This is a genomic window from Sphingomonas sp. 2R-10 (genome assembly GCF_030062225.1).
In the GTDB taxonomy this organism is placed as follows: Bacteria; Pseudomonadota; Alphaproteobacteria; order Sphingomonadales; family Sphingomonadaceae; genus Sphingomonas.
Genome location: NZ_JASCXF010000027.1, coordinates 1 through 54,761 on the forward strand (window position 1 = coordinate 1; position 54,761 = coordinate 54,761).

Below are 54,761 nucleotides of genomic sequence, written 5' to 3' on the forward strand. Positions count from 1 at the left end.
GGTGCGACGGGTCCGGGGCGGCTGCCGGGCGGGCGGTAGGTCAGGATGCCCGCGACCTGCGCGGTGTCGGCGACGGCGTCGAAGCCGGGATTGGGTTCGGCATGGCCGAGCAGCAGGACGCCGTCGGGTGCGAGGCGTCCGGCCAGCGCGCCGACGATCGCGGTCGCATCCCCCTGCGCGAAATAGATCAGCACGTTGCGGCACAGGATCAGGTCGTAGTCGCCATATCCCAGCGGGGCGGCGGCATCGGTCAGTGCCAGCAGGTTGTGGTGTTCGAACCGGGCGATGCCGCGATAGCGGTCCTTCAGCCGGTAGCGGTCGCCGCGGCGGTCGAACAGGCGCACGCGTTCCGCCTCGCCGACCGTGCGCAGCGCCCACGACGAATAGTCGGCGGCGCGCGCGGCGGCGAGGGCGTCGTCGTCGATATCGGTGCCGGTCAGCGAAATGCGCCAGTCGGCGACGGCATCGCCCAGCAGATCGGCGAGCAGGATCGCGATCGAATGCGCCTCCGCCCCCGTCGAGCAGCCGACGCTCCAGATCCGCAGTCGCCGGTCGTCGCGATGCCGTTCGATCATCGCCGGCAGGATGGTGGTGCGCAGCGCGTCGAACTGTTCGGCGAAGCGGAAGAAGAACGTCTCGTTGATCGTCACCGCGCTTTCGAGGCGCGGCCATTCGGCATCGGCCGGATCGCGCAGCCGGTCGCGATAGGCGGCGATCGTGGCATCGCCGGTTTCCTTCATGCGATGCGCGACGCGTTCGGCGAGCTGGGCGTCCTTGTCGCGGTAATAATGATGGCCGGTGCGGGCGATCACCAGCGCCTTGACCTCGGCAAAGGCGTCGTCGGCGATCATGCGGCGGTCCACTGGTCGCGGCGCGCGGTGGCGGCGGCGGTCAGCGTCGCCAGCACGGCGCGTTCGGCGTCGAGGAGCAGGCGGTCGGGGGCGACGACATGCGCCGTGCCGCCATCGGCCAGCGTCAGTTCACCGGCGATCGCCGCGTTCAGGCTGTGCGCGGGATCGAGCGGGGCGACGTCGCCCTGCGCCACATCCTCGGCGCGATCGACCAGCAGGCACAGATCGTCGCGCAGCCGCACCAGATGCGCGAACAGGCCGATCGATCCGACCGGCGCATCGGGCGCGAGCAGCAGTCCGGGGGCGAGGACCGGCACCGGGCGATCCTGCAACGTGACGAAGCCGAGCAGCGGGCGCGGCAGGCCGGGTGCCGCATCGATCGGCAGCATCGGCAGCACCTCGCGCACCACCGCCATCGGCAGCGCGAGGCGGCTGTCGCCGATACGCAGGATCAGGAACGACGCGGTCATACCGGCGGTGCTATATCGTGGCTTGTCGCCGCTGTCAGTCGCGTTGCGCGGCGATCCGCGCGAGATCGTCGGGGGTGTTGATATTGGCGATCCCCCCGCCGGCGATCCCGACCGCGCCGATCCGGTCGGCAAAGGCGCGGACCGAGCGCGATCCGCCTTCGGCGAGCAGGCGATCGAGCGCGGGCGACGTATCCGTCGGCCACCCGCCGATGACGGGCAGATCGTGCAGGAACACGGCAGGCCCCGCCGCCGACAGCCGTTCCCGCAGGTCGTCGGGCAGGAACGGCGCGTCGCACGGCACGGTCAGTATCCGGTCGAACCCATGGGTAACGGCATGGTGCAGCGCCCCGGCAATACCCCCGAGCGGCCCGAGATCGGGAGCGGGACGATCGGCCACCGCGGTCAGGCCGGGATGGTCGCGGCCGACGACGATCATGGCATCGACCTGTGGCGCCAGCGCCGCGGCCACGCGATCGATCAGCGCCTGACCACCCAGCGTCGCCAGCGCCTTGTCGCTGCCGAAGCGGCTGGAGCGGCCGCCGCCGAGGATCGCACCAAGCACGCGGGTCATGCGGCGTACAGGGTATCGCTGCGGACCGAGGTGCGCAGCGCCAGCCCGGCTCCGGCGGCGCGATCGATCGCGAGCGTGGTCGCTGCCGACAGGGTGGCGAGCAGCGGGCAGCCGGCCAGCACCGCTTTTTCGACCAGTTCGAACGAGCAGCGCGACGACAGCAGCGCGAAGCCGCCCCCCCAGTCGAGCGCGTCGCGGGCCATCGCGCCGATCAGCTTGTCGAAGGCGTTGTGGCGGCCGACATCCTCGCGCACCAGCCGGATCGTCCCGTCGCGGGCACAGAGCGCGGCGGCGTGGGTCGCGCCGGTCGCCCGCGCCAGCGGCTGATGGTCGCGTAACGCCGCCGCCGCGGCGAAGATCGCCGGGGGTGTCGCTGCGGACCGGGCGACGACGGGCGGCAGGGGCCGTAACGCCTGTTCGAGATTCTCGATGCCGCACAGCCCGCACGACGATTCCGATACGCGGTGCCGTACCCGGTCGGCGACGCGGTCATGGCGTCCGGGGACCAGCGTCACGCGCAGCAGCGTACCGGCGTCGGTGGTGTGCGACACGACATCGATCACCTCCGCCGCATGGTCGACCAGCCGTTCGGCCAGCACGAAGCCATAAGCGAGGTCGTCGAGATCGGCGGGGGTCGCCATCAGGACGGCATAGCCCAGGCCATCCACCTCGATCGCGACCGGCGCCTCGATCGCGATGGACCGGTCCTGCGGCGCCGCGTCGCCCGATACTCCCACCCGGTCGAGTTGCCGGGTGGCCGATCCCGCCATCGTCATCCGGCGACGATGCGTACCGGCACGGCCTTGGCCGCCGGGGTCTGCGATTCCCGGTCGTGCCAGTCGAGCGGGATCAACGGGTTGAGTTCGGGATAATAGCCGGCGATGCAGCCGTCGGGCAGGTCGAACGGCACGACCTTCAGGCCCGCGACCCGGCGGTCGATTCCGTCCTCCGCATCGCCGACGATGGTCACGATCTGCCCCTTGTGCAGCCCGGCCTTCGCGATCTCCTTCGGGTTCATCATCACCACGTCGCGCGTGCCCGAAATGCCGCGGAAGCGATCGTCATAGCCGTAGATCGTCGTGTTGAACTGATCGTTCGAGCGCAGCGTAACCAGCCGGAACCGGCCCGGCACATCGGCGATCGCGGTGCCCGACAGCGAGCGCGGCACGGTGAATTCGGCCTTTCCGCTTTCGGTCTTCCACACGCGTTCGCGCGCCGAGTTGCCGCGATAGAAGCCCCCCGGCGTGAACATGCGTTCCTCGAAATCGTGGAACTCCTCCGGATAGGTCGCCTCGATCAGCTTGCGGACCTTCGCATAGTCGCCGGTCCAGCCGTCCCAGTCGACCTTCGGATTGGGATTCAGCGTCGCCTTTGCGATGCCGGCGACGATCGCGACTTCGGATTTGAGATGTTCGCTGGCCGGTTCGTGGGTCGCGATCGATCCGTGGATATGGCTGAACGTATCCTCGATGGTGACGATCTGTTCGCCGCTCACCTGTCTGTCGACCTCGGTCCGGACGAGGCAGGGGAGGAGATAGGCGACCTTGCCATTGATTAGGTGGCTGCGGTTCAGCTTGGTGGCGATCTGCACCGTCAGGCGCATCTGCGGCCATGCCGCCTCGATCCGTTCGAGATCGGGGACCGCGCGCAGGAAATTGCCGCCGAGCGAGAGGAAGGCGTCGACCTGCCCCTTCAGAATGTCTTCGCACGCCGTGACCGTGTTGTGGCCATGGTCCATCGGCGGTTCGAACCCGAACAGCTCGCGCAGGCGGTCCATCGGCACCAGCTCGGGCTTTTCGGAGATGCCGACGGTGCGCTGGCCCTGCACGTTGCTATGCCCGCGGACCGGCGACATGCCGGTGCCGACGCGGCCGATATTGCCCTTCATCAGCAGCAGGTTGACGTAGGTCGCGACATTGTCGAACCCGTTGACCTGTTGCGTCAGCCCCATGCCGTAGATGCCGATCGTGCGATCCGCCTCGACATAGACCTGCCCGGCCGCCTCGATATCGGCGCGCTTCAGGCCGCTTTCGCGTTCGATGTCGGCCCAGTCGGTCGCGCGGACCATCGCCTCGAACGCGGCGAAGCCGTCGGTATGCTGTTCGATGAAGTCGACGTCGAGGACATGGACCTTGTGTTCGGCCCAGCTTTTATCCTCGGCGGCGAGGACATGCTTGGCGAGGCCGATCATCACCGCGACATCGCCGCCGGGGCGAACCTGATGATATTGGCAGCTGATCTTCGTCTCGGTGCGCGTCGCCATCTCGAACGGATTCTGCGGATCGGTGAACGCGATCAGCCCCGGTTCCCTGACCGGGTTGAAGGTGATGACCTTGCACCCGCGCTTCACCGCGTCGCGCAACGGGTGGAGGAAGCGCGGGCTGTTCGAGCCGGTATTCTGGCCAAAGAAGAACATCGCGTCGCAATGTTCGAAATCGTCGAGGATCGAGGTGCCGACCGGGGCGCCGATCACCTTCTTGAGCGCGACCGAGGTCGTCTCGTGGCACATGTTCGAGCTGTCGGGCAGGTTGTTGTGGCCATAGAGTCGGGCGAACAGCGCGTAGAGATACGAGGTTTCGAGGCTGGCACGGCCCGAGGCGTAGAAGATCGCCTTCTTCGGATCGATCGCGCGCAACTCGGCACCGATCGCAGCGAACGCCTCGTCCCAGCTGCATTCGACATAATGGTCGGTGGCGTGGTCGTAGCGCAGCGGATGGGTCAGGCGTCCGACATGTTCGAGGTCGAAATCCTTCCACGTCTTCAGCTCGGCGACCGAATGTTGCGCAAAGAATTCGGGGGTGCAGCGATTGGGGGTCAGGTCCCATAACGTGGCCTTCGCACCGTTTTCGCAGAATTCGAACGGGTGCGGCTCGGCGGGTTTGCCCCAGGCGCACGAGGTACACATGAAGCCCTTGGTCTTGTTCTGCCGGGCGAGTTGCGCCAGCGCCGCGGGGCGATTATGCTCCTTGGCGAGGATCTTGGTCATGCCCTTGACCGAGCCCCAGCCGCCTGCCGGACCGTCATATCCCACCATCGTATCGCGATCCGCCACGGCCGTTCCTTCATCTACGCCTGTTGGCGTAGCCTACGCGGGGTGCGGGGGAAGGTTCCGGTCGCGGCCGGGATCGGTACGGGGCCCCTATTTTCGTCACCCCGGGTCAAGCCCGGGGTGACGGTGGGGTAAAGTCAGTCGACGAGTTCCACCGCCATCGCCGTCGCCTCGCCGCCGCCGATGCACAGCGAGGCGAGGCCGCGGTTGCCGCCGCGGGTTTCGAGGGCCGACAGCAGCGTCGCGAGCACGCGCGCGCCGCTGGCGCCGATCGGGTGGCCGAGCGCGCAGGCACCGCCATGGACGTTGACGCGATCATGGGCGAGGTTCAGGTCGTGCATCGCCGCCATGGTGACGCAGGCAAAGGCTTCGTTGACCTCGAACAGGTCGACCTGCTCCGCGCTCCACCCGGCCTTTTCCAGCGCGCGGCGCATCGCGAAGACCGGTGCGGTGGCGAAGCGGGCGGGCGCGTGGGCGAAGCCGGCATGGGCGACGATCCGGGCGATCGGGGTCAGGCCCAGCCGTTCCGCCACCGACGCCCGCGCCAGCACGAGGGCGGCGGCGCCGTCCGAGATGGAGGACGCGTTGGCGGCGGTGATCGTGCCGTCCTTCGAGAAAGCGGGTTTCAGCGTAGGAATCTTCGCGGCATCGCCGCGGGCGGGCTGTTCGTCGAGGCGGACGGTGGTGCTGCCCTTGCGGCCGGCGATCTCTACGGGGACGATCTCGCGATCGAATGCGCCGGTGGTCTGCGCGGCCTGTGCCCGGCGCAGCGATTCGATCGCGAACGCGTCCTGCGCCTCACGGGTGAAGCCATAGGATGCGGCGGTTTCCTCGGCGAAGCTACCCATCAGCCGGCCGGGTTCATAGGCGTCCTCCAGCCCGTCGAGATACATGTGGTCGATCAGCCGGTCGTGACCGATCCGCGCGCCGCCGCGATGGCGCTGCGACAGATAGGGGGCGTTGGTCATGCTCTCCATGCCGCCCGCGACGACGATGTCGGCCGAACCCGCCGCGATGGCGTCGGCGGCCATCATCACCGCCTGCATTCCCGATCCGCACATCTTGTTGACGGTCGTCGCCTCGACATGCTGCGGCAGTCCCGCGCCCAGCGCCGCCTGTCGCGCCGGGGCCTGCCCCAGGCCGGCAGGTAGGACGCAGCCCATATAGATGCGTTCGACCGTCTCGCCCGACAGGCCGGCGCGCTCGACCGCCGCGCCGACGGCGGTCGCGCCGAGCCGGGTCGCGGTGGCGCCCGACAGGCTCCCCTGAAAGCTGCCCATCGGCGTGCGGGCATAGGACAGGATGACGACGGGATCGGACATGCGGCTCTCTCCGGGCAATTCTGGTTTCGTTTGTTATCATCTAGGGCGGTGGTGGCGGCGCCGCAATCGCGCTAGGCACCGGGCCATGTCCGCGACGTTGCCGCCCTCGTTCTGGCCGATCCTGCTGGGCGTGCTGGGCGCGGTGTTCGGCAGCTTCATCGCGACCGTCGCGATCCGCTGGCCGGAGGGGCGCTCGGCGCTGGGCGGGCGGTCGGCCTGTGACGGGTGCGGGCGCGGGCTGGCGTGGTTCGAACTGGTGCCGGTGGTGGGCTTCGTCGCGTTGCGCGGGCGGTGCCGGACCTGCGGCGCGCGGATCGCGCGGGGGCATGTCGTTACCGAGGTGCTGGGCGCCGGGATCGGGCTCGCGGCCGGGCTGGTCGCGCCGGGTTGGGAAGGCGTGGCGGGCGCTGCCTGCGGGTGGTTGCTGCTGGCGCTGGGGGCGATCGATCTGGCCGCGTTCTGGTTGCCCGATGTCCTGACGGGGGCGTTGGCGGTCGTGGCAATCGGCGGGGGGCTGGCCGGGGTTGCGCCGGCGTTGCCGGATCGGCTGATCGGCGGCGTGGCGGGGTTCGGCGCGTTGTGGATGGTGGCTGCCGCCTATCGCCGGATGCGCGGGCGGATCGGGCTGGGGGGTGGCGATCCCAAGCTGTTCGGGGCGATCGGATTGTGGCTTGGCTGGCGCGCCCTGCCGATGGTGTTGCTGGTCGCGGCGTTTGCCGGGGTGGCGGTCGTCGCGCTCATGGCGATCGCCGGAAGGCGGCCCGCCGCGACCGACCGCCTTCCGCTGGGGACGTTGCTGGCGGGCGCGGCGTATCTGTGCTGGGCGGTCTAGGCCGGCTCCACGCGGTATTCGATCGGCTTGAAGCTGCCGCCGTTCGATGCGGGGGCCGAGCAGGCGGTCAGGCCGATCACGAGATCCATCGCCGCGCGGAAGGTGATCGAATCGCCGGCCTTGCTGATCGGCGGCAGGACGCTGAGCTTGCCCGTCGCGGCATCGACCGGCACGTTCATGAAGCAGTTGAACGCCACCGGGATACGGTCGGGCTGGACGCCATGGGGTTCGAGCGCCGCGACGAGGTTGCCGAAACAGCCGCGATGCGGCGGCAGGTCGGGGTAGAAATGGTGGAAGGTATCGTACGAACACGGCGTCAGCAGGAAGTCGTGGCAACCGACGGTGTCGTCGACGATCTCCAGCATCACCCGGCTGCGGTTCGAATAGAGCGAATGGCCGGTGGTCAGGCGGATCGTTTCGGCATAGTCGAGCGTCCGGCCCGACGAGATCACCTCGTCCAGATCGTCGGCATTGAAGGCGAGCAGGTCGGCGACCTGGCGGCCGCGCGGATCGATCACGACCAGCGTCTCGCCCTTCGCCAGCCGGAACGCGGTGCCCGAGCGTTCGGGGATCATGACGTTCACTTCGGCTCGCCGGAATAGTGGAACGGACAGGCCCAGCGGTCGTCGACCACCCGGCCGCTATATTGCCGCGCCTCGCTGGCGGCGCCGTGGCGGGCGAGCATCGGGTTGCGGCTGCCCGCCAGCGCCTCGTCGCGCACCAGGATCTTCTCGCGCATCGTCTCGTACTTGCCCTCCGCGCGCAGCCGTTCGAACTGGTCGTGGAGGTTGAAGACGAGCGTCGGGCGTTCGAACCGGCGCGCGGGCCGGCTGGCGCACGGGTGCAGGCCGACGATGAAGAAGGCCTCGCCGCCGAAGCTGAGCGAGAAATGCGGGTTGTCGGGATCGGTGCTGACCCGCGTGTCGTAATCCTGCCCGCGCCACACATCCTTGTCGGACAGCGACTGGACCCGCTGCCACAGCGCGCGTTCGAAACCGGTTTCGGTCAGGTCGTCGGGGCCATCGAAGATCACGGCGAAGCTGCGATACATCGCGCGGTCCCTGCGATAGTTTTCCGCCAGCCGCATCAGCGCGTCGTGGATGCGGACATCGTCCCATGCACTGTCGATACGCGAGCAGGCGAGGACGTCGAGCGTCCCCTTCGCCATCGCCGATTTCGCGCCGACGCAAGGGAATGCCCGGTCGTCGACATGCTCGAACAGCATCGCCTGCAGGCGATCCTGCGCTTCGTGTTTCCAGTTGAACATTGCGGAGGTCCCGGCCCGGTTTGTGGAACGACAGTACGTTTCGGGACTGATACCGGTTCCGTTACGGTTGACCTGCAACGCCGTCCCGGCAACAATCCGCAGCGTGAACAAACGCCTGCTACTCGATGATTTTCTTCCGTATCGCCTGTCGATCGCGTCGAACCGCGTATCGGATGCGATCGCCTCCACCTATCGTTCGCTGTTCGGGTTGCGCATTCCCGAATGGCGGCTGGTCGCGGTGATCGCCGAAAGCGACGGGATCACGCAGCAGGCGCTGTGCGTCGCGACGCTGATGGACAAGGTGACGGTCAGCCGCGGCGCGATCGCGCTGGTCGATCGCGGGCTGGTGGAACGCAGCGCCAACGACGGCGACAAGCGGTCGCACCTGCTGCGGCTGACCCCGTCGGGCCGCGCCTTGTACGAACAGGTCGCGCCCAAGGCGCTGCTGATAGAGCAGGAGCTGTTCGAAGCGTTCAGCGCGGAGGATGTCGAGCGGTTGCGCGACATGCTGGCGCGCGTGCAGGCCGCTGCCGAGGCGATGGAGCAGCGCGCCGCCGATCAATAGCGGTCGCGGCGGGGCTTCATCTGGCGCTTGCTGGGCAGGCTGTCGGCCAGCCGCGCGCCGCGACGACCCATCGGGCGGGGATGGCCCACGGTCGAATCCACCGCGGTCTGGCGTTCGGCCTCGGCATTGATTTCCGCGCCGATCAGGATGGCGAGGCTCGACACGAACAGCCACATCAGCAGCACGACGACCGCGCCCAACGCGCCATAGGTCGCATTGTAATTGGCGAAGTTGGCCGCGTAGAGGCCGAACAGCACCGTCGCCGCCAGCCACAACACCGTGGCCGCGATCGATCCGACCGACAGCCAGCGCCATTGTGCCCGCGCGCGATCGGGGCCGTAGCGATAGGCGAAGGCGATCGCCGCGCTGGCGATCGCACCGGCGACCAGCCAGGTCGCCCCCTGGATCATGATCGCGCCGGCCGTGCCGAGAAACGCCGTCTGGCCCCTGATCCACGTCAGGACGCCCGCCGAGACGAGTCCGACGATCGCCGCGAAGATCGCCGCGACGGTTATCATCGCCGACAGCAGCGTGGTGGTGACGATGTTGCGTTCGTCCTCCTCCTCGTAGATCACGTTCAGCGCCTGGATGATCGCGCTTGCGGCGCGCATCGCGCCGTAGATCGACAGCAGCAGCGCGACCAGCAGCCCCAGTCCCGCCTGGGACGACGCGGTGGTGACGACCGAGATCAACTGGTCCGAGATCAGCCGCGCGGCATCGGCCGGCACCAGTTCGAAGATCGTTTCCATATGTCGCGCCACCGTCGACGGATCGGCGATGAGGCCATAGGTCATGACGATCGCACCCAGCAGCGGCACGAACGAGAGAAAGGCGTAGAAGGCGACCCCCGCCGCCATCAGGGTCAGGTTGTGATAGCCGACCATGGTATAGACGCGGATCAGGATCGCGCGCCATGCCGCCCAGGGGTGCTGCCATGGATGATCCGACCGGCTGCCGGGAATGGTCGCAGGATCGATCTGCGGTTGGGTATCGGTCACGTTATCGCCCCTCTGCTACGCCGCTCCAACGCAAGGGAGCGGCAATCGGACGCAGTCAATTTCCATATGAACCAAATGCTTCGTTGCACGTTCTCGGCGGTACGGGGGCTGTAAGGTACCACAGCCAGGCAAGGGGACGGGGACAGCGTTTTGGGGGATTTTCGCGCGCGGACGATCGTCGTGCTGCTGGCAGGATCGATGCTGGCACCAGCCGCTTTTGCTCAGGACAATACCGCCCGGCGCGATCCGTCGGTGACGCCACCCGTTGCCACGGCTGCGCAACCGTCCACCGGCGCGATCGTTCCCGATCCGGAATTCAACGCCGCGCTGCCCTCTCTATCAGGCGACATCAACGCCCCGCTGGAGCCCATGACGGCGTTCGATACGCCGCAAACGACGGCGCAGCCCGCCACGCCGCTGCCTCCGCCGAGCGTTCCCGCCAACGAGACGCAGCGACCGGCCGAGACGCTGCCGGACGCGGTGTTGCCCGAAGCGCCCGAACTGGCGCAGCCGCTGACGCCGCTGTCGTCGTTCGACGTGACCCCGATCGAGGTCGCGGGCGTCGACGACAAGCGGGCGGTCGAGATCCGCTACGACACGGTCGTCAAGGGGCTCGACGCGATCGATGGCGATACGCAGTTCAAGGCGCTGTCGGCGTTGCGCGAAGGCGACGGAAAGGCGGCGAACGCGGCGATGGTACAGGCCCGCGCGAAGGAGGACGAGCAGCTCGCCGTCCGGATCATGCGTGCCAAGGGATATTATGACGGCACCGCCACGTCGGCGATCGAACAACCGGCGGGCCAGCGTCTGCGCGCGGTGGTCACCGCGATACCGGGGCGGCAGTTCACGCTGGGATCGATCCGCATCGATACCCAGCCGACCGTGCCGCCCGGGCTGGTCGACCGCGAACTGCCGCTGAAGGTCGGCGACGCGATCGATGCCGAGCGCATCCAGGCCGCCGAGGCCAATGTCAGCCTGAAGCTGCCGCAGCAGGGATATCCGTTCGTCGAGGTCGGCGAACGCGACATCCTGCTCGACGATACGACCGTGACCGGCGCCTATACGCTGCCGGTGACGACGGGTCCGCGATCGTCGTTCGGGACCTATTCGACCACCGGCAAGCTCGCTTTCGATGCCGAGCATGTCGGCGTGCTGGCGCGTTTCCGGCAGGGCGAGTTGTACGACAATCGCAAGGTCGACGACCTGCGTGCCGCGCTGGTCGCGACGGGCCTGTTCTCTGGCGTGTCGGTCGAGCCGCAGCGCACCGGGCAGATCGCGGCGGACGGCACCGAAGCGGTCAACCTGCTGGTCAGGCAGGACGCGGGGCCGGCGCGGACGCTGGCGGGCGAGGCCGGGTACGGCACGGGTCAGGGCATTCGCCTCGAAGGATCATGGACCCACCGCAACCTGTTCCCGCCCGAAGGCGCGCTGATCGTGCGTGGTGTCGCGGGCACGCAGGAACAGGGGGCGGGCGTGACCTTCCGCCGCTCGAACGCCGGTCGGCGCGACCGCACGTTCCAGCTGCTCGCCAACGCCAGCCGCACCAATTACGACGCGTTCGAGGCGTTTACCGGTACGCTCGGCATCCGCTGGTCGTACGACTCCACGCCGATCTGGCAGAAGCGTTTCACCTATGCCTATGGCGCGGAACTGATCGGCACCAACGAAGACACCTACGACTTCGACGTCGCCGCGCGTCGCCGCAAGACCTATGGCATCGCCGCGCTGCCGCTGTTCGCCGGGTTCGACACATCGGACAATCTGCTGAATCCGACCAGGGGTTTCCGCGTGAAGCTGAACGTCAGTCCCGAGGCTGCGGTACAGGGGGCGGTGCGTCCGTACGGCCGGTTCATGGTCGAAGGCACCGCCTATTACCCGGTCGGCGAGAGCATCGTCATCGCCGGGCGTGCGCGTGCCGGATCGATCCAGGGGATCGCGCGCGACGACCTTGCGCCGTCGCGGCGCTATTATGCCGGCGGCGGCGGGTCGGTCCGCGGCTTCGGCTTTCAGGAACTGGGGCCGCGGACGCCCGAGGTCGACGAGGACGGCAACAACCTGAACCGGCCGATCGGCGGGCGCAGCCTGAACGAATTCGCGCTGGAAGCCCGCTATCGCTTCGGCAATTTCGGGATCGTGCCGTTCATCGACGCCGGTCAGGTCTATGAATCGAGCCTGCCCAAGGGGTCGGACCTGCGCTTCGGCGCCGGTATCGGTGGACGCTTCTACACCAATTTCGGGCCGATGCGCGTCGACGTGGCGACACCGATCGCCAGACGGCCGGGAGAATCCAAGATCGCGCTCTATATCTCGATCGGGCAGGCATTCTGATGCGTGACGTCGACATGCCCGCCGCCGATACCGTGGTCGTGCGCGACCGCCCGCTGTGGCTGCGCATCCTGAAGTGGATCGGGATCGCGCTGCTCGGGCTGGTGATCCTGCTGGCGGTGCTGGTGTTCGCGCTAAACACCGGGCCGGGGCGCGGTTTCCTTGTCGGCAAGCTCGACGGCTATACCACCGCATCGGGATTGAAGGTCAATATCGGGCGGATCGACGGTTCGCTCTATGGCGCGATGACCGTGCGCGACTTGCGGTTGAGTGATACGCAGGGCGTGTTCGCCTATTCACCCGAGATCGCGGTCGACTGGCGGCCGTTCGCGTTCGCCAACGGGCATGTCGACATCCGCAGCCTGACCAGCCCGCTGGTGCGCTATGCGCGCAACCCGGTGCTGAAGGACACGCCGCCGGGCGATCCCAATGCGCCGTTGCTGCCCGACTATGATATCGACGTGAACCGGTTGCGCGTCGACCGGATCGAGGTCGGCGCGGCGGTGACTGGGCAGCGGCACATCGCGCGGCTCGACGGTAAGGCGCATATCGCCGATCGCCGGGCGCAGGTGACCGCCAATGCCGCGACGATCGCCGCGCCGGGTATCGCCGGGGGCGACCGGATCGCGCTGAAGCTGGACGCGGTGCCCGACGACAATCGCTTTGACATCGACGCCCGGATCACCGGGCCGGCGAACGGCATGATCGCCGGCATGGCGGGGCTCAAGGCGCCGATCGCCGCGACGATCGACGGGCAGGGCGACTGGAGCAACTGGCGCGGGCGGCTGGCCGGTACGCTGGGCGGGCGTCCGCTCGCCGATCTGGCGGTCACCGGGCGCGACGGACGTTTCACGGTGCGCGGGTCGACGCAGCCGGGGCTGATCCTGACCGGACCGGTCGAGCGGTTGACCGCGCCGCGCCTCGACGTCGCGATCGATGCGACGCTGGCCGACCGTAAGGCCGATACCCGCATCCAGCTGCGCTCCAGCGCGCTGGCGGTGAACGCCGCCGGGCTGCTCGATCTGGGGAACAGCCGGTTCGGCAATTTCCGGACCGAGGCGATGCTGCTGACGCCGGGCGCGATCCTGCCTAACCTCAACGGCCGGTCGGTCCGTGCGGCGGTGGTGCTGAACGGCGGGTTCGGCACGCCGAGCGTGGACTACAAGGTGCAGGCGGCGGCGATCGGCTTTGGCGAGACCGTCGTCGAGCAACTCTATGCCGAAGGGCGCGCGACGGTCGATGCCGATCGCATCCTGATCCCGATCGCGGCCCGGGCGCGGCGGATCACCGGGCTGAACGCCGCGGTCGGCGGGCTGGTCACCAACGTCGCGATCAACGGCGACCTCGCCATTTCGGGCGATCAGGTGCTGTCCGACAATCTGCGCATCCGCTCCGACCGGATCGACGCGACCGCGATCGTCGCTGCCAACCTGACCACCGGGCGCTATACCGGGGCGATCAAGGGGCGGATCAACGATTACGAGGTCGCCAGCATCGGCATCCTCAACCTGTCGACCGATGCCAGCCTCTACGCCGCACCGGGCGGCGGGTTCGGGATCAAGGGCCGGGTGGTCGCGCAGACGACGCGGCTGTTCAACGAAGGCGTGCGCACCTTCCTCGGCGGCAACGTATCGACCACTCGGGTCGATGTGGGCGTCGGGCCGGACGGTATCGTCACCTTCTCAAACCTGCGGATGAACGCACCGCAGTTCCGCATCACCAACGGTTCGGGGCGCTATGACCCGGCGGGGCCGCTGCTGGTCAATGCCGATGCCTATTCGACGCAATATGGTCCGCTCAGCGCGCGGGTGACCGGATCGGTCGCTGCGCCGCAGGTGCTGTTGCGCGCCGCCCGGCCGGGTGTCGGCATCGGCCTCGTCAACCTCGAGGCACGGGTGCGCGGGCAGGGCGATCGCTATGCGATCGAGGCGACCGGGGGCACGAACTACGGTCCGTTCCGCGCCGACGTGCTGGTATCGACCGGCCCGCGCCTTGCCGCCGATATCCGGTCGGCGACCTTTGCCGGCATGAACATCGACGGCCGCATCGAGGCGACCGATGCCGGGCCGTTCGCCGGCCGGGTGAACTTCGCCGGATCGGGCGTGGCGGGCGTCGCGCGCCTGTCCGCGCAAGGCAGGTATCAGCGCGCCGACGTCAACGCACAGGCATCGAACGCGGTCATTCCCGGCGACATGGGGCTGCGCATCGGCCGCGCGATCGTGACCGCGACCGCCATGCTGTACGACCAGCCGGAGATCGTCGCTGACGCACAGGTCGCGAACCTGTCGATGGGTGATTTCGTGCTCGAACGCAGCCGCGCCAAGGTGAACTATCGCGGCGGCAACGGCACGGCCCAGCTGTTCGCGCAGGGGTCGTCGGGCGTGCCGTTCCGCGTCGCCGCGAACGCACAGCTGCGACCGAACGACTATCTGGTCGCGTTGCAGGGCGTTGCCAATTCGATCCCGTTCAAGACCGCCAATCCCGCGCGGATCGTGTCAGCGCCGGGCGGCTATCGCCTGTATCCGACGCGCATCGACTTTGCGCAGGGGTCGATCCGGGCGGCGGGTGTCTATGGCAACGGCATGTCGGTCCAGACCCGGCTCGACCGGCTCGACCTGAGCATCGTCAACGCCTTCGTCCCCGGCACCGGGATCGGCGGCACCGCGACCGGCAGCCTCGATTTCGCGCAGGCGGCGGACCAGAGCTTCCCGCGCGCCGATGCGCGGCTGACCATCCGCAATTTCCAGCGGACCAGCCTCGCCTCGATCTCCGAGCCGGTCGATATCGTGTTCGCCGGCGATCTGCGGCCCGAGGGCGGCAGCGGCCGGGCGCTGATCCGGCGCGGTACGACCACGGTCGGGCGGATGGTCGCGAACCTGCGGCCCTTGCCGCCGGGCAGCGGATCGTGGGTCACCCGGATGCTGGCGGCACCGCTGTCGGGTGGCATCCGCTATAACGGTCCGGCGGGCGTGCTGTTCTCGTTCGCGGGGCTGGCCGACCAGCAGCTGTCGGGACCGATCGGCCTCGCCGCCGACTTTGGCGGGCGGGTGCAGGCGCCGCAGCTGACCGGGGTCGTGCGCGCCAACAACCTGACGTACGAGAACGAGTCGCTTGGCACCCGCCTGACCAACCTCGCCATCAGCGGTCGTTTCACCAACGACCGGTTCGAACTGACCCAGTTGCGCGCACAGGCGGGCGAGGGCACGGTCGCTGCGCAGGGTACGGTCGGGCTGGCCGCGAACAGCGGTTTCCCGATCGATATCCGGGCTCAGCTGCGCAATGCACAGCTGGCGCGCAGCGACGCGCTGGGCGCATCGGCGACGGGCGACATCCGCATCCAGAACGGCAGCGATGGCGGGCTCATCTCGGGCGACATCGTCATCCCCGAGGCGCGGTACGAGATCATCCGCCAGGGTGCGGCCGAGGTGCCCGAGCTGACCGGGGTGCGGCGCAAGAGCGACGCGAACCGCGGCGCGGCGGCGCAGCGGCAGCAGGCAGCGGCGTCGGCCGGACTGTTCCGCCTCGCGCTGCGGGTGCGGGCCGACAACCGGCTGTTCGTGTCGGGCATGGGGCTGGAGTCGGAATGGCAGGCGGACCTGCGCATCGCCGGCACTTCGTCCGCGCCGACGATCAACGGCCAGATGCGGATGATCCGCGGCACCTATTCGTTCGCGGGCAAGCGGTTCGAGGTCGAACGCGGCGTGATCCGGTTCGAGGGCCTGGACTTCACCAACCCGGTGATCGACATCGCCGCGACGACCACCGCCGAGGGCGTGACCGCGACGATCAACGTCACCGGCACCGCACAGACACCGCAGATCGCGTTCAGCTCCACCCCGGCGCTGGCACAGGACGAGGTGCTGTCGCGGCTGTTGTTCGGCAGTTCGGTGACGAACCTGTCGGCGACCGAGGCGATCCAGCTGGCGGCGGCGCTCAACTCGCTACGCGGGTCGGGTGGTGGCGGGCTCAATCCGCTGGGCAAGCTGCGCTCGGCGACCGGGTTCGACCGGTTGCGCGTGCTGGGCGGCGACGAGGCGAGCGGGCGGGGCACGTCGCTGGCGGCGGGCAAGTATCTGACCGATGATATCTATATCGAGATCATCACCGACGCGCGCGGCTTCACCGCCACGCAGATCCAGATCGCGCTGACCCGCACGCTCAGCCTGTTGTCGCAGACCGGATCGTTCGGCGGATCGAACGCCTCGCTGCGCTACAGCCGGGACTATTGATCGAGGGCGGCGGCGGGTGATCCCGCCGCCGCTGCTTCATCCGGCTTTGCGGGTGCCGGCGGCCAGGGCGGACAGCATCGCGGTGCGCAGGGGTTTCGGTTTCAGCTCCAGATCATAGGGGCAGCCGCGCGCGATCGCGCCATCGGGACGCGGTTCGAACCCGCGCAGCCAGCTGTAGCGATCGCTCAATCCCCACACGACGACGTCCCCCAGCTGCGGATAGGACAGCATGACGTCGAGATAGGCGCGGGCGAAGTCGGCGACGCCGCGGTCGCGTGGGCCGATGGCGGAGGGCAGGCCGCGATCGCGCACGTCGAATTCGGTGACGATCAGGCGATACCCCATTGCTGTCACCCGATCGAGGAAGCGCCGCCATGCGGGTTCGAGCCGCTTCGCGAGTGCGCCGGCATCCGTCGTCGGCTGGAACAGACCGATATGCGATTGCACGCCCAGCGAATCGACCGGCGTGCCGCGGCGGCGGAATTCCGCGAGGAGCGACAGCACGCCGGCGCGATGCTTCTCGTTGCCGTCCTCCCAGCTCATATAGTCGTTATAGACCAGCTCGGCATGCGGCGCCGTGGCCCGCGCGGTGCGGAAGGCGAGGTCGAGTACCGGCATCGTGCCACCCATCGCCCGCGACAGCGACGTCTCGCGCAGGGTGCCGGTGTCCGGGTCGACCGCTTCGTTGACCACGTCGTAACTGTGGATCTTGCGGCCATAGCGCCTGGTCACGGTGTCGATATGGCCGGTCAGGATACGCGCCGCTTCGCTCGCCGGGCGGGTGCCGAAATCGGCATCGTTCAGCCACGCCGGAAACCATCTGGAATAGGCCCAGAGTAGCGTGTGGCCGCGCATCGCGAAGCCGTTGCGCATCGCCCAGTCGACCATCGCGTCGAACTGCGCGAAATCGAACCGGTCGGGCGCGGGGCGGATCGCCTGCCATTTCATCTGGTTCTCGGCCACCAGCACGTCGCAGTCCTGTCGCAGCAGCGCGGCATAAGCGGGGTTGGCGAACGATCCCGTGTCGCTTCCCGGCGTCCCCCAGGAGAGGGCGGAGCCGAACCGCCGTCCGCGCGATGCCGCAGCCGTCTTCAGCGTGACGGGTGCCGCGGCGGCGGGGGCAGCCTGCGCGGCCAGCAGCGCCGCGCTCCCGGCGAGAACGCTGCGGCGATCGATCATGGTCATGGGCTCTCCTGTTCCACGCTCTTCGACGTGGTAGCGTTACCATGATGGCAGTGATAGGCTGGTGTCAACGCCGTCGCAAAGACGGGACGGGAGGATGCGGCATGGCCAGAACGCTGGGTTGGATCGGGCTGCTGTGCGCCTTGTGGTGCGCGCCGGCGCGGGCGGAGGACGGCTATGACCTTTGGCTGCGCTACCAGCGGCTGCCGGCCGCACAGGCGGATCGCGTCGCGGCGGCAGCGACCGGCGTGGTGCGCGACGAGGATGCTGCGCCGGTCGTTGCTGCGCAGGGGGAACTGGTTCGCGGGTTGTCGGGTCTGACCGGACGGCCGGTTGCTGCCGGATCGATCGGCGATGGCGCGATCGTGATCGGTACGGTGCGATCGCCCCGGATCGCGGCACTGGGGTTGCCGCTGTCGGGGCTGGGGCGCGAAGGCTTCGTGCTGCGGTCGATGACGATTGGCGGGCGGCGGGTGACGGTGATCGCGGCGAACGCCCCGGTCGGCGTGCTGTACGGTGCGTTCCGGCTGCTGCGGATCGTGCAGACCGGCAGGGCGATCGACCGGTTGGCGATCGTCGACCGGCCCCGGCTCCAGTTGCGGGTGTTGAACCATTGGGACAATCCCGACCGCTATGTCGAGCGCGGCTATGCCGGGCAGTCGTTGTGGGACTGGCAGAAGCTGCCGGGGTTCGCCGACCCGCGCTACACCGACTATGCGCGGGCCAATGCGTCGATCGGGATCAACGGCGCGGTGCTGAACAACGTCAATGCCAGCCCGGACATGCTGACCCCGGCGTTCCTGACCAGGGTGGAGAAACTGGCGGCGATCTTTCGGCCATGGGGCATCCGCGTCTACCTGTCGGTGCGGTTCTCCTCGCCGATCGAGGTTGGGGGCCTCACGACCGCCGATCCGCTCGACCCGAAGGTCGCGGCGTGGTGGCGGGCGAAGGCGGACGAGATCCATGCCCGCATTCCCGATTTCGGCGGGTTCCTGGTGAAGGCCAGTTCGGAGGGACAGCCGGGGCCGGGCGATTATGGCCGGACCCATGCGCAGGGGGCGAACATGCTGGCCGCCGCACTGAAACCGCATGGCGGCGTCGTGATGTGGCGGGCGTTCGTCTATGCCCATGACAAGCCCGAGGACCGGGCGAAACAGGCCTATAGCGAGTTCCAGCCGCTCGACGGCAAGTTCGCCGGTAATGTGATCGTGCAGGTCAAGAACGGGCCGATCGATTTCCAGCCGCGCGAGCCGTTCCACCCGCTGTTCGGAGCGATGCCGCGCACGCCGCTGATGATGGAGGTGCAGGTTACCAAGGAGTATCTCGGCTTCGCCACCCACCTCGCCTATCTGGGGCCGATGTGGGAGGAGGCGCTGCGGAGCGACACCTTCCGGCCGCGGCGGGGAACGACGGTCGCGGACGTGCTGGAACGGCCGGGCGGGCTGACCGGCATGGCGGGGGTCGCCAATGTCGGGACCGATCGCAACTGGTCGGGATCGCAGTTCGATCAGGCGAACTGGTATGCGTTCGGGCGGATGGCATGGGACCCGGATGCGCGGGCGGACGCGATCGCGCGAGACTGGGCGGCGATGACATGGGGTCCGGGGCTGGCCGATCCGGTCGTCGCGATGATGATGCCATCGCGGCAGGCGGTGGTCGATTACATGATGCCGCTGGGGCTGCACCACCTGTTCGCGACCGGGCATCATTACGGGCCGGGGCCGTGGGTCGACGATCTGGCGCGGGCGGACTGGAACCCGGTCTATTACCACAAGGCCGACCGGCAGGGGATCGGGTTCGATCGGACGGCGCGTGGCAGCGATGCGGTGGGGCAGTATGCGCCGGTGCTGGCGAAGCGGTGGGGCGATCCGGACACGGCGCCCGAGGACCTGCTGCTGTGGTTCCACCATGTGTCGTGGGACCGGCGGATGCGGTCGGGGCGGACCTTGTGGGCGGAACTGGTCGGGCGATATGATCGCGGCGTGGCGACGGTCGCGGCGATGCAGCGGCAATGGGCGGCGCTGGCGGGACAGGTCGATCCGCAGCGGCATGGGGAGGTTGCGCAGTTCCTGACGATCCAGCGCGGCGAGGCGCAGTGGTGGCGCGATGCCTGTATCGCCTATTTCGCCGAAACGTCGGGGCGGGCGTTGCCGGACGGGGTGGTGCCGCCGGCGCATCCGCTGCAATGGTACAAGGCGGTGCGGACGCCCCATGCGCCGGGGAACGGGCGGTAGCGGGCCGTTCGCGGCGGGTGGTGTGCGCCGTTACCGGGGTGACGCTGCTGGCTCCGGAGCTTCGCAAAAGTGGCGGTTTTCCGCCAAAGGTCACGAAAGTCACACTCGCCACGCTTTGTCGTCCGCCACGCTTTGTCGTCGGGATCGGCAACCCCGACGACGTGGGCGGTCAGTAGCGGCGGAGCAGCCCGGCGAGCTTGCCCTGTACGCGGACCTGTTCGGGGCGATAGCGCTGCGGATCGTAGCTGCGGTTCGCCGGGTCGAGGCGGATCATCGCGCCTTCGCGGCGGAAATATTTCAGCGTCGCCTCGCTATCCTCGATCAGCGCGACCACGATTTCGCCGTCGCGCGCGGTTTCGGTACGCCGGACCAGCGCATAGTCGCCGTCGAGGATGCCGGCCTCCACCATCGAATCACCGGCCACTTCGAGCGCATAGTGATCGCCCGCGCCCAGCAGCGCGGCGGGGACGGGGAGCGTCGCCTGCCCCTCGATCGCCTCGATCGGGACGCCAGCGGCGATGCGGCCGTGCAGCGGAAGCTCGACGACGTCGTTCGCCGGCTGCGGCGCGGGACGCGGCGTCGCGGCGGGCCGGGCCGCCGGCTTCTTCGCGACCGGCCGGTCGGGCATCCGCAACACTTCGAGCGCACGGGCGCGGTTGGGCAGGCGACGGATGAACTCGCGTTCCTCCAGCGCCGAGATCAGGCGATGCACGCCCGATTTGGACTTGAGGTCGAGCGCCTCCTTCATCTCCTCGAACGATGGCGATACGCCGGTCGCCTTCAACCGGTCGTCGATGAAGCAGATCAACTCGTGCTGCTTACGCGTCAGCATACCATCCTCCGTCGGAACAGACGTGGAACTAATAGGAAACGATTTTCTTGCCGTCAAGCGAGTTGCAGGATTTCCGCCGAGTCGCCGGTGTCGGCCGCCGGGGCATGTGGCGGGCGCACGATCAGGCAGTCCGACCGGGCGAGGGTGCGCAGCATCGAGCTGTCTTGGATCGCGGCGGTCGATGCCTGTCCGTCGACCAGCGTCGCGCGCAGATAGTCCTGCCGTGCGCCGTTGGCGGGCAGCGGATGGGCGAGCGTCGCGCGGACGGTGCGCGGCAACGGGTCGGCGGCGCCGGCGAGTCGCGCGACCAGCGGGCGGACGAACAGCAGCGCCGTGATGTACGACGACACCGGATTGCCCGGCAGGCCGAGCACCGCGGCATCGCGCAGCCGGCCGGACAGCATCGGCTTGCCCGGCCGCAGCGCGATCCGCCAGAAATCGAGCGTGCCGCCCGCCGCGACTAGTGCCGGGCGGACGAGGTCGTGATCGCCGACCGACGCGCCCCCCGTGGTGACCAGCAGGTCGCAATCGACCGCCGTAAAGGCATCGACCAGCGCATCCATCCGGTCGGGCAGGATGCCGAGATCGATGCGCTCGACCGGCAGATCGGCGAGCAGGCCGGCGAGCATCAGCCCGTTGGTTTCGGGGAGCTGGTCGTCGCCGATGGCCTGTCCGGCGGGGACCAGTTCGTCACCCGTGGCGGCAATCGCGACGCGAACGCGGCGGCCGACCGGCAGCGCGCCGTGGCCGGCGATGGCGGCCAGCGCCGCGCGGGCCGGGGTGATGCGCTCCCCCGCGGCGATCAGCAATTCTCCTGCGCGGAAGTCGAGGCCGGCGCGGCGGACATTGCCGCCACGCACCGGGCCTTCTCCGGCGAGCGACAGCCGGGCACCGTCGCGGGTCGCTTCCTCCTGCACCAGCACGCAGTCGGTGCCGGTCGGCATCGCCGCGCCGGTGAAGATGCGGGTCGCCTGCCCCGGGGCGACCGTGCCGGGGAAGGAGGCACCCGCCGCGCTTTCGCCGATCACGTTCCACGGTCCGGGCAGGTCGTCGAAGCGGATCGCGTAGCCGTCCATCGCCGAGAGCGGCCGGGCGGGCTGGGTGCGGCGGGCGACGATGTCGGCCGCGGCGTAGCGGCCGATGGTATCGGCGATGGGGAGGGTTTCCGCGGGCGCGGGGCGGGCAAGCGAGAGGACGCGGGTCTGGGCTTCGGCGACGGGGAGCAGGGACATGGGTGGGTCCTCGGTGGTTCGCGATCACGGTTTGCCGCGCTTCTTCCGCGGATCTAATCGAGACCTCTGCGAAAGTCTCGAACAGAGCCAACGCCTCGCCGTACCCCGGCGAAGGCCGGGGTCCAGTTGGAAAAGCTTTTCCGTATCTTGCCAATGCCCTCCAACTGGACCCCGGCCTTCGCCGGGGTACGGATCGAGGGCTTTTGCAGAGGTCTCGATCAAGGCCGGGGGGACGATGTGGAACGGGAAGTGTTGCGGGTCTTTCCCGACGCTTCAATCATCCCGCACCCAGTCGCCAGACTTGCCGCCCTGCTTCTCGACTACGCAGATGCCGTCGATAACCATTGCCTTGTCGATCGCCTTTGCCATGTCATAGATCGTCAGGAGTGCGGTGGAAGCTGCTGTCAACGCTTCCATTTCCACCCCGGTCTTGCCGTCGGTCGCAGCGGTGGCGGTCACGCGGATCGCCCCGTCCTCGAACGCGAAGTCGATCGATGCCCTGGTCAGCGGGAGCGGGTGGCACAACGGGATCAGGTCGCTGGTGCGCTTGGCGGCCATGATGCCGGCGACGCGTGCGACGGCGAGGACGTCGCCCTTCCTGACCAGCCCGTCGCGGATCGCGGCCAGTGCCTGCGGCGACATGGTGATCCGGCCGGTGGCGATGGCGAGGCGGCGGGTTGCGATCTTCCCGCCGATATCGACCATGTGCGCGCTGCCGTCGGCGTCGAGATGGGTGAGCGTCATCCGATCATCGCCCGCGTCGCTGCCTCGACATCGTCGTGGCGCATCAGCGCTTCGCCGATCAGGAAGCAGCGGACGCCATGCCGTGCCATCGCATCGAGATCGGTGCGCGACGTCAGCCCGCTTTCGGCGACGAAGGTGCAGCCGGCAGGGGCATGGCCGACCAGTTCATAGGTCCGGTCAAAACTGACCGAGAAGTCCTTGAGATTGCGGTTGTTTACCCCGATCAGCCGCGAGCGGAGCGCCAGTGCGCGGTCGAGTTCGGCGCGGTCGTGGACCTCGACGAGCACGTCCATGCCGCGTTCGATCGCCGCCGCCTCGATCTCGGCCATCTGCACGTCGGACAGTGCGGCGACGATGATGAGGATGGCGTCGGCGCCGAGCGAACGGGCTTCGGCCACCTGCCACGGATCGACGTTGAAGTCCTTGCGCAGCACCGGCAGGTCGCAGACGGCGCGGGCGGCGACGAGATAGTCGTCGGCCCCTTGGAAATAGTCGATATCGGTCAGGACGGAGAGGCAGGCGGCACCGCCCGCGGCATAGGCGCGGGCGTGGGCGGGCGGATCGAAATCGGGGCGGATCAGCCCCTTGGACGGGCTGGCCTTCTTGATCTCGGCGATCAGCGCATGGCCGGGCATCGCGTCGAGCGCTGCGCGAAAGCCGCGCGGGGCCGTGCGTTCGGTCGCGCGCGCGTCGAGGTCGGCGACGCTGGCGCGGGTCCGGCGGGCGGCGACTTCGCTGCGCTTGGTGGCGAGGATGGTGTCGAGCATCGTCATGAATAGGCGATCCATTGGTCGAGCAGCCGATCGGCAGCGCCCGAATCGATGACCTCGGCGGCACGCTCGGCGCCGTCGGTCAGGTCGGTGGCGGTATCGGCGATCAGCAGTGCCGCGGCGGCATTGAGCAGGACGGCGTCGCGATACGGTCCGCGCTCGCCCTTCAGCAGCGCGCGGAGCGCCGCGGCGTTGTGCGCGGCATCGCCGCCGCGGATCGCGCTGATCGGATGGCGGGGCAGGCCGGCATCCTCGGGCACGATGCGGTCGGCCATGGTCATGCCGACGGGCACGACGATGGTCGGACCGGCGCCGGAAATCTCGTCCAGCCCCTCTTCGCCCGACACGATCAGCGCGGTTTCGGCGCCGAGCAGTTCCATCGCCTCGGCATAGACGGTCGCATAGTCGGGGCGGGCGATGCCGATCAGCTGGCGGGTGGTGCGCGCCGGATTGGCGAGCGGTCCCATCAGGTTGAAGATGGTACGCCGGCCGATGCGCTGGCGGATCGGGGTGATGCGGCGCATCGCCGGATGGTGGTTGGCGGCGAAGAGGAAGGCGATGCCGAGATCGGCCAGCGTCGATTGCGCCATCGCCCCGGCGACGCCCATGTCGAGCCCGAGCGCTTCGAGCGTGTCGGCGGCACCCGCCTTGCTGGAGGCGGCGCGGTTGCCGTGCTTGGCGACGGGCACCCCGGCGGCGGCGACGACGAGGCTGACGGCGGTCGAGACGTTGAGGGTGTGGTGGCCGTCGCCCCCGGTGCCGCAGACGTCGATCGCGCCCTCCGGCGCATCGATCGGGATCATGCGGTGGCGCAGCGCGCGGGCTGCCTCGGCGATCTCGATGCTGGTTTCGCCGCGCAGGGCAAGGTCGGTGAGGAAGGTGGCGATGGCGTCGTCGGACACCGTGCCGTCGAGGATCGCGGCGAACGCCTCTGCCGCGCTCTGGTGGCTGAGCGGGCTCGACGGATCGGGCAGCAGCGTGGCGACGGTCATGCCGGCACCGTCGCCGCGATCCCGGCGCTCTTGAGGAAATTGGCGAGCATCGCATGGCCGTGTTCGGTGGCGATGCTTTCGGGGTGGAACTGCACGCCGTGGATCGGCAGGTCGCGGTGGCGAAAGCCCATGACGCTGGCATCGGAGGCGGTCGCGTTGACCACGAGGCAGTCGGGCACGTCGGTGACGATCAGCGAATGATAGCGCGTGGCGGTGAAGGGCGAGGGCAGCCCGGCGAACAGGCCGGTGCCGTCATGATCGACCGGACAGGTCTTGCCGTGCATCAGCCCGCCGCGCACGACCTTTCCCCCGAAATGCTGGCCGATCGCCTGATGGCCGAGGCAGACGCCGAGCAGCGGGCGCTGCACCTGCGCACAGGCGGCGACGAGGTCGAGCGAGATGCCGGCCTCCGTCGGGGTGCAGGGGCCGGGCGAGATCAGGAACCCCTGCGCATCGCTGGCAAGCGCGTCGGCGGCGGTCATGGCATCGTTGCGCTCGACCCGCACCTCGACGCCCAGTTCCATCAGATAGTGGACGAGGTTCCAGGTGAAGCTGTCGTAATTGTCGATGACGAGGATCATGGCACCGCCATAGCGTCCTGCGGGCGCGGTGCAACGACAGGAAAGCCTTGCGCGTTCAGCCTGCGCTCATCGATCGGGTCGGTTAGTGGGCGTGTGAGGGAGATGTACCGATGGCGCGTTGGGTTTTGGCGGGACTGGCACTGGCGATCGCGGGACCGGTAGCGGCGCAGGAAACGCCGGCCGATCCGCCGCAACGGGTGCGCAACGCGACCGTCTATGGCGAGGAAGCCTGCCCCAGGCCCGCCAGCAACGACGAAATCGTGGTGTGCGCGCGGCTGGGCGAAAACGAACGCTATCGCATCCCCAAGCGGTTCCGCGATCCGCCGTCGCAGGCCTCGGCCGATTCGAGCTGGGCGCAGCGCGCGGACGTGGCGATGGAGGCGGCGCGGGCGACGCGGCCCAACAGCTGTTCGGCGATCGGGATGAACGGCCAGAGCGGCTGTACCCAGGCGATGCTGCGCCAGTGGTTCGCCGAACGGCGTCAGCAGCAGCAGATGAACAGCGACATTCCCGGCGCGCGCTAGTCGGGCTTGCCCGTCCGGCGGCAGCGATCCGAGCAATAGACGACCTTGTCCCAGTCGCGCGCCCATTTCTTGCGCCAAGCGAACGGGCGCTGGCAGACCGGGCAGGTCCTGGTCGGCAGGTCGCGCTTGGCGATCCCTTGCGGCATCAGCGCGGGCAGCGGTCGAGGAAAGCGGCGACGCTGCCCAGATCGACCGAGCGGTCGAGATAGGTCTGGCCGATGCCTCGGGCGAGCAGGAAGGGCAGCGTGCCGCCCTCGCGCTTCTTGTCGTGGAGCATGTGGCCGACCAGTGTGTCGCCCGAGGCGGTGATGCCTGCGGCGGCGAGACCGTCGGGCAGCCCTGCGGCGCGCAGGTGTGCGGCGACGCGGGCGGCATCCTCGGCACGGCACAGCCCCTGTTCGGCGCTATAGGCGAAGGCGAGCGCCATGCCGGCCGCGACCCCTTCGCCGTGCAGCAGCGATCCGTCGAACCCGGCCTCGGCCTCCAGCGCGTGGCCGAAGGTGTGGCCGAGGTTGAGGAGCGCACGGGTGCCCGTCGTCTCGCGCTCGTCGGCGCCGACGATGCGGGCCTTCGCCCCGACCGAGCGGGCGATGGCATGGGTCCGCGCCAGCGGATCGCCGAGCAGCAGCGCCGTGCCGTTCGATTCGCACCATGCGAAGAAATCGGGATCGTCGATCAGCCCGTATTTCACGACCTCGGCATAGCCCGCGCGCACTTCGCGGGGCGGCAGCGTGTCGAGCGTCGTCGGATCGATCAGCACCAAAGCGGGCTGGTGGAACGCACCGACGAGGTTCTTGCCGGCGCGGGTGTTGATCCCGGTCTTGCCGCCGACCGACGAATCGACCTGCGCCAGCAGCGTCGTCGGTATCTGGACGAAGCCGCAGCCACGCTTGAGGATCGCGGCGGCGAAGCCGACGAGATCGCCGATCACCCCGCCGCCGAGCGCCACGATATGGTCGCTGCGCTCGACGCCCAGCGCCAGCAGCGAATCGAGCAGCCGTTCGAGCGTGGCCCAGCCCTTCGATCCCTCGCCCGCCGGAATCTCGATCGCCTCGCTGGCGATGCCGGCGGCGGTGAGCGACGTGCGCAGCGTGGCGAGGTGCATCGGCACCTGCGCATCGGCTACGATCACCATCCGCCGGCCGCGTGCAATGGGGCCGAGATGGTCGGCGGCGCGCGCCAGCACGCCATCCTCGATCACGATGTCGTAGCTGCGGTCGCCAAGCGCGACGGGAATGACGGTCATTGGCCGATGGCTTTCAGGATGGCGGAAACGGTGGCGTCGTGCGGCGCGTGCTGGCTGACGACGTGGATCGGGGCAAGCGCATAGACCGGATTGCGGATGCGGGCGAGGTCGCCCAGCACCTTGCGCGGGTCCTTGCCGCGCAGCAGCGGGCGGGTGTCGCGGCGGCGGACGCGTTCGGCGAGCACGTCGGGCGAGGCGTCGAGCCAGATCGCCAGCGCCTGTCCGAGGATCAGGTCGCGGGTGTCGGACTGCATGAACGCGCCGCCGCCGGTCGCGATGATCTTTGGCGTGCCGTCGATCAGCCGGGCGATCACGCGGCGCTCGCCGTCGCGGAAATGATCCTCGCCGAAGCGTTCGAAGATTTCGGCGATGGTCATGCCGGCGGCATGTTCGATCTCGTTGTCGGCATCGACGAAGTCGAGCTTCATCCGCTGCGCCAGCCGGCGGCCGACGGTGGATTTGCCGACGCCCATCAATCCGACGAGCACGATCGGCCGGCCGGTCCAGCGGGGCGGGGAAGGGGGAAGGGAGTCCTGAATTTGCAGCATTGCGCGAGGGGCTATACAGCCGCCCCGCCGATCGGGCAAAAGGCGCGTCGCCGTCTTTTTTTGTCGATCCTTCAGTACCGGGACGTTTTGATCCATGTCGCGTTCGCTTGTCATCCTCCTCGTCGTCGTAGTCGCGCTGGTCGCGGGACTGTTCCTGCTGGCGGGGCGTTCGACCGAGCAGCAGCCGACCCAGATCGAAAAGGCGGTCTCGCTTGAAAACCTCGCCAACTGACCGGTTGCGCATCGGGATCGCCGCCGCCGCGCTGATCGCGGCCGGCGTGCCGGCGATCGGACAGGACGTGCCCGAATCGCTGCTGCCGCCGGGGTTCGGCGATGCGCCGGTGCCGGCCCCCACGCCGACGCCGCGGCCGACCGCAGCGGCGCCGTCGACCGGCGCGCCGGGTTTCGCGCCGTCGGCGCCGATCGTCCAGCCGCTGCCGGGCGTGCCGGGCGCGGTGCCGACCCCGACGCCGACCGCATCGGCGACGCCGGTCGCGATCAGCCCGGAGGCGCTGCGGCAATATGAGCTGCCCGACTACGCCCGCCGCTCGACCGCCAGCATCGGCATCGCCGGGCAGGGCGGCGCATTCGGCAACGACGCGTTCGGGACCGCCGACGGACCGTGGCTGGAACGGGTGATGCGCTCGCTCGACGCGCCGGTCGCGTCGCGTTGGGTATCGATCGGACTGCGCCGCGCGCTGGTGTCGGATGTCATGACGCCGAGCGGGGTCGACGGTGCGGATTATGCCGCGGAGCGGGCATGGCTGCTGGTGCGGATGGGCGAGGCGGCTTCGGCGCGCGCGCTGGTCCAGTCGGTCGATATCGAGAATTATACGCCGAAACTGTTCCAGATCGCGATGCAGGCGATGCTGGCGACCGGTGATCCCGCCGGGCTGTGCCCGCTGGTCACCCCGGCGATGGCACAGTCGAACGAACGCGGCTGGCGCCTGGCCAACGCCATCTGCCTCGGCCTGTCGGGCAAGGCGCGCGAGGCCGGGCGGATCGTCGATCAGGCCCGTCGTGCCGCGCCGGGTGGCGGTGCGATCGACGTGGCGCTGGCCGAGAAGCTGGTCGGCAAGGGTTCGGCCGGACGCCGCGCCGCGACGATCGAATGGGACGGCATCGACCGGCTGACCGCATGGCGATACGGCATGGCCGCCGCCAGTGCGACGCCGGTGCCCGCCGCCCTGTTCGGCGGGGTCGGGCCGCAGGTCCGCTACTGGCACGCGACCGCACCGCAATTCGCGCCGGGCGTCCGGCTGGCCGATGCCGATCTGGCGGCGGCGCAGGGCGTGGTGTCGAGCGAGGCGCTGGTCGACCTGTACGCGCAACTGGGCAGCGACGAGGACGCGACCAGCAAGCAGGGCGCGCTGGCGACCGACCTGCGTACCGCCTTTACCGGCAACGATACCGACCGGCTGGCGATGCTGCGCCAGTTCTGGGAACCGGCGATCACCACGCCGTCCGGCTATGCCCGGCGGGTGCTGACCGCGCGCGCCGCGGCGATGATCGCGCCGGTCGCGACCCATGCGGGCGATGCCGACCAGTTGATCGCGTCCATGCTGAGCGCGGGCCTCGACCTGCCGGCGCTGCGCTGGCGCGGGATCGTGCCGGTCGGCAGCGATGGCTGGGCGATGCTGGCGGTCGCCGACCCGATGGGCCGGTCGGTCGCGGCGGGCGCGGTGTCGGACTATGCCGGGCAGAATGCCCGCAAGGGCCAGCTGCTGTTCGCGGCGCTTGCCGGGCTCGGCCGGCTGCCGCGCGACCAGGTGGCGGGCATGGCGCGCGAGCTGAACGTCGCGGTCGGCGCGCGCAATCCGTGGACGGACGCGATCGACCGCGCGGGCGTGAACGGCGAGGGCGGCACGGTGCTGCTGCTGGCGGCGAGCGGCATGCAGACGCGCGACTGGCGCGGGGTGCCGGCCGAGGCGCTGTTCCACATCGTCGCGGCGCTGCGCGCGGCGGGGCGCGAGGGCGAGGCGCGGATGATCGCGGCCGAGGCGCTCGCCCGGTCGTGACGTCTCCCGTGGCGACTGGCCCCGGCACCGACCGGGACCTGATCGACCGCTTTCTGGAGATGATGGCGGCGGAGGCGGGGGCGGCGCGCAACACCATCGCCGCCTATCGCACCGACCTGTCGCTCGCGTCGCAGGCGCTGTGCGGGCGGCTGGCAACGGCGGATGCCGCGGCGATCGGGCGGCTGGCCGACGGGTGGCAGGATTTCGCCAAGTCGACCGTCGCGCGCAAGGGCGCGGCGCTGCGGCGGTTCTTCGCGTTTCTGGCGGAGGAGGGGCTGCGCGGCGACGATCCGGGCGCGGCGCTGCCCCGGCCGGGTACGTCGCGCCCGCTGCCCAGGACGCTGTCGAGCGGCGATATCGATGCGATGTTCGCCGCGATCGACGCGCGGATCGCGCGGGTGCCGCCCGACCGCAACGACCTGCGCCTGTCCGCGCTGTTCGAGCTGCTGTACGGATCGGGACTGCGTGCGACCGAGCTGGTGTCGCTGCCCCGCGCGGCGATCGCGTCCGACCGGCCGTACCTGATCCTGAAGGGCAAGGGCGGGCGCGAGCGGATGGTGCCGCTGTCCGATCGTGCCCGTGCCGCCGTCGCGCGGTGGCGGGCGCACGTCCCCGCGGACAGCGCGTGGCTGTTCCCGTCGGGACAGAAGCACCTCGGCCGGATGCGGTTGTACCAGATCGTCCGCGCGCTGGCGGGCGAGGCGGGGATCGCGCCCGACCGGATCAGCCCGCACGTCCTGCGCCACGCCTTTGCCACGCATCTGCTGGAGGGCGGGGCCGACCTGCGCGCGTTGCAGGCGATGCTGGGCCATGCCGATATCGCGACCACCGAAATCTATACCCATGTCGATGCGTCGCGACTGGTACGGCTGGTCAACGAACGCCACCCGCTGATTGACGCCGGACGGACACGGCCATAGGGCGCGGAACCATGGCTACCTTCCTTGATTTCGAAAAACCCATCGCCGAACTGCAGGCGCGGATCGACGAACTGCGCGATACCGCCGCCGATGGCGAGCTGGACATCGCGACCGAGATCGGGCGGTTGCAGACCAAGTCCGACCGGCTGCTGCGCGAAACCTATGCGAAGCTGACCCCGTGGCAGAAGACGCAGGTCGCGCGCCATCCCGAACGGCCGCATTTCAGGCATTATGTCGCCGCGCTGGTCGAGGATTTCATGCCGCTGGGCGGTGACCGCGCCTTTGCCGACGATCAGGCGATCCTCGGCGGGATCGGCCGGTTTCGCGGGCGCAAGGTCGTGGTGATCGGCCATGAAAAGGGCGACGACACCGCCACGCGGCTGCGCCACAATTTCGGCATGGGCAAGCCAGAGGGCTATCGCAAGGCGATCCGCCTGATGCAGCTGGCCGACCGCTTCGCCCTGCCGGTGGTGACGCTGGTCGATACGTCGGGTGCGTTTCCCGGTATCCAGGCCGAGGAGCGTGGACAGGCCGAAGCGATCGCGCGATCGACCGAGGCGGCGCTGAACCTCGGCGTGCCGATGGTGTCGGCGATCCTCGGCGAAGGCGGATCGGGCGGCGCGATCGCGCTGGCGGCGGGCAACCGGGTGCTGATGATGGAACACGCCGTGTATTCGGTGATCTCGCCCGAAGGCTGCGCATCGATCCTGTGGCGCACCGCCGACAAGGCACCTGAAGCGGCCGAGGCGATGCGGGTGACCGCGCAGGACCTGAAGACGCTGGGCGTGATCGACCGGATCGTCGCCGAGCCGCTGGGCGCAGCGCACCGTGATCCGGCGGCGGCGATCGCCGCGCTGGGCGATGCGATCGATGGCGAACTGACCGAACTGGCGGCGCAGGATGCGGCCGGGCTGCGGCAGGCGCGGCGCAAGAAGTTTCTCGCAATGGGGCGGCTGTAACGCGAAAAGGGCGGCGGAACCGAAGTCCCCCCGCCCTTCCTGTTCGGCGTAGTGAAGGCTTACGAAGCCTTCATGTTCGACGTGACGTTGCCGAAGGTGGTCTTCAGCTGGTTGCCCAGGCCCTGCATCGCGGCGATGGCGGCGACGGCGATCAGCGCGGCGATCAGGCCGTATTCGATCGCGGTGGCGCCCTTGCTGTTCTTCAGGAAGGTACGGATCTTCTGCATAATTCGCTCCATGGTTCTGCGTGCTTCAATTATTCCCGGCGTTACGGAACAAAATTCCGGTCGGCTCGAAGAGGGTACGATCGGCGCGGTTGATAAAGGTTTAAAGGAACACGAGGGACTTCACTTTGATGGTTAACCGCGTGGGGTATGTTGCGTTACATTCGCGGTGACCCCGTTCCACAGGTCGCTGGTGGTCTTGCCGAGGGCGGCGATACCGGTCATGACCGCCAGGACCACCAGTGCCAGGATCATGCCGTATTCGACCGCCGTCGCGCCGCGCCGATCTTGCCAGAGGCTGCGGAAGACCCGCACAAGCGAACGCATGACGGCCTGACTCCCCGCGAAACTCCGTGGGCAATTCCTAGGCCGGTTGAGGTTAAGAAAGTGTCGATTCCCCCATCCCGCATATTGCTGGTTACCGCCGCCGCGCTGGTCGATCGCGACGGTCGCGTCCTGGTGCAGCAACGCCCGCCGGGCACGGCGATGGCCGGGCTATGGGAGTTTCCCGGCGGCAAGGTGGAACCGGGCGAAACGCCGGAGGCCGCGCTGATCCGCGAGCTGGACGAGGAACTGGGGATCGTGGTCGATCACAGCTGCCTCGCACCCGCGGCGTTCGCCAGCGAAGGGCTGGGCGACCGGCACCTGTTGCTGCTGCTGTACGCGCTGCGCAAATGGAACGGCATCCCGCAGGCGCGCCATGCGACCGCGCTGCAATGGCTGCGGCCGGTGCAGCTCCACGCGCTGCCGATGCCGCCCGCAGACCGCCCGCTGATCGGACTGCTGGAGACCCTTATCTAGGGCGCAGCGTGTCGGCGAGCGAGGCGGTGGCGCTGCCGCGTCTCGCCGGTTGCGGCTGGCTGGGCGCGGGGGCCCAGCCGGTGAGGTAGATCACCTCGAACTGTTCGGTCGTCCGCCCATCGGCGTCGGCGCGCTCCGCAAAGGCCGCCGCGGTCGCCATCAGGCCGGTTCGGCCGAGCGGCGCGGGTTCGAGCAGGCCGGTCGCGCCCATGCCGCGCAGGTCGTCGACCAGCCGCCCGAGCCCGGCATAGCGCACGCTCAGCGTTTCCGAATCGGCGACCGGCAGCGCGAAGCCGGCGCGCACCAGCAGGTCGCCGGCCGAGCGCAGGTCGATCTGCGGATGGACCCGGGCCGCCGGGCGGTCGGGTTCGGCGGCGAGCAACGACTGGCGCAGCGTTGCCAGCGTCCGCCCGCCGGTAAAGGCCGCGAGGAACAGCCCGTCGGGGCGCAGCGTCCGCCGGATCAGCGTCAGCGCGCCGGGCAGGTCGTTGACGCTGTCGAGCACGCCGACCGACACGACCAAGTCGAACGCCCCGTCGGCGAAGGGCAGCCGGTCCTCGTCCCCCTGCACCCCGTGCGCGCCCCGCGCAAAGGCGAAGCCGGGGTCGAAGCGCGCGACGCGGGTGCCGGGCGGCGGGGTGAAGGCGGCGTCGGCGCAGCCGAGGTCGAGCACGTCGGAGAAGCTGCGGGTGACGGCATGCAGCCGCTCCTCGATCCCCTCCAGCATGTAGCGGTGGAGGAAGTCGGCGCGGGCGAAATCGGTGGCAGCGCGGTCGCGGTGGAGGCGGCGGCGCTGGCGGGCGAAAAGGTCGGGGGCGGTCACGCGCCGCCTTGTGCCGGGTGGCGGGCGCGGCGACAAGGGCGCGATGCGCCCGCTCGCCGTCCCCGCCGCCGCCCTGGCCCAGCTCGTCGCGCTGGCGCTGCCGCCGCGCTGTCCGGGGTGCGGGTTGGTGGTGGAGGCGGATCACCGGTTCTGCGCGACATGCTGGTCGGGGCTGCGCTTTCTGGGCGATCCGGCGTGCGCGCGGTGCGGCGTGCCGTTCGCGGTCGATGCGGGGCCGGGGACGTGCTGCGCGACGTGCCTCATGCGGCCGCCGGGGCATGACGGGGTGCGGGCGGCGGTCGCCTATGGCCCGGTCGCGCGCGATGTCGCGCTGAAGCTGAAATATGGCGGGCGGCTGGCGCTGGCGCGGACGATGGCGCGGCTGATGGTGCGCCATCTGGCGGCGGACGCGACGTGCCTGATTCCCGTGCCGCTGCACCGGCGGCGGATCTGGACGCGCGGCTACAACCAGGCGCAGTTGATCGCCGCCGAACTGGGGCGGCTGTCCGGCGTCCCGGTGGCACGCGACGCGCTGCGCCGGACGCGGCCCACCCCGCCGCTGCGCGGGCTGGACGGACGTCGCCGGGCACAGGCGGTGCGCGGTGCGTTCGCCGTGACCGATCCGGCGCGGATCATCGGGCAGTCGATCGTGCTGGTCGATGACGTCCATACCAGTGGCGCGACGGCGCAGGCATGCGCCAGGGCGTTGCGCGCGGCAGGGGCGGTGCAGGTATCCGTCCTGTGCTGGGCGCGGGTCGTCGGGACGGACGATTGACAAGGGCGCACGGCGACCACAACTGCACTGGCATGGCAAACATCACCATCTATACCAAGGCGTTCTGCCCCTATTGCACCCGCGCCAAACGGCTGCTGGACGACAAGGGCGCGGCCTATGACGAGATCGACATCACCATGGGCGGGCCAAAGCGGCAGGAGATGCTGGGCCGTGCCAATGGCCGCACCACGGTGCCGCAGATCTTCATCGGTGATGCGCATGTCGGCGGATCGGACGATCTCGCCGCGCTGGAACGCGACGGCAGGCTGGACGCGCTGCTGGGCGCATGAAGCTCGCGCTGCTCCAGATGACTGCCGGTATCGATCCGGATGCCAATGCCGCGGTGCTGGTGGACGCGATCGAACGGGCGGCGGCGGCGGGCGCGGCGATGCTGTTCACGCCCGAAATGTCCGGACTGATCGATCGCGACCGCGAACGGGCAGCGGGATCGATCGCGACCGAAGCTGGCGATCGCGTGTTGCGCGCGGTATGCGATACGACGGCGCGGACCGGCGTCTGGGTGCATCTCGGATCGCTGGCGGTGCGGCGCGACGATGGCCGGCTCGCCAATCGCGGCTATGTGATCGACGACGGTGGCTGCATCCGCGCAACCTATGACAAGCTGCACCTGTTCGACGTGACGCTGCCCGGCGGCGAGAGCTGGCGCGAATCGGCGAGCTATGCGCCGGGCGAACGCGCCTGCGTGGTGACGACCCCGGCGGGCAAGCTCGGCCTGTCGATCTGCTACGACCTGCGCTTCGCCGACCTGTTCCGCGCGATGAGCGATGCCGGGGCGACGATCCTGTCGGTGCCGGCGGCCTTCACCGTGCCGACGGGGCAGGCGCATTGGCACGTCCTGCTGCGGGCGCGCGCGATCGAGGCGGGAGCGTTCGTCGTGGCGGCGGCGCAGACCGGCACCCATCAGGACGGCCGCACGACCTATGGCCATTCGCTGGTGATCGATCCGTGGGGCAAGGTTCTGCTCGACATGGGCGAGGGGGCGGGCATCGGCTATGTCGACATCGATCCGGCGCAGGTCGATACGGTGCGCGCGCGTATTCCGGTGCTCGACCATCGCCGTGCCATCCCGCCGGTCGAGCGTATCGCGTGATCGTGTTCGATCTGCGCTGTGGCAATACGCATGTGTTCGAGGCGTGGTTCGCCTCCAGCGACGCCTATGGCGAACAGCGCGAACGCGGCCTGATCCGCTGCCCGATGTGCGACGACGCGCGGATCGACAAGGCGGTGATGGCACCGAACATCGCGGCGAAGGGCGATCGCCCGGCGGGTCCGCCGCCCGGGGCGATGAAGGCGGCGCTGGCGGCGCTCGCCAGGGCGCAGCAGCAGGCGCTGTCGGGCAGCGAATGGGTCGGCCGCGCCTTTGCCGATCGCGCACGCGCGATGCACGTGGGGGAAGCGGACGTGGCGCCGATCCATGGCCAGGCGACCCGCGAGGAAGCGAAGGCACTGGTCGAGGAAGGCGTAACGATCGCGCCGCTGCCGCTGCCGGTGGTGCCGCCGGAGCGGGCGAATTAAAGCCTGATGACATTCAGCTATCCAGTGTCGTCCCGGGCTTACGGAGCCACTATTCTCGTCACCCCGGAACAGGTCCGGGGTGACGATGGGATGTAAATGTCGATCGGCCTTCGAGCGAAAGCTGGGCCGCAAGCCGCGTTTTGCCCGCGCCCTCACCGAGAGATGTCAGCCTTCGCCGGGACGGCGATTGGTGCGGCCCCCCACCCGTTTGCTTCGAGCGCAGATTCGAGCCTGTCGAGAACCGAAGTCGTGAAGGGGTTGCCCCAAATAACCGCGTTCTCGACGAGGGGCGGGTCGGATTGTCCCCCGGACAATCCGGATACCCAAGCGGGGCATGGTTCACCCGACCCTCTTCTCGACAGGCTCTAAGCTGCTCGAATCGAACGGTGGTGGAAGGGGCTAGGTGTTTGATCCATCCCTGTTGAAACGGGCGTCATCCCAGCGAAGGCTGGGATCTCCCGGTGGTAGCGCGCAGCAGAAGCCGATGGAGACCCCAGCCTTCGCTGGGGTGACGGTTCCATTCGGATGGATCAAACTCTAACGTGCCGATCGTCGACCGACGAACTGCGGCAGGAAAGCTGGTGGCCTCGGAGGGACTCGAACCCCCGACGCCCGCTTTAGGAAAGCGGCGCTCTGTCCAGCTGAGCTACGAGGCCATGGCAGCGCTGTATAAGCGCGCGCGCGCTTAGGCAATGCCGCCGATCAGCTGCCACATTCCCAGCGACCGTCGCGATAGACGCGCTCGCCGCCGTCGTCGGTGCGCATCGTCAGCGTCGCCGGCCACGCCCGGGTCGATGTCGACGCCTGCTGCCCCGGACCCGCCGGATGGTCGATCGTGAAGGCCACCTTGTCGCCGGCCAGGATGCCGCCCGTCTGCACCGCCTCGCGTCCCGGCGTGGCGGCGGTGATGCGGCGTTTCGCCTTGTTGAAATGGACCAGCCCGTCGCCTTCGTCCCGCACCAGCAGCAGCACCGGCCCGCCCGCGGTCGCGTGAAAGGTGCAGCCCGATCCCAGCAGATTCTTGTCGGCGAAGTCGGCGCGGACCATCGGCAGCAGTTCGGGGGCGGCGTGCGGCGCGGGGGTGTCGGGCAGGCCGCGGGTCGAGGCGACGGGCCGCTGCGGGTTGGCCCCCGGATCGACGCCGCCGATCGATCCGACCGGGGTCGCCGCCTGCGCGTCGGTCGCATTGGCCGGCGGGTCGGCCGAGCAGGCGGCAAGCGACAGCGTGGCGGCGGCGATGCAGGCGAGGCGGCGTGTCATGGCCGTAAAACGCCCGGCCGCCGATCGCCGTTCCGTCAGCCGCGCCCGATCAGCGCCAGCACTTCCTTGCGGCTGCGTTCGTCGTCGCGGAACACGCCCATCATCCGGCTGGTCGTCATGGTGACGCCGGGCGTGCGCACCCCGCGCGAGGTCATGCAGCCATGCGTCGCCTCGATCACTACCGCAACTCCGCGCGGCTTGAGGCCGTTCCAGATGCAGTCGGCGACTTCCGCCGTCAGCCGTTCCTGCACCTGCAGCCGCCGTGCATAGCCGTGCAGCACCCGCGCCAGCTTGGAAATGCCGACGACATGGTCCTGCGGCAGATAGGCGATGTGCGCCTTGCCCACGATCGGCGCCATGTGATGCTCGCAATGCGACTGGAACGGAATGTCGCGCAGCAGCACAATCTCGTCATAGCCGCCGACTTCCTCGAACACCCGTTCGAGGTGATAGGCCGGATCCTCGGCATAGCCCTGCGTATATTCCTTCCACGCCCGCGCGACGCGCAGCGGCGTGTCGAGCAACCCTTCGCGGTCGGGATCGTCGCCGGTCCAGCGGATCAGCGTGCGGATCGCGGCGGCGACGTCGTCGGGCACCGGAATCTTGGGGGCGGGGCCGACCAGTTCGCCGCCATCGGCATCGTCGTTCGCGTCACACATCCTGCTGGTCCATTCCCGATCTTCGATCCGATACAGCATGCCGGCTCTGCCCGCTGTAGCGGAGCAACTGTGGCTTCCATACCCGTTCGCCGACAAAAGCGCGGTTTCATGGTTGCTTGCCCGTTGACGCGGGATAGATGCTTCGTCACCAAATGCAACCTGCATAGCCGGACGATATCGGCAGCAGAGGAAGAGGGGATGCCATGACGAAGTTCCAACTGCTGGCGGCCACCGCCCTGTCCATGGTCGTCGGCGCGCTGCCCGCCGTCGCACAGACCACGGCCACGTCGCCCGTACCGTCCACGCCGACCGCCGCGGGCGCGGTGCAGCAGGACGTGCCGCCGACCGCCACCGAAGAGGATTGGGGCAACGAGATCATCGTCACCGCCAATCGCCGCGCCGAGCCGATCCAGGACGTGCCGGTCGCGGTGACCGCGGTGAACGCGCAGCTGCTCGACGATGCCGGCGTGCGCGACATCCGCGGGCTGGAACAGCTGGCCCCCTCGCTCCAGACCACGACCGGCCAGTCGTCGGCCGTATCCACCTCGCTGTCGATTCGCGGCGTCGGCACGGCGGGCGACAATCCGGGGTTCGAGCCGGCGGTCGGCGTGTTCATCGACGGCGTCTTCCGGTCGCGCGCAGGCATCGCCATCGCCGAACTGCCCGAGGTGGAACGCGTCGAGGTGCTGCGCGGACCGCAGGGGACGCTGTTCGGCCGCAATACCTCTGCCGGCGCGCTGTCGGTGACGACCGCGCTGCCGAAGTTCGATCTGGGTGGCTATGTCGAGGGCGAATACGGCAATTACAACGCATATGAGTTGAAGGGCGCGCTGACCGGGCCGGTGACCGAACAGCTCGCGCTGCGCGTCGATGGCGGCTATCGCAAGCGCGACGGCTATATCGACGACGTCAATTCCGACCGCGCGTTCAACGACATCAACCGCTGGTACGTCCGCGGCCAGGCGCTGTACGACACCTCGGCGTTCAGCTTCCGCCTGATCGGCGACTATTACAAGACCGACGAGCAGTGCTGCGGCGTCGTCAGCGGAACCCGCGGACCGACCGCCGCCGCGATCCAGGCGATCGCGACGCAGCAGGGCCGCACCGGCATCTATACCGGGCCGCCGTCCGACCGGAAGATGGCGGCATCGCCCAACCGCGATTATGGCGAAGCGGTGCGCGACTGGGGCTTGTCGGGCGAACTGAACGCCGATATCGGCGACCTGAAACTCACGTCGATCAGCGCCTATCGCGATTTCCGCGTACTGCGGAACCAGGACATCGACTATTCGGGGATCGATCGCGCCTATCGCGAAGGGTACAAGTCCTCGCTGCGCGACATCACGCAGGAACTGCGGCTGCAGGGGCAGCTGTTCGACGGCAAGCTCGATTTCCTCGTCGGCGGCTTCTACCTGAACGAAAAGCTGAAGCTGCGCGACACGGTGCGGCTGGGCAACGATGCCAACCGCTATGTCGACACGCTGCTGGCGGGCGTGCTGGGCGCGCCGCCATCGGCCGGCGGCATCGGGCGGGCGGCGCAGTTCTTCGGCAGCTTCAACGTGCCGACCTTTACCCAGCTGGTGACGTCGCTGCGCGGCGGCGCGGCGCTGCCCGCCGGCACGGTGCCGCTGTTCGGACAGTTGCTCTATGCGCAGAGTGCGGACTTGCAGGCCAATTTCGCGCCGGGATCGTCCGTCTTCAACTACCTCAACACGCCGCTGACGCCGAACGTCGCGGGACAGGGGAACAACAACGACGATTTCCAGGTCGATACCAACGCGTTCGCGCTGTTCACCCACAACATCATCAACGTGACCGATCAGCTGTCGGTGACGCTGGGCCTGCGCTACAATTACGAACGCAAGGAGCTGGCGGCATCAATCAACAGCAACCCGGCGGCATGCGGCTTCTTCCTCGGCAACGATCCGCGCGCGGTCGTCTATCGCAATGCGATCCGCACCGCGAGTCCGGCGCTGTTCCAGAACCTGTTCCTGCTCAGCTGCAACCCGGCGGTGTCGAGCGAGTTCAACGGCAACTACACCCATGACCGGTCGGAAAGCCGGCTGACCGGCACCGCCAAGCTCGCCTACAAGTTCACGCCCGACATCCTCGGCTATGCCAGCTACGATCGCGGGTTCAAATCGGGTGGCTACAATCTCGACCAGGCGAGCTTCAATACCCGCGTGCTGGGCGGCGACGGTGCGCAGGCCACCGATCTGGAATTCGGGGCGGAAACGGTCGACAGCTACGAACTGGGCCTGAAGACCAGCTTCACGCGCAAATTCTCGTTCAACGCCGCGTTGTTCTACCAGAAGTTCAAGGGGCTCCAGTCGCTGCTCTTCGCGGGCAACAGCTTCATCGTGCAGAACGTGCCGAAGTCGACCGCCAAGGGCGTCGAACTCGAGTCGCTGGTTCAGCCGATCCGCGAGCTGAGCTTCCGCTTCGGCTACACGCTGCTCGACGCATCCTATGATGCCGACAACGACTTCACCGGCACGCCGCTCCAGAACCAGAACGGCCGCCAGTTCCTGAACCAGCCGCGCAACGTGTTCACCGTCGCCGCGACGTGGACGCCGAAACTGACCGGCGACCTGAACGCGCTGTTCCATGTCGACATGCGCTACAACAGCGACGTGTCGATCGTCCGCGACGGCACCGGCACCACGCGGGTCGGCAATGACGGCTACCCGCTGCTCAACGGCAAGATCGGCGTGGCGACCGACGATCGCAGCAAGCAGCTGGAGTTCTTCGTCGAGAACATCACCAACCAGTATTACAACATCTCCGGCTTCCCGATCCCCGAGCAGACCGGCACCTATGGCGTCTATCCCGCCATGCCGCGCTTCTACGGGGTGCGTGCCCGGTTCGGTTTCTGACCCGAATTCGGGACGAAAGGCTGGTTATAGGGGGAATTTCGTGGAATCCCCGGTACGGTTTGTCGCTTTTCCCCCGCGACAAGCGCATCGGAACATTGCATAACCGTCGGCCTGCCGTGCCCACGGGGTGCGGCCCTCAGGGGGATTAGGAGGAATATTATGGCCAAGGAAACCACGACGACCGGCGGCGCCCGGGGCGGTATCGCGAAGCCGGTGCAGCCGTCGGCCGATCTGGCGAAGATCACCGGCTCCGATCCGCTGCCCCGCAGCGAAGTCGTCAGCAAGATGTGGGAATACATCAAGAAGCACGACCTGCAGAACCCGAAGGACAAGCGCGAGATCCTGGCCGACGCCACGCTCGAAAAGCTGTTCGGCAAGAAGTCGTGCTCGATGTTCGAAATGAACAAGCTGCTGAGCGCGCACATGAAGTGACCGGTTCGCGCCGCTGGTGCGGTGCGACCTGTTCGTGAAGACGCCGCCTGGGGCAACCCGGGCGGCGTTTTCGTATCGTGACAAAGCGTTGCCGGTGCGATTTTCGGAAACGTATCGTGCTCTCGATCGGTTATGTCCGTATCGGACAAACGTCCGAACCGGTTACCGGCCAGCATGGGCCGGAACCATTCGCAGGAACAGGAGATGGACATGACGATCGGATTGGCCGGCATGATATGGGTGATGGCTTCGGTCGCGCCGCAGGCCGGCATGGCGCACAGCGTTCGCATCGACCACGCCACCGGCACGGTACAGTCGGACTATCGCGCTGACGTACAGGTCACCCACCGCCAGGTCGGCGCGGCCGGTGCGGGCGGACGCCCGTCGACGTTGCGCTGCATGTGGCGCGCGGGACTGGTGGTCGACCGGCAGGCACGGCACGCCTCGGGATCGACGCTGGCACGCTCGTTCGCGCACGACAATGTGGTCGAGGGCAGCCGGCCGGGCTGGTGCAGCGCGCAGAAGCGCGCGATCGCGGATGAAGTCGCGACGCGCACCCCCGAACTACAGGCGCAACTGGTACGACTGGCGCAGGAGGACCACGGGGTACTCCACGCCGAAATCGACCGGATGCAGGGAAACAGACAGGCAGGATGACAGCAAGAGCAGTTTTCGGAGCGATGTCGCTGTTGCTGACGACAGCGGCACAGGCGCAGTCGCTGCCGTCGGTCGGGGTTGAGGCGACCACCGACGAACGGCGGCGCGGGTTGAGCTGGAGCGAGGGCAGGGCATCGATTTCCGGCGATGCCGCGCTGACGCTGGGCGCGATCGAGATCGACGCCCGGGTTGCCGCCCTGCGCGACTCGGTGCGACACGATGGCGCCGATGCGGTTGCCGATCTGGGCGCGGCGTTCGTTGCCGATGCCGGACCGTTGCAACTGCGCGGGCGGGCGATCGGTCACATCTTCGCCGGCGCGGCGCGTGGCATGGACTATGCCGAATTCGGCGGCGATGCGCGCTATGCGCTGGGGCCGGTCGAACTGACGGCCGGCGCGCTCTATGCTCCGCCGCAGCGGGCGATCGGCGGCAGCAACCTGTATCTGTCGGCACAGGCGGTCGCGGGGATACCGGCCACGCCGTTCACGCTGGTCGGCGGCGTCGGACGCTCGTCGGGCGCGGTGGACGCTGCCGCGCGCGCCGACCGGTTGCGGCCCGGCGGGACCTATACCGACTGGCGGCTGGGCGTCGAACATACCACCGGCCCGCTGACGCTGGCGGTCGACTATGTCGGGACCGACCTGACCGACGACCGCGTGGTAAGCGCCATCGGGGATCGGCGACACGGCGGCGACCGGATTCTGGGCCGGGCGCGGTTCGCGTTCTGAGGCCCTGAAGACGCAAACGCCGCACCAATGGTTGGGACGGTGCTTCCGGCTCTGAATCCAAAAGCGCACGTCACCCCAGCCTGCGCTGGGGTGACGTTTTTGGCTGGGTTTATCCCCGCACCGTCGCATTGGCCGCGCTCAGCGCCGCCCGCACCGTCGCGGTCGCGACGTCGCCGTCGATCCCCACCCCGAACACCCGCCGCCCGTCGGGCAGGCTGCATTCGAGATACGCCGCGGCCTGCGCATCGGCGCCATGGCCGATCGCGTGCTCGCTGTAATCGATGACGTCCATGTCGATGCCGCCCTCGTCGCGCAGCGCGGCGAGCAGCCCCGACAGCAGCCCGTTGCCCTTGCCCGAGATCGAACGCTCCTCGCCATCCATCTGGACGCGGCCGACGAAGGTGCGCGGCGGACCGCCGCCGGGCGCATGGGTTTCGGCATAGTCGATCAGTGCGTAGCGATCCTTGCCGTGCGGCAGATACGCGTCGTGGAACGCGGCCCAGATGTCGGCGGCGTTCAGTTCGCGGCCCAGCCGGTCGGCCATCGCCTGCACGTGGCGGCTCAGATCGGCCTGCAACCGCTTGGGCAGCTTCAGCCCCTTGTCCTGTTCGAGCACCCACGCCACGCCGCCCTTGCCCGACTGCGAATTGACGCGGATCACCGCTTCATAGCTGCGGCCGAGATCGGCGGGGTCGATCGGGAGATAGGGGACTTCCCATAGGCCGTCGTTGCGCACCGCCTGTGCCGCCATGCCCTTCTTGATCGCGTCCTGATGGCTGCCCGAAAAGGCGGTGAACACCAGATCGCCGGCATAGGGCGTGCGCGGATGGACCGGCAGCGCGGTGCAATAGTTCACCGTGTTCACGACCTCGTCGATGTCCGACAGGTCGAGCTGCGGGTCGACGCCCTGCGTGTAGAGGTTCAGCGCGACCGTCACGAGATCGCAATTGCCGGTCCGCTCGCCATTGCCGAGCAGGCAACCCTCGACCCGGTCGGCGCCGGCCATCAGCCCCAGTTCGGCGGCGGCGACGCCGGTGCCGCGGTCGTTATGGGTGTGCAGCGAGATGACGACGCTGTCGCGGTTGGGCACGTTGCGACAGAACCATTCGATCTGGTCGGCATAGACGTTGGGCGTCGCCGCCTCGACCGTCGCCGGCAGGTTCAGGATCAGCGGCTTGTCCGGCGTCGGGCGCAGCACGTCCATCACCGCTGCGCAGACCTCGACCGAGAAGTCGAGTTCGGCGGTCGAAAAGGTTTCCGGGCTGTATTCGAACCGCCAGTCGGTGTCCGGGCGCTTCGCCGCCTCGTCGCGCAGCACCTTCGCACCCGCGATGGCGATCTCGCGGACTTCGTGGCGTTCCATGCCGAACACGATCCGCCGCCATGCCGGGCTGACCGCGTTGTAGAGGTGGACGATCGCCTGCCTCGCGCCGTCGAGGCTTTCGAAGCTGCGCTCGATCAGGTCGCGGCGCGACTGGGTCAGCACCTGCACCCACACGTCGTCGGGAATGCGATCGTCGCGCACCAGGCTGGAAATGAAGTCGAACTCGGTCGCCCCGGCGGAGGGGAAGCCGACCTCGATCTCCTTCAGCCCGACCTTCAGCAGCAGGTCGAAGAACCGGTTCTTCTTCTCCGCGCCCATCGGGTCGATCAGCGCCTGATTGCCGTCGCGCAGGTCGGTCGACAGCCAGCGGGGAGCCGTGGTGATCGTGCGCGACGGCCATTGCCGGTCGGGCAGGTCGATGGTGGGGAAGGGGCGGTATTTGGTCGAAGGATCGCGCAGCATGTCGTCTCTGGCCTGTCTGGGGCGCTACCCGAGCGCCGGTATCTGCCGAAAGGGTTCGATACTCCCTCAGGACCAGCGCACGCGCGTGCGATCCGGCCCTAAGGGCGGCTAAGTCGTAGCAGTCGGGCGTTCGCGCAGACCATGGCGCGTCTGTGGGGAAAAGCGGTCCGAAAGTCCATAGGCGAGGGGCGTCGATACCGGTTGGTAACGAAGCCCGCTGTATCGACAGTGGTTTGGCGGGTTTCCGATGAGGCGATGATGTTGCAGCTGATCTATGTAAGCACGGCCCGCACCGGTGCGACGATCGATCTTGCCCGGATACTGGCGAGTTCGCGGCGCAACAACCGCCGCGACGGCATCACCGGATTGCTGCACCACCGCGGCCGCCGGTTCCTGCAGGCGCTGGAAGGGGAGGCGGCGCACGTCGAGGCGGCCTATGCGCGCATCGCCGCCGATCCGCGGCACCATGCGATGGTCGTGCTGTCCCGGCGCGAGGTCGCGACGCGCGAGTTCGGCGACTGGGCGATGGCCGCCGACGACGGCACGGGCAGCATCGTCGCACAGGTCGCGACGCTGGTCGAAGGTGCCGCGCCCAGCGTGCGCGGCACCTTCGAAGGGTTCGCGGCGATGCGCGCGGCCTGAACCCCGCGCACCGACCGGCGTTACGCCGCGACGAACGCGGCGTTGATCGTCAGGTCGACCTTGTCCGACACGACCGGCACGGCCATGCCGAGCCCGAACTCGCTGCGATTGATCGATCCCGTCGCGGTGAAGCCGACATTCTTCTTCTTGTTCATCGGGTTCTCGCCCGCGCCCACGAAGCGCATGGTCAGTTGCACCGGCTTCGTCTGGCCCTTGATCGTCAGGTTGCCGTTCATCATCCAATGATCGCCCATCGGCTGGATGCGGGTCGACACGAACTTCGCGGTCGGGTTGTTGGCGACGTCGAAGAAATCCTTCGACTTCAGATGCTCGGCGAATTGCGGGCTGGTGACGGTCAGCGACCTGGCGATGTCGAAATCGATCGCGACCTTGCTGGCCGCCGGGTTCTTCGGATCGATCGTCGCGGTACCGCCAGTTGCACCGAACAGGCCGTCCAGCATCGAGAAGCCCATATGGTTCACGCGCCAGTGGACCTGGGTATGCGCGGTATCGACGGTGTAGGTGCCGGCGGTGACGCGGGCCTTGTCGGGGGCGCCGGGCAGCTGGGCGACGGTCGGGGCGGCGACCGCGAACAGGGCGGCGGCGAGGATCAGGGGCGTGCGCATGGGTGTGGCTCTCCGGTTGAGGCGAAGTCGGGATGCCGCCGTTGTCGGAGGTGCCACGCTTCGGGTCAAATACCGGATGCGAAACGGTTGGTTTCGGTTTCGGTGCCGTGGGGTGGGGGCATATTGCCGCCCGCCCGTCGGTCGCGGCAAAGCCGCGCCCCGAGGGGCGGGCTTTGTCGCGCCGGCCGGTCCAAAAGCTGTCGAGTGCAGCGGCCTCGCCGCTGCGCTCCGTCAGTTTTTGGACTGGTCCACCAGCTTATTCGCCCCGATCCACGGCATCATCGCCCGCAGCTCGCTGCCGGTCTTTTCGATCGGGTGCGCCGCCGCCTGCTTGCGCGCCGCCTTCAGCTCGGGCTGTCCGGCACGGTTGTCGAGGACGAAATTGCGGACGAAGCGGCCCGACTGAATGTCGGCCAGCACGCGCTTCATTTCCTTCTTGGTCTCGTCGGTGATGATCCGCGGACCCGTCACGATGTCGCCATACTCGGCGGTGTTCGAGATCGAATAGCGCATGTTGGCGATGCCGCCCTCATACAGCAGGTCGACGATCAGCTTGGTTTCGTGGAGGCATTCGAAATATGCCATTTCCGGCGCATACCCGGCCTCGACCAGCGTTTCGAACCCGGCCTGGATCAGGTGGGTGATGCCGCCGCACAGCACGGCCTGCTCGCCGAACAGGTCGGTTTCGCATTCCTCGCGGAAGTTCGTCTCGATGATGCCCGAACGTCCGCCGCCGACGCCGCTGGCATAGGCGAGCGCGATGTCGTGCGCGTTGCCCGACGCGTCCTGATGGATCGCGACGAGGCACGGCACGCCGCCGCCCTTCACATATTCGCTGCGCACGGTGTGGCCGGGGCCCTTGGGCGCGATCATGATGACGTCGACGTCGGCGCGCGGCTCGATCAGCCCGAAATGGACGTTCAGGCCGTGGGCGAAGGCGAGTGCCGCACCCGGCTTCAGGTTCGCATGGATATCGTCGGCATAGATCGCCGCCTGATGCTCGTCGGGCGCGAGGATCATCAGGATGTCGGCCCATGCCGCGGCTTCGGCGTTCGGCATCACCTTGAAGCCCGCGCCCTCCGCCTTGGCGGCGCTCGCCGATCCCGGACGCAGCGCGATCGCGACGTTCTTCACGCCCGAATCACGCAGGTTCTGCGCATGGGCATGGCCCTGCGAACCATAGCCGAGGATCGCGATCTTCTTGTCCGAGATCAGGTTCAGATCGGCATCGCGATCGTAATAGACACGCATGTGGGGTTCCCTTTCGAAAGTTGCGTCACCCCAGCGAAGGCTGGGGTCTCCGTCCGCAAGCGCGGGGTCCGTGGAAAGAGACTCCAGCCTTCGCTGGAGTGACGGAGTACGGCGAATAGATTTCAGGCGGCCTCTCGTCCGCGGGCGATGGCGGCGATGCCGGTGCGAGCGACCTCGACTAGACCGACTTCGGCCATCAATTCGGTGAACTTGTCGATCTTTTCGATCGATCCCGTCACCTCGAACACGAAGCTCGATACCGTCGCATCGACCACGCGCGCGCGATAGACTTCGGCCAGTCGCAGCGCCTCGATCCGGTGCTCGCCGGTGCCGACGACCTTGACCAGCGCCAGCTCGCGCTCGACATGCGCGCCCTGCACCGTCAGGTCGATGACCTTGTGGACCGGCACCAGCCGGTCGAGCTGGGCGATGATCTGTTCCATCACCGGCGGTGATGCGCTGGTGACGATGGTGATGCGGCTGACCGCCTTGTCGGCGGTGATCTCCGACACGGTCAGGCTCTCGATATTATAGCCCCGCCCGGAAAATAGCCCGGCGATACGCGCGAGGATGCCGGGTTCGTTGTCGACGAGCACGGCCAGCGTGTGCCGTTCGGTCTGTTCGGTCTTGATGTGCATGTTCGTCCCTGTTCCTCCCCGGAACGGGGAGGGGGACCAAGCGCAGCTTGGTGGAGGGGGACCCCCACACAGCGTGTCGCTTGGGGAAATCCCCCTCCACCGCTCTGCGAGCGGTCCCCCTCCCCGCGGAGCGGGGAGGATCTAAGTTTTACACCAGCGCCTTCGCCTCGTCGTCCATCTCGCCCGAGACTTCGTTCGCCTGCAGGATCATGTCGGTATGCGCCGCTCCGCTAGGGATCATCGGGAAGCAGTTGGCGAGCTTCGCCACCATGCAGTCGACCATCACCGGCCCGTCATGGTCGAGCATCGCCTGAATCCCCGCGTCCAGCTGGTCCGGCCCCTCGATGCGGATGCCCTTCCAGCCATAAGCCTCGGCCAGCTTCACGAAATCGGGCAGCGAGTCCGAATAGCTGTTCGAATAGCGCGACGAATAGGTCAGCTCCTGCCACTGGCGGACCATGCCCATATATTCGTTGTTCAGGATGAACACCTTCACCGGCAGGCGATATTGCGTCGCCGTCGCCAGCTCCTGGATGTTCATCTGGATCGACGCCTCGCCGGCGATGTCGATGCACAGCGCGCCCGGATTGCCCAGCTGCGCGCCGATCGCGGCGGGCAGGCCATAGCCCATCGTGCCCAGACCGCCGCTGGTCAGCCACTTGTTCGGCGCCTCGAACCCGAAATGCTGCGCGGCCCACATCTGGTGCTGGCCGACCTCGGTCGACACGATCGGCGCGCGATGCTTGGTCGCCTCGTACAGCGCGCGGACGGCACGCTGCGGCATGATCTCGTTGCCGCCTTCGGGAAAGTCGAGGCAGCGCCTCGCGCGCCAGCCATCGATCTTCGACCACCATTCGGTCAGGTCGGGTTTGGGATGCTGGCGCGATTTCCACACGCGCACCATGTCCTCCATCGCGTGACCGGCATCGGCGATGATGCCCAGGTCGGCACGGACGATCTTGTTCACGCTCGACCGGTCGATATCGATATGGACCTTGCGGCTGCGCGGGGAAAAGGCGTCGAGCCGCCCCGTCACCCGGTCGTCGAAGCGCGCGCCGATGGCGACGACCAGATCGGCCTCGTTCATCGCCATGTTCGCTTCGTAGGTGCCGTGCATCCCCAGCATGCCCAGCCATTGCGAGCTGGACGCGGGCAGCGCGCCCAGACCCATCAGCGTCGAGGTGACCGGCGCGCCGGTGACGCGCGCCAGTTCGCGCAACAGCTGCGATGCCGCCGGACCCGAATTGATGATGCCGCCGCCGGTATAGAGCACCGGACGTTCGGCGGCCGCCAGCATGTCGACGACCTGCTCGATCTGGGCACGATCGGCCTTCACCTTGGGGCGATAGGTCTTGTGCTGGATCGGGCCGGGCCTGGTATAGCGGGCGGTCGCAACCTGCACGTCCTTGGGGATGTCGACCACGACCGGGCCGGGACGGCCGGCGGTGGCGATATGGAACGCCTCGTGGATGACATGGCCCAGCTTGGCCGGGTCCTTCACCAGATAGTTGTGCTTGCAGCAGTGGCGCGTGATGCCGACGGTATCGGCCTCCTGAAACGCGTCGGTGCCGATCAGCGCGGTCGGAACCTGCCCGGTGATGACGATCATCGGAATCGAATCGAGCAGCGCGTCGGTGATGCCGGTGATCGCGTTGGTCGCACCCGGTCCCGACGTGACCAGCACGACGCCGGGCTTGCCGGTCGAACGGGCATAGCCCTCCGCCGCATGCGTTGCCGCCTGTTCGTGCCGGACGAGGATGTGCTTGATCCGGCTGTGTTCGAACAGCGCGTCGTAGATCGGCAGCACCGCGCCGCCGGGATAGCCGAATACGACTTCCACACCGAGGTCGACGAGGGCCTCGACCAAAATGGCGGCTCCACTCTTCTCGGGCATGGGTCTTCACTCCTCAATATCTCGCAGGCGCGATAGCACCGTTGGAACGGCGTCGCTAGTCGCAGCAAATATGCGTGTCAACCATCATTGGCGTAATAAAGTGTCGAATATGGTCGACAATGCGCATGTTTCGGTTTCGCTGGTGCGAAGCCAGCCGGCCGGTGGCTGGTTGCGGAACCACGTATACTGCCGTTTCGCATATTGCCGCGTTGCGAAACGCGCCGTGGCAAGCGCCTCCGCCCGGGTTGTGGCACCCTCCTGCCATGCCGCGATCTCACCCACGCCGATCGCGCGCCGCACCGGCGCATCGGGCGCGATGTCGTCGCGGGCGAGCAGCGCGGCGACTTCCTCGACCGCGCCGCCGTCGAACATTTCCGCCAGTCGCCGGTCGCAGCGTTCGGTCAGCCAGTCGCGATCGGGCAGCAGGACCATCGCCGACAGCGCGATGCGATCGCCGATGCCGCCGCTGCGGTCACGCTGCCAGTCGGCCAGCGTCCGGCCAGTCGACCGCACCACCTCCAGCGCGCGCGTGACCCGGGTCGTATCGGCCGGGTTCAGGCGCGCGGCGGCGGCCGGGTCAAGCCGGTGCAGCATCGCCGCCGCCTGTTCCAGCGGCAGCGCGCGGACCTCGGTCCGGATAGCGGGATCGATGTCGGGCACCGGCGCGATCCCGTCGATCAGCGTGCGCAGATACAGGCCGGTGCCGCCGACCAGTACCGGCAGCTTGCCCGCGGCATGGGCGGCGTCGATCGCGACCGTCGCGTCCTTTGCCCATGCGGCGGCGGAATAGCTGTCCGCGCCGTCGACATGGCCGAACAGGCGATGCGGTGCCTGCGCTTCTTCCTCCGGTGCGGGGCGGGCCGACAGCACGCGCAGGTCGCGATACACCTGTGCGCTGTCGGCGTTGACGACCACGCCGTCATGTCCTCGCGCGATCGCGACCGCCAGCGCGGACTTGCCGCTGGCGGTCGGGCCTGCGATGAGCGCGACCCTCGGACGGTCAGGAGAATTCGCCATGTTCATCGCCACGCTGATAGCAGCCGAATCGATCGCCGCGGGCGATATTTCCGCCGCCGCCGATCGCCTCGACACGGCGGGTTGCCTGATCGAGGGCTGGACGTGGCTCGACGAAGGCCGTGCCGCCGATATCCGTTTCGCGACGGACCCCGACGCGGCGCGCGCCGCGATCGAAGGGCAGTTTCCCCGCACCGATATCGCCGTTCAGCCCGCGGCGGACCGCGAGAAGAAGCTGCTGGTCGCCGACATGGATTCGACGATGATTACCGTCGAATGTATCGACGAACTGGCCGACTATGCCGGGATCAAGCCACAGATCGCCGAGGTGACCGAACGTGCGATGCGCGGCGAACTCGACTTCGCTTCGGCACTCGATGCGCGCGTCGCGCTGCTGGAGGGGCTGGAGGAAGGCGCGATCCAGCGCTGTCTCGACGAGCGGGTCAAGCTGATGCCCGGCGCGAAGACGCTCATCCGGACGATGCGCGCGCGGGGTGCGACGACGATCCTCGTCTCGGGCGGCTTCACCCGCTTCGCCGAGCCGGTCGGCCACGAACTCGGTTTCCACCGGATGATCGCCAACCGCCTGCTGATCGAGGACGGCCGGCTGACCGGCAAGGTGCGCAAGCCGATCGTCGATGCGACGACCAAGGAAGTGACGTTGCTGGCGGCGATCGACGAACTGGGCATCGATCCGGCGGCGACGCTGGCGGTCGGCGACGGGGCCAACGACCTGCCGATGATCCGCCGCGCTGGCCTGGGCATCGCCTATCACGCCAAGCCGATCGTGGCTGCCGAGGCCGGGGTGCGGATCGACCACACCGATTTGACCGCCCTGCTATATATACAGGGGATCGCGCGCGCCGACTGGGCGACGGGCTGATCGTTTCAGCGCTTCATCGGGACGCAGGTCGTCGGGCGGATCGCCGCGCAGGCGCGGCTGGCTTCCGCGCTCGACGCGAACGGCCCGACCTGTAGCCGGGTGACGCCGCCGGCCTGCTCGTAATAGGGCTGGCGACCGGCGAACTTGCCCGCGACGCTGCTCCACAGGCGACGGGCGTTGCCGCCGTCCTTGAATGCGCCCAACTGCACCCGCCACCCGCCGTCGCGCACCGGTGCCGGTTTGGCGACGGGAGCGGGGGCCGGACGGGGCGTCGGGATCGGCCTGGCGACGGGCGTCGCCACCGCGCGGGGCGTCGGCACAGGCTGGACACTCGCCAGCGCCGGACGGCCGGCGTCGCGCTCGAGGTCGCGGGCCATCGCCAGCGCCGCCTGCCGGTCGGGCAGCGGGACGTAGCGGTCCATCTCCGCCAGCGTCGCCGACGCCTGCGGCAGCCCCGCCGACGACGCGCGCGTCATCAGCGCATAGGCCCGCCGCCAGTCCTTGGGCACCGCATCGCCGTTGAACAGCATCGTGCCAAGGACAAATTGGCTCCGCGCTTCCCCCCGCTGCGACGATTTCTCCAGCCATTTCACCGCCTCGGCGCGCTTGCCGTTCTGGAACAGGATCAGGCCGTAATTGTCCTCCGCCTGCCGGTGCCCCTGCTGCGCGGCACGGGCATACCATAGTTCCGCCTGCGCCATGTCCATCGGCACGCCCCGGCCCAGCTTGTATGCCTGCCCCAGATTGAACTGCGCATCGGCATCACCGGCAACGGCTGGTTGCTGCCATTCGCGCACCGCTGTAGCCCAGTCGCCACGCGCCCACGCATCGACCCCGGCCTTCACGTCCGCCATCGCCGCCGTCGACAGCATCGCGCCGGCCAGCGCCAGCCCAACCACACCGCGCATCGAATTCCCCTTTGCGTCTCAGGACTTCTTCCTATCAGCGGTTCACGATGTTCGGAAAGCCTTTCGCGCGCGGGCAAGCATGGACGCCGCGTTAACCGCTTCTTATCCGACGCCGTGTCATGCCGTCCCGGGATTTACGGGGAGACGACGGCGCAATGCGCGTACTGGCGGTGGCATCGCAAAAGGGTGGTTCGGGCAAGACGACCTTGTCCGGGCATCTGGCCGTGCAGGCCGAACGCGCCGGTGCCGGGCCGGTCGTGATGGTCGATATCGACCCGCAGGGATCGCTGGCCGACTGGTGGAACGCACGGGTGACCGACGAACCGGCCTTCGCGCAGACGATGGTCGCGCGGCTGGCCGCCGATCTGGAGACGCTGCGCGCGCACGGGTTCAAGCTGGCCGTGATCGACACGCCGCCGGCGATCACCATGGCGATCCAGAGCGTGATCGCCGTCGCCGAACTGATCGTCGTGCCGACGCGGCCCAGCCCGCACGACCTGCGCGCGGTCGGCGCCACCGTCGACCTGTGCGACCGTGCCGGCAAGCCGCTGGTTTTCGTCGTGAACGCCGCGACGCCGGGTGCGCGCATCACGACCGAAGCGACGATGGCATTGTCGCAGCACGGTACGGTCGCGCCGGTCATCATCCACCACCGCGTCGATTTCGCGTCGTCGATGGTCGACGGCCGCACCGTCATGGAGATCGATCCGTCCTCGAAGTCGAGCGCGGAGATCGAGGGGCTGTGGAGCTATATCCAGGACCGGCTGGAAAAGAATTTCCGTCGCACGGTCTTCGCCGTACCGACCCTGCCCGGCGCGACCCGCGTCGCCGCCGGCGGTTTCGGCCGCCGGGGGCAGGGGGGCGGCGCATGACGACGCAGCGTCCCCCGGCATCGATCGATTCGGCCCTGCTGGCGCGCAAGGGCGAGGCGCGCCCGGCGATGCGGCCGCACGGCACGGGTCCGACCGGCGACGGCGACGATCTCGGCTGGAACGATCTGGGCGATGCCCGCCCGGCGGTATTGCGCGACCGTGCGAAGCTGCAGGCGCTGCCCTCGGGACCGCCCGGCGAGACGATCCAGCTGACGCTCGACGCCGACCGGATGCTGCGGCTGCGGCTGGCGGCGACGGTCCGCGACATTTCCCCGGAAGCGTTCGTGCGCGAGGCGCTCGACCACTTCCTGCCATCGACCTCCGACATCGCGGCGCTCGTTCAGCGCCTCGCCCCCGACGGGGCAGCAAAGGGCAAGCCATGAAGACGCATCTGCTGGTATCGATCGGCCTCGCCACGGCCATGCTGGGCGGTTCGCTCGCGCTGGTCGCGGGCGGCACGGTCGCGGTCGCATCATCGGAGGACGGCGCGGCAGGCAAGTTCGCGGGCAAGGCGCTGCAGGCGCTGGCGAAGCACCGCCCGGCACAGGCGGTGACGTTCGCGGAACAGGCCGTGGCGCTGTCGCCGCGCGACGCGACCTATCGTTCGCTGCTGGGACGCGCATACCTTGCCGCCGGCCGGTTCGCGTCGGCGACGCAGGCGTTCAGCGACGTGCTGGCGCTCGATCCGACCGATGCGAAGGCGGCGCTGAACCTTGCGCTGGCGCAGACCGCCACCGGCGAATGGGTCGCGGCGCGCGACACGCTGACCGCACATTCGGCACGGATTTCGCCGGCGGATCGCGGCCTCGCCCTCGCGCTGGCCGGCGATCCGGCGGGCGGCATCGCGCTGCTCAGCGAAGCGGCGCGCGATCCGGCGGCGACCGCGACGATCCGCCAGAACCTCGCGCTCGCGCTGGCGCTCGACGGGCGCTGGGTCGATGCGCGGACGGTGGCGTCGGTCGACATGGCGCCGGCACAGGTCGACCAGCGGCTGGTGGAATGGGCGGCGTTCGCGCGCCCCGAACACGCCGCGCAACAGGTCGCCGCGCTGCTCGGCGTCACGCCTGCGCCCGATCGCGGCCAGCCGGTCCAGCTTGCCCTCTCCGCGCCGGCAGCGCCCGTCGCGCTGGCGCAGGCCGACCCGGTCCCTGACGTACCCGCCGCCGTGGTCCCGGTCGAACCGGTCGTCGATACCCCGATCGTCCCCGCCGTGCCCGCCCCGGTCCGGCTGGCGGCGACCGTCCGCCCGGCGATCACCTTTGCCCCGCGCCGCGAGATCGTGCAGGCATTGCCGGCCAGCTATCTGCGACAGGCGCCCGTGCGCATGGCCGCCCGCGCCCGTGCCACGGCGGCGCCCGCGGCACAGGCTGCCACCGGCGGCAACTATTACGTCCAGCTCGGCGCGTTCGACAATGCCGCCGTCGCGCGCGACGCGTGGCGCCGGATGCGCCGCAACGTACCGCGCCTCTCCGCGCTGACGCCGCAGGGCATGCAGGCCAGCATCCGCGGGGCGAGCTTCTATCGCCTGTCGGTCGGCGGGCTCGCCCGCGCCGATGCTGCGACGCTGTGCGGCAGCGTGCGGGCAAAGGGCGATCGCTGCTTCGTGCGCACCCATGCCGGCGAACAGCTGGCAAGCTGGGCCCGTCCCGAGCGCCTCGCCGCGCGCTGACCCCTTTCCCGAGCCTCTCCCAGGAGGAGGCGGCGCGTTCCCGTTACAGGAACGCGCCGCCCTTTATCACCCGGACCGCGCGGCCCTGTACCGGCAGGCCGTCGAACGGCGTGTTCGCCGCCTTGCCCGCCAGCGCATCGGCGCGGACCTGCCACGGTGCGTCCCGGTCGATGACGATCAGGTCGGCGGGTGTGCCGGACGCAAGCGTCCCCGAATCGAGCCCGAGCAGCCGCGCCGGGTTGTACGCCAGCAGCGCGAACAGCCGGTCGAGCCCGATCAGCCCGTCGCGCACCAGCCCCAACCCCATCGGCAGCAGCGTTTCCGCCCCCGCCATGCCCGGTTCCGAATCGGCGAAGGGCAGGCGCTTCGCCTCCGGTCCGCGCGGATCGTGCCCCGAACACAGCACGTCGATCGTCCCGTCGGCGATCGCGGCACGCGCCGCCTGCCGGTCGCTCTCGCTGCGCAGGGGGGGCGAGAGGTGCGCGAACGTCCGGAAATCGCTCATCGCGATATCTGACAGGTACAGATGCGCCGGGGTGATGCCGC

At 68.7% G+C, this 54,761-nt stretch carries 56 protein-coding genes and 1 tRNA gene (1 of these 57 running past the window's edge); 24 read left to right on the plus strand and 33 right to left on the minus strand.

The genetic code is table 11. The annotated features are described in order from the left end of the window. The 6 genes from QLH51_RS13190 to QLH51_RS13215 all read right to left on the minus strand — a co-directional run. On the minus strand, positions 1-851 hold an 851-nt coding region (locus QLH51_RS13190; RefSeq protein WP_283514620.1), incomplete at its 3' end, for a CheR family methyltransferase. Further along, the gene (locus QLH51_RS13195) at positions 848-1,321 is read right to left on the minus strand and encodes a chemotaxis protein CheW (protein ID WP_125659998.1); all 474 of its coding nucleotides are present in this window, start codon (positions 1,319-1,321) and stop codon (positions 848-850) included. The genes QLH51_RS13195 and QLH51_RS13190, both read right to left, overlap by 4 nt. A gap of 34 nt (positions 1,322-1,355) precedes the next feature. Next, positions 1,356-1,892, minus strand: coding sequence for a molybdenum cofactor guanylyltransferase (gene mobA, locus QLH51_RS13200; RefSeq protein WP_125660001.1), 537 nt, complete (start codon positions 1,890-1,892; stop codon positions 1,356-1,358). Continuing rightward, positions 1,889-2,668: a formate dehydrogenase accessory sulfurtransferase FdhD gene (fdhD, locus tag QLH51_RS13205; protein WP_206429153.1), complete on the minus strand. Its 780-nt coding sequence runs from the start codon at positions 2,666-2,668 to the stop codon at positions 1,889-1,891. Before fdhD ends, mobA begins: the two co-directional genes overlap by 4 nt. After that, complete coding sequence (locus QLH51_RS13210) at positions 2,665-4,926, minus strand: FdhF/YdeP family oxidoreductase (protein WP_125660153.1); 2,262 nt, start codon at positions 4,924-4,926, stop codon at positions 2,665-2,667. The genes fdhD and QLH51_RS13210 overlap by 4 nt, the downstream gene beginning before the upstream one ends. 152 nt (positions 4,927-5,078) lie before the next feature. Further along, positions 5,079-6,263: an acetyl-CoA C-acyltransferase gene (locus tag QLH51_RS13215; RefSeq protein ID WP_125660004.1), complete on the minus strand. Its 1,185-nt coding sequence runs from the start codon at positions 6,261-6,263 to the stop codon at positions 5,079-5,081. A gap of 85 nt (positions 6,264-6,348) precedes the next feature. On the opposite strand from QLH51_RS13215, the gene QLH51_RS13220 reads away from it, so the two are divergent. Beyond that, the gene (locus tag QLH51_RS13220; RefSeq protein ID WP_125660007.1) at positions 6,349-7,095 is read left to right on the plus strand and encodes a prepilin peptidase; all 747 of its coding nucleotides are present in this window, start codon (positions 6,349-6,351) and stop codon (positions 7,093-7,095) included. On the opposite strand, the gene QLH51_RS13225 is transcribed toward QLH51_RS13220, so the two are convergent. Beyond that, positions 7,092-7,670: a DUF1989 domain-containing protein gene (locus QLH51_RS13225; RefSeq protein WP_125660010.1), complete on the minus strand. Its 579-nt coding sequence runs from the start codon at positions 7,668-7,670 to the stop codon at positions 7,092-7,094. The genes QLH51_RS13220 and QLH51_RS13225 overlap by 4 nt on opposite strands. Before the next feature lie 5 nt (positions 7,671-7,675). After that, positions 7,676-8,362 carry a guanitoxin biosynthesis heme-dependent pre-guanitoxin N-hydroxylase GntA gene (gene gntA / locus QLH51_RS13230; protein ID WP_125660012.1) on the minus strand — a complete coding sequence of 229 codons (687 nt, stop codon included), beginning with the start codon at positions 8,360-8,362 and terminating at the stop codon, positions 7,676-7,678. Positions 8,363-8,465: 103 nt separating this feature from the next. Here gntA and QLH51_RS13235 point away from each other — a divergent pair, with 103 nt between their 5' ends. Then, positions 8,466-8,927, plus strand: coding sequence for a MarR family winged helix-turn-helix transcriptional regulator (locus QLH51_RS13235; protein ID WP_206429155.1), 462 nt, complete (start codon positions 8,466-8,468; stop codon positions 8,925-8,927). Here the strand turns inward: QLH51_RS13235 and QLH51_RS13240 are convergent. Next, entirely contained in the window at positions 8,921-9,925 is a 1,005-nt protein-coding gene (locus QLH51_RS13240; protein ID WP_206429156.1) for a YihY/virulence factor BrkB family protein, read from the minus strand. The genes QLH51_RS13235 and QLH51_RS13240 overlap by 7 nt on opposite strands. A gap of 198 nt (positions 9,926-10,123) precedes the next feature. On the opposite strand from QLH51_RS13240, the gene QLH51_RS13245 reads away from it, so the two are divergent. Further along, on the plus strand, positions 10,124-12,253 hold the full coding sequence (locus QLH51_RS13245) for a BamA/TamA family outer membrane protein (protein WP_125660162.1): 2,130 nt from the start codon (positions 10,124-10,126) through the stop codon (positions 12,251-12,253). Continuing rightward, complete coding sequence (locus QLH51_RS13250) at positions 12,253-16,479, plus strand: translocation/assembly module TamB domain-containing protein (RefSeq protein WP_125660015.1); 4,227 nt, start codon at positions 12,253-12,255, stop codon at positions 16,477-16,479. Before QLH51_RS13245 ends, QLH51_RS13250 begins: the two co-directional genes overlap by 1 nt. Before the next feature lie 36 nt (positions 16,480-16,515). Here QLH51_RS13250 and QLH51_RS13255 read toward each other — a convergent pair whose 3' ends face one another. Beyond that, on the minus strand, positions 16,516-17,664 hold the full coding sequence (locus tag QLH51_RS13255; protein WP_125660017.1) for an endo-1,4-beta-xylanase: 1,149 nt from the start codon (positions 17,662-17,664) through the stop codon (positions 16,516-16,518). Between the two features lie 101 nt (positions 17,665-17,765). On the opposite strand from QLH51_RS13255, the gene QLH51_RS13260 reads away from it, so the two are divergent. Beyond that, complete coding sequence (locus QLH51_RS13260; RefSeq protein WP_125660021.1) at positions 17,766-19,895, plus strand: alpha-glucuronidase family glycosyl hydrolase; 2,130 nt, start codon at positions 17,766-17,768, stop codon at positions 19,893-19,895. 169 nt (positions 19,896-20,064) lie between these two features. Here the strand turns inward: QLH51_RS13260 and lexA are convergent, their stop codons facing one another. From lexA to QLH51_RS13290, 6 genes are all read right to left on the minus strand, one after another. Further along, positions 20,065-20,727 carry a transcriptional repressor LexA gene (lexA, locus tag QLH51_RS13265; protein ID WP_125660024.1) on the minus strand — a complete coding sequence of 221 codons (663 nt, stop codon included), beginning with the start codon at positions 20,725-20,727 and terminating at the stop codon, positions 20,065-20,067. A 53-nt stretch (positions 20,728-20,780) separates the two neighbouring features. Next, on the minus strand, positions 20,781-21,959 hold the full coding sequence (locus tag QLH51_RS13270; RefSeq protein WP_125660027.1) for a molybdopterin molybdotransferase MoeA: 1,179 nt from the start codon (positions 21,957-21,959) through the stop codon (positions 20,781-20,783). Positions 21,960-22,232: 273 nt separating this feature from the next. Beyond that, positions 22,233-22,703, minus strand: coding sequence for a cyclic pyranopterin monophosphate synthase MoaC (moaC, locus tag QLH51_RS13275; protein ID WP_125660029.1), 471 nt, complete (start codon positions 22,701-22,703; stop codon positions 22,233-22,235). Further along, positions 22,700-23,476, minus strand: a complete 777-nt coding sequence (gene trpC, locus QLH51_RS13280) for an indole-3-glycerol phosphate synthase TrpC (protein WP_125660032.1) — start codon at positions 23,474-23,476, stop codon at positions 22,700-22,702. Before trpC ends, moaC begins: the two co-directional genes overlap by 4 nt. Continuing rightward, complete coding sequence (gene trpD, locus QLH51_RS13285) at positions 23,473-24,465, minus strand: anthranilate phosphoribosyltransferase (protein WP_125660035.1); 993 nt, start codon at positions 24,463-24,465, stop codon at positions 23,473-23,475. The genes trpC and trpD overlap by 4 nt, the downstream gene beginning before the upstream one ends. Further along, the gene (locus tag QLH51_RS13290) at positions 24,462-25,046 is read right to left on the minus strand and encodes an anthranilate synthase component II (protein WP_125660038.1); all 585 of its coding nucleotides are present in this window, start codon (positions 25,044-25,046) and stop codon (positions 24,462-24,464) included. The genes trpD and QLH51_RS13290 overlap by 4 nt, the downstream gene beginning before the upstream one ends. A 110-nt stretch (positions 25,047-25,156) precedes the next feature. On the opposite strand from QLH51_RS13290, the gene QLH51_RS13295 reads away from it, so the two are divergent. Further along, positions 25,157-25,570, plus strand: coding sequence for a hypothetical protein (locus QLH51_RS13295; protein WP_125660041.1), 414 nt, complete (start codon positions 25,157-25,159; stop codon positions 25,568-25,570). On the opposite strand, the gene QLH51_RS13300 is transcribed toward QLH51_RS13295, so the two are convergent. From QLH51_RS13300 to QLH51_RS13310, 3 genes are read right to left on the minus strand one after another with little or no spacing between them, the layout of a single operon-like run. Beyond that, the gene (locus QLH51_RS13300; protein WP_125660044.1) at positions 25,567-25,716 is read right to left on the minus strand and encodes a DUF2256 domain-containing protein; all 150 of its coding nucleotides are present in this window, start codon (positions 25,714-25,716) and stop codon (positions 25,567-25,569) included. The genes QLH51_RS13295 and QLH51_RS13300 overlap by 4 nt on opposite strands. Beyond that, a complete protein-coding gene (aroB, locus tag QLH51_RS13305) occupies positions 25,716-26,816 on the minus strand; it encodes a 3-dehydroquinate synthase (protein ID WP_125660047.1) in 1,101 nt (366 codons plus the stop codon). Before aroB ends, QLH51_RS13300 begins: the two co-directional genes overlap by 1 nt. Beyond that, complete coding sequence (locus tag QLH51_RS13310) at positions 26,813-27,364, minus strand: shikimate kinase (RefSeq protein WP_125660050.1); 552 nt, start codon at positions 27,362-27,364, stop codon at positions 26,813-26,815. The genes aroB and QLH51_RS13310 overlap by 4 nt, the downstream gene beginning before the upstream one ends. Before the next feature lie 94 nt (positions 27,365-27,458). Between QLH51_RS13310 and QLH51_RS13315 the strand changes: the two genes are divergently transcribed. Genes QLH51_RS13315 through QLH51_RS13330 form a run of 4 tightly spaced genes read left to right on the plus strand, consistent with a single transcriptional unit; the run spans position 27,459 to position 31,261 of the window. Further along, positions 27,459-27,596, plus strand: a complete 138-nt coding sequence (locus tag QLH51_RS13315; protein ID WP_164516190.1) for a hypothetical protein — start codon at positions 27,459-27,461, stop codon at positions 27,594-27,596. Next, a complete protein-coding gene (locus QLH51_RS13320; protein WP_125660053.1) occupies positions 27,577-29,382 on the plus strand; it encodes a hypothetical protein in 1,806 nt (601 codons plus the stop codon). Before QLH51_RS13315 ends, QLH51_RS13320 begins: the two co-directional genes overlap by 20 nt. An 8-nt stretch (positions 29,383-29,390) precedes the next feature. Beyond that, positions 29,391-30,302 carry a tyrosine-type recombinase/integrase gene (locus tag QLH51_RS13325; RefSeq protein ID WP_206429158.1) on the plus strand — a complete coding sequence of 304 codons (912 nt, stop codon included), beginning with the start codon at positions 29,391-29,393 and terminating at the stop codon, positions 30,300-30,302. 11 nt (positions 30,303-30,313) lie between these two features. Beyond that, positions 30,314-31,261, plus strand: coding sequence for an acetyl-CoA carboxylase carboxyltransferase subunit alpha (locus QLH51_RS13330; RefSeq protein WP_125660059.1), 948 nt, complete (start codon positions 30,314-30,316; stop codon positions 31,259-31,261). 59 nt (positions 31,262-31,320) lie between these two features. On the opposite strand, the gene QLH51_RS13335 is transcribed toward QLH51_RS13330, so the two are convergent. Continuing rightward, entirely contained in the window at positions 31,321-31,488 is a 168-nt protein-coding gene (locus tag QLH51_RS13335; protein ID WP_125660062.1) for a Flp family type IVb pilin, read from the minus strand. Between the two features lie 132 nt (positions 31,489-31,620). Next, positions 31,621-31,812 carry a Flp family type IVb pilin gene (locus tag QLH51_RS13340; RefSeq protein ID WP_125660065.1) on the minus strand — a complete coding sequence of 64 codons (192 nt, stop codon included), beginning with the start codon at positions 31,810-31,812 and terminating at the stop codon, positions 31,621-31,623. 84 nt (positions 31,813-31,896) lie between these two features. Between QLH51_RS13340 and QLH51_RS13345 the strand changes: the two genes are divergently transcribed. Beyond that, on the plus strand, positions 31,897-32,286 hold the full coding sequence (locus tag QLH51_RS13345) for a (deoxy)nucleoside triphosphate pyrophosphohydrolase (RefSeq protein WP_206429159.1): 390 nt from the start codon (positions 31,897-31,899) through the stop codon (positions 32,284-32,286). On the opposite strand, the gene QLH51_RS13350 is transcribed toward QLH51_RS13345, so the two are convergent. Further along, positions 32,279-33,109 carry a class I SAM-dependent methyltransferase gene (locus tag QLH51_RS13350; RefSeq protein WP_125660068.1) on the minus strand — a complete coding sequence of 277 codons (831 nt, stop codon included), beginning with the start codon at positions 33,107-33,109 and terminating at the stop codon, positions 32,279-32,281. The genes QLH51_RS13345 and QLH51_RS13350 overlap by 8 nt on opposite strands. A 43-nt stretch (positions 33,110-33,152) precedes the next feature. Here QLH51_RS13350 and QLH51_RS13355 point away from each other — a divergent pair, with 43 nt between their 5' ends. From QLH51_RS13355 to QLH51_RS13370, 4 genes are read left to right on the plus strand one after another with little or no spacing between them, the layout of a single operon-like run. Next, a complete protein-coding gene (locus QLH51_RS13355) occupies positions 33,153-33,884 on the plus strand; it encodes a ComF family protein (RefSeq protein ID WP_125660071.1) in 732 nt (243 codons plus the stop codon). A 32-nt stretch (positions 33,885-33,916) separates the two neighbouring features. After that, positions 33,917-34,174 (plus strand): glutaredoxin 3, encoded by a 258-nt coding sequence (gene grxC / locus QLH51_RS13360; protein ID WP_125660073.1) that lies wholly within the window; start codon positions 33,917-33,919, stop codon positions 34,172-34,174. Beyond that, positions 34,171-34,995, plus strand: a complete 825-nt coding sequence (locus tag QLH51_RS13365) for a carbon-nitrogen hydrolase family protein (RefSeq protein WP_125660076.1) — start codon at positions 34,171-34,173, stop codon at positions 34,993-34,995. Before grxC ends, QLH51_RS13365 begins: the two co-directional genes overlap by 4 nt. Next, positions 34,992-35,420, plus strand: coding sequence for a DUF1178 family protein (locus tag QLH51_RS13370; RefSeq protein WP_125660079.1), 429 nt, complete (start codon positions 34,992-34,994; stop codon positions 35,418-35,420). Before QLH51_RS13365 ends, QLH51_RS13370 begins: the two co-directional genes overlap by 4 nt. Positions 35,421-35,999: 579 nt before the next feature. Here QLH51_RS13370 and QLH51_RS13375 read toward each other — a convergent pair. The 3 genes from QLH51_RS13375 to folE all read right to left on the minus strand — a co-directional run bounded on the left by QLH51_RS13375 (position 36,000) and on the right by folE (position 37,339). Beyond that, a tRNA-Arg gene (locus QLH51_RS13375) sits at positions 36,000-36,076 on the minus strand. A gap of 46 nt (positions 36,077-36,122) precedes the next feature. Beyond that, on the minus strand, positions 36,123-36,680 hold the full coding sequence (locus QLH51_RS13380) for a hypothetical protein (protein WP_125660082.1): 558 nt from the start codon (positions 36,678-36,680) through the stop codon (positions 36,123-36,125). A 35-nt stretch (positions 36,681-36,715) separates the two neighbouring features. Then, complete coding sequence (gene folE, locus QLH51_RS13385) at positions 36,716-37,339, minus strand: GTP cyclohydrolase I FolE (protein WP_125660085.1); 624 nt, start codon at positions 37,337-37,339, stop codon at positions 36,716-36,718. A gap of 203 nt (positions 37,340-37,542) precedes the next feature. Here folE and QLH51_RS13390 point away from each other — a divergent pair, with 203 nt between their 5' ends. The 4 genes from QLH51_RS13390 (at position 37,543) to QLH51_RS13405 (ending at position 42,032) form a co-directional block, all read left to right on the plus strand. Next, complete coding sequence (locus QLH51_RS13390) at positions 37,543-40,215, plus strand: TonB-dependent receptor (RefSeq protein ID WP_125660088.1); 2,673 nt, start codon at positions 37,543-37,545, stop codon at positions 40,213-40,215. 159 nt (positions 40,216-40,374) lie between these two features. Further along, positions 40,375-40,647 carry an SWIB/MDM2 domain-containing protein gene (locus QLH51_RS13395; RefSeq protein WP_125660091.1) on the plus strand — a complete coding sequence of 91 codons (273 nt, stop codon included), beginning with the start codon at positions 40,375-40,377 and terminating at the stop codon, positions 40,645-40,647. A gap of 210 nt (positions 40,648-40,857) precedes the next feature. After that, positions 40,858-41,304 carry a hypothetical protein gene (locus QLH51_RS13400; RefSeq protein WP_206429160.1) on the plus strand — a complete coding sequence of 149 codons (447 nt, stop codon included), beginning with the start codon at positions 40,858-40,860 and terminating at the stop codon, positions 41,302-41,304. A gap of 23 nt (positions 41,305-41,327) precedes the next feature. Continuing rightward, complete coding sequence (locus tag QLH51_RS13405) at positions 41,328-42,032, plus strand: TorF family putative porin (RefSeq protein WP_206429161.1); 705 nt, start codon at positions 41,328-41,330, stop codon at positions 42,030-42,032. 109 nt (positions 42,033-42,141) lie between these two features. Here the strand turns inward: QLH51_RS13405 and leuA are convergent, their stop codons facing one another. Then, positions 42,142-43,818, minus strand: coding sequence for a 2-isopropylmalate synthase (gene leuA / locus QLH51_RS13410; protein ID WP_125660096.1), 1,677 nt, complete (start codon positions 43,816-43,818; stop codon positions 42,142-42,144). A 258-nt stretch (positions 43,819-44,076) separates the two neighbouring features. Between leuA and QLH51_RS13415 the strand changes: the two genes are divergently transcribed. Continuing rightward, complete coding sequence (locus QLH51_RS13415) at positions 44,077-44,460, plus strand: BLUF domain-containing protein (protein WP_125660171.1); 384 nt, start codon at positions 44,077-44,079, stop codon at positions 44,458-44,460. A gap of 20 nt (positions 44,461-44,480) precedes the next feature. On the opposite strand, the gene QLH51_RS13420 is transcribed toward QLH51_RS13415, so the two are convergent. The 5 genes from QLH51_RS13420 to miaA all read right to left on the minus strand — a co-directional run bounded on the left by QLH51_RS13420 (position 44,481) and on the right by miaA (position 49,886). Then, a complete protein-coding gene (locus QLH51_RS13420; RefSeq protein WP_125660099.1) occupies positions 44,481-45,086 on the minus strand; it encodes a YceI family protein in 606 nt (201 codons plus the stop codon). Positions 45,087-45,317: 231 nt separating this feature from the next. After that, positions 45,318-46,337, minus strand: a complete 1,020-nt coding sequence (gene ilvC, locus QLH51_RS13425) for a ketol-acid reductoisomerase (protein ID WP_125660102.1) — start codon at positions 46,335-46,337, stop codon at positions 45,318-45,320. A gap of 122 nt (positions 46,338-46,459) precedes the next feature. Beyond that, a complete protein-coding gene (gene ilvN / locus QLH51_RS13430) occupies positions 46,460-46,975 on the minus strand; it encodes an acetolactate synthase small subunit (RefSeq protein ID WP_125660104.1) in 516 nt (171 codons plus the stop codon). Between the two features lie 148 nt (positions 46,976-47,123). After that, positions 47,124-48,869 (minus strand): acetolactate synthase 3 large subunit, encoded by a 1,746-nt coding sequence (locus tag QLH51_RS13435; protein WP_125660107.1) that lies wholly within the window; start codon positions 48,867-48,869, stop codon positions 47,124-47,126. An 84-nt stretch (positions 48,870-48,953) separates the two neighbouring features. Further along, a complete protein-coding gene (miaA, locus tag QLH51_RS13440) occupies positions 48,954-49,886 on the minus strand; it encodes a tRNA (adenosine(37)-N6)-dimethylallyltransferase MiaA (protein ID WP_125660110.1) in 933 nt (310 codons plus the stop codon). Between miaA and serB the strand changes: the two genes are divergently transcribed. Further along, positions 49,885-50,766, plus strand: a complete 882-nt coding sequence (gene serB / locus QLH51_RS13445; protein ID WP_125660113.1) for a phosphoserine phosphatase SerB — start codon at positions 49,885-49,887, stop codon at positions 50,764-50,766. The two genes, miaA and serB, sit on opposite strands and share 2 nt — an antisense overlap. A 5-nt stretch (positions 50,767-50,771) precedes the next feature. On the opposite strand, the gene QLH51_RS13450 is transcribed toward serB, so the two are convergent. Then, positions 50,772-51,674 carry an SPOR domain-containing protein gene (locus QLH51_RS13450; protein ID WP_125660116.1) on the minus strand — a complete coding sequence of 301 codons (903 nt, stop codon included), beginning with the start codon at positions 51,672-51,674 and terminating at the stop codon, positions 50,772-50,774. Positions 51,675-51,829: 155 nt separating this feature from the next. On the opposite strand from QLH51_RS13450, the gene QLH51_RS13455 reads away from it, so the two are divergent. From QLH51_RS13455 to QLH51_RS13465, 3 genes are read left to right on the plus strand one after another with little or no spacing between them, the layout of a single operon-like run. After that, complete coding sequence (locus QLH51_RS13455; RefSeq protein ID WP_125660119.1) at positions 51,830-52,546, plus strand: AAA family ATPase; 717 nt, start codon at positions 51,830-51,832, stop codon at positions 52,544-52,546. Next, a complete protein-coding gene (locus tag QLH51_RS13460) occupies positions 52,543-52,929 on the plus strand; it encodes a hypothetical protein (RefSeq protein ID WP_125660122.1) in 387 nt (128 codons plus the stop codon). Before QLH51_RS13455 ends, QLH51_RS13460 begins: the two co-directional genes overlap by 4 nt. Then, positions 52,926-54,215: an SPOR domain-containing protein gene (locus QLH51_RS13465; protein WP_125660125.1), complete on the plus strand. Its 1,290-nt coding sequence runs from the start codon at positions 52,926-52,928 to the stop codon at positions 54,213-54,215. The genes QLH51_RS13460 and QLH51_RS13465 overlap by 4 nt, the downstream gene beginning before the upstream one ends. Positions 54,216-54,258: 43 nt before the next feature. Here the strand turns inward: QLH51_RS13465 and QLH51_RS13470 are convergent, their stop codons facing one another. Then, positions 54,259-54,761 carry the 3' end of a dihydroorotase gene (locus QLH51_RS13470; RefSeq protein WP_125660128.1) on the minus strand. Its footprint extends 703 nt past the window's final position, so 503 of the gene's 1,206 nt are visible here — the last part of the coding sequence; its start codon lies off the right edge, out of view — the gene reads right to left on this strand; it ends in the stop codon at positions 54,259-54,261.

Coding starts and splice junctions, on each gene's coding strand:
- QLH51_RS13195 (WP_125659998.1), bottom strand. CDS start 1,321: ATGACCGCGTCGTTCCTGATCCTGCGTATCGGCGACAGCCGCCTCGCG.
- mobA (WP_125660001.1), bottom strand. CDS start 1,892: ATGACCCGCGTGCTTGGTGCGATCCTCGGCGGCGGCCGCTCCAGCCGC.
- fdhD (WP_206429153.1), bottom strand. CDS start 2,668: ATGACGATGGCGGGATCGGCCACCCGGCAACTCGACCGGGTGGGAGTA.
- QLH51_RS13210 (WP_125660153.1), bottom strand. CDS start 4,926: ATGGTGGGATATGACGGTCCGGCAGGCGGCTGGGGCTCGGTCAAGGGC.
- QLH51_RS13215 (WP_125660004.1), bottom strand. CDS start 6,263: ATGTCCGATCCCGTCGTCATCCTGTCCTATGCCCGCACGCCGATGGGC.
- QLH51_RS13220 (WP_125660007.1), top strand. CDS start 6,349: ATGTCCGCGACGTTGCCGCCCTCGTTCTGGCCGATCCTGCTGGGCGTG.
- QLH51_RS13225 (WP_125660010.1), bottom strand. CDS start 7,670: ATGATCCCCGAACGCTCGGGCACCGCGTTCCGGCTGGCGAAGGGCGAG.
- gntA (WP_125660012.1), bottom strand. CDS start 8,362: ATGTTCAACTGGAAACACGAAGCGCAGGATCGCCTGCAGGCGATGCTG.
- QLH51_RS13245 (WP_125660162.1), top strand. CDS start 10,124: ATGCTGGCACCAGCCGCTTTTGCTCAGGACAATACCGCCCGGCGCGAT.
- QLH51_RS13250 (WP_125660015.1), top strand. CDS start 12,253: ATGCGTGACGTCGACATGCCCGCCGCCGATACCGTGGTCGTGCGCGAC.
- QLH51_RS13255 (WP_125660017.1), bottom strand. CDS start 17,664: ATGACCATGATCGATCGCCGCAGCGTTCTCGCCGGGAGCGCGGCGCTG.
- QLH51_RS13260 (WP_125660021.1), top strand. CDS start 17,766: ATGGCCAGAACGCTGGGTTGGATCGGGCTGCTGTGCGCCTTGTGGTGC.
- lexA (WP_125660024.1), bottom strand. CDS start 20,727: ATGCTGACGCGTAAGCAGCACGAGTTGATCTGCTTCATCGACGACCGG.
- QLH51_RS13270 (WP_125660027.1), bottom strand. CDS start 21,959: ATGTCCCTGCTCCCCGTCGCCGAAGCCCAGACCCGCGTCCTCTCGCTT.
- moaC (WP_125660029.1), bottom strand. CDS start 22,703: ATGACGCTCACCCATCTCGACGCCGACGGCAGCGCGCACATGGTCGAT.
- trpC (WP_125660032.1), bottom strand. CDS start 23,476: ATGACGATGCTCGACACCATCCTCGCCACCAAGCGCAGCGAAGTCGCC.
- trpD (WP_125660035.1), bottom strand. CDS start 24,465: ATGACCGTCGCCACGCTGCTGCCCGATCCGTCGAGCCCGCTCAGCCAC.
- QLH51_RS13290 (WP_125660038.1), bottom strand. CDS start 25,046: ATGATCCTCGTCATCGACAATTACGACAGCTTCACCTGGAACCTCGTC.
- QLH51_RS13295 (WP_125660041.1), top strand. CDS start 25,157: ATGGCGCGTTGGGTTTTGGCGGGACTGGCACTGGCGATCGCGGGACCG.
- QLH51_RS13300 (WP_125660044.1), bottom strand. CDS start 25,716: ATGCCGCAAGGGATCGCCAAGCGCGACCTGCCGACCAGGACCTGCCCG.
- aroB (WP_125660047.1), bottom strand. CDS start 26,816: ATGACCGTCATTCCCGTCGCGCTTGGCGACCGCAGCTACGACATCGTG.
- QLH51_RS13310 (WP_125660050.1), bottom strand. CDS start 27,364: ATGCTGCAAATTCAGGACTCCCTTCCCCCTTCCCCGCCCCGCTGGACC.
- QLH51_RS13315 (WP_164516190.1), top strand. CDS start 27,459: ATGTCGCGTTCGCTTGTCATCCTCCTCGTCGTCGTAGTCGCGCTGGTC.
- QLH51_RS13330 (WP_125660059.1), top strand. CDS start 30,314: ATGGCTACCTTCCTTGATTTCGAAAAACCCATCGCCGAACTGCAGGCG.
- QLH51_RS13335 (WP_125660062.1), bottom strand. CDS start 31,488: ATGCAGAAGATCCGTACCTTCCTGAAGAACAGCAAGGGCGCCACCGCG.
- QLH51_RS13340 (WP_125660065.1), bottom strand. CDS start 31,812: ATGCGTTCGCTTGTGCGGGTCTTCCGCAGCCTCTGGCAAGATCGGCGC.
- QLH51_RS13355 (WP_125660071.1), top strand. CDS start 33,153: ATGCGCCCGCTCGCCGTCCCCGCCGCCGCCCTGGCCCAGCTCGTCGCG.
- grxC (WP_125660073.1), top strand. CDS start 33,917: ATGGCAAACATCACCATCTATACCAAGGCGTTCTGCCCCTATTGCACC.
- QLH51_RS13365 (WP_125660076.1), top strand. CDS start 34,171: ATGAAGCTCGCGCTGCTCCAGATGACTGCCGGTATCGATCCGGATGCC.
- QLH51_RS13380 (WP_125660082.1), bottom strand. CDS start 36,680: ATGACACGCCGCCTCGCCTGCATCGCCGCCGCCACGCTGTCGCTTGCC.
- folE (WP_125660085.1), bottom strand. CDS start 37,339: ATGTGTGACGCGAACGACGATGCCGATGGCGGCGAACTGGTCGGCCCC.
- QLH51_RS13390 (WP_125660088.1), top strand. CDS start 37,543: ATGACGAAGTTCCAACTGCTGGCGGCCACCGCCCTGTCCATGGTCGTC.
- QLH51_RS13395 (WP_125660091.1), top strand. CDS start 40,375: ATGGCCAAGGAAACCACGACGACCGGCGGCGCCCGGGGCGGTATCGCG.
- QLH51_RS13400 (WP_206429160.1), top strand. CDS start 40,858: ATGACGATCGGATTGGCCGGCATGATATGGGTGATGGCTTCGGTCGCG.
- QLH51_RS13405 (WP_206429161.1), top strand. CDS start 41,328: ATGTCGCTGTTGCTGACGACAGCGGCACAGGCGCAGTCGCTGCCGTCG.
- leuA (WP_125660096.1), bottom strand. CDS start 43,818: ATGCTGCGCGATCCTTCGACCAAATACCGCCCCTTCCCCACCATCGAC.
- QLH51_RS13415 (WP_125660171.1), top strand. CDS start 44,077: ATGTTGCAGCTGATCTATGTAAGCACGGCCCGCACCGGTGCGACGATC.
- QLH51_RS13420 (WP_125660099.1), bottom strand. CDS start 45,086: ATGCGCACGCCCCTGATCCTCGCCGCCGCCCTGTTCGCGGTCGCCGCC.
- ilvC (WP_125660102.1), bottom strand. CDS start 46,337: ATGCGTGTCTATTACGATCGCGATGCCGATCTGAACCTGATCTCGGAC.
- ilvN (WP_125660104.1), bottom strand. CDS start 46,975: ATGCACATCAAGACCGAACAGACCGAACGGCACACGCTGGCCGTGCTC.
- QLH51_RS13435 (WP_125660107.1), bottom strand. CDS start 48,869: ATGCCCGAGAAGAGTGGAGCCGCCATTTTGGTCGAGGCCCTCGTCGAC.
- serB (WP_125660113.1), top strand. CDS start 49,885: ATGTTCATCGCCACGCTGATAGCAGCCGAATCGATCGCCGCGGGCGAT.
- miaA (WP_125660110.1), bottom strand. CDS start 49,886: ATGGCGAATTCTCCTGACCGTCCGAGGGTCGCGCTCATCGCAGGCCCG.
- QLH51_RS13450 (WP_125660116.1), bottom strand. CDS start 51,674: ATGCGCGGTGTGGTTGGGCTGGCGCTGGCCGGCGCGATGCTGTCGACG.
- QLH51_RS13455 (WP_125660119.1), top strand. CDS start 51,830: ATGCGCGTACTGGCGGTGGCATCGCAAAAGGGTGGTTCGGGCAAGACG.
- QLH51_RS13460 (WP_125660122.1), top strand. CDS start 52,543: ATGACGACGCAGCGTCCCCCGGCATCGATCGATTCGGCCCTGCTGGCG.
- QLH51_RS13465 (WP_125660125.1), top strand. CDS start 52,926: ATGAAGACGCATCTGCTGGTATCGATCGGCCTCGCCACGGCCATGCTG.